54 protein-coding genes (1 of these 54 running past the window's edge) are annotated in these 55,501 nt (G+C 70.4%); 20 read left to right on the forward strand and 34 right to left on the reverse strand.

Going from position 1 to position 55,501, the window contains the following annotated elements; genetic code table 11:
* Positions 1–262: 262 nt before the first annotated feature.
* Entirely contained in the window at positions 263–853 is a 591-nt protein-coding gene (locus tag ACIGO6_RS19815) for a malonic semialdehyde reductase (protein ID WP_399877736.1), read from the forward strand.
* 85 nt (positions 854–938) lie between these two features.
* Here the strand turns inward: ACIGO6_RS19815 and ACIGO6_RS19820 are convergent, their stop codons facing one another.
* Positions 939–1,472, reverse strand: a complete 534-nt coding sequence (locus tag ACIGO6_RS19820) for a DUF4245 domain-containing protein (RefSeq protein WP_399877739.1) — start codon at positions 1,470–1,472, stop codon at positions 939–941.
* A 125-nt stretch (positions 1,473–1,597) separates the two neighbouring features.
* On the opposite strand from ACIGO6_RS19820, the gene glpX reads away from it, so the two are divergent.
* Positions 1,598–2,629 carry a class II fructose-bisphosphatase gene (glpX, locus tag ACIGO6_RS19825; RefSeq protein WP_399877741.1) on the forward strand — a complete coding sequence of 344 codons (1,032 nt, stop codon included), beginning with the start codon at positions 1,598–1,600 and terminating at the stop codon, positions 2,627–2,629.
* A gap of 178 nt (positions 2,630–2,807) precedes the next feature.
* On the opposite strand, the gene ACIGO6_RS19830 is transcribed toward glpX, so the two are convergent.
* Both ACIGO6_RS19830 and ACIGO6_RS19835 read right to left on the reverse strand, forming a co-directional pair.
* Positions 2,808–3,185, reverse strand: a complete 378-nt coding sequence (locus ACIGO6_RS19830) for a WhiB family transcriptional regulator (protein ID WP_399877744.1) — start codon at positions 3,183–3,185, stop codon at positions 2,808–2,810.
* Positions 3,186–3,289: 104 nt separating this feature from the next.
* Entirely contained in the window at positions 3,290–3,997 is a 708-nt protein-coding gene (locus tag ACIGO6_RS19835) for a DUF1707 domain-containing protein (RefSeq protein WP_399877747.1), read from the reverse strand.
* Between the two features lie 200 nt (positions 3,998–4,197).
* Between ACIGO6_RS19835 and ACIGO6_RS19840 the strand changes: the two genes are divergently transcribed.
* The 4 genes from ACIGO6_RS19840 to ACIGO6_RS19855 all read left to right on the forward strand — a co-directional run bounded on the left by ACIGO6_RS19840 (position 4,198) and on the right by ACIGO6_RS19855 (position 10,585).
* The gene (locus tag ACIGO6_RS19840; protein ID WP_399877750.1) at positions 4,198–5,865 is read left to right on the forward strand and encodes a fumarate hydratase; all 1,668 of its coding nucleotides are present in this window, start codon (positions 4,198–4,200) and stop codon (positions 5,863–5,865) included.
* Positions 5,866–6,035: 170 nt separating this feature from the next.
* On the forward strand, positions 6,036–7,421 hold the full coding sequence (locus tag ACIGO6_RS19845) for a class II fumarate hydratase (RefSeq protein ID WP_399877753.1): 1,386 nt from the start codon (positions 6,036–6,038) through the stop codon (positions 7,419–7,421).
* A 70-nt stretch (positions 7,422–7,491) separates the two neighbouring features.
* Complete coding sequence (locus ACIGO6_RS19850) at positions 7,492–8,202, forward strand: DUF402 domain-containing protein (protein WP_399877756.1); 711 nt, start codon at positions 7,492–7,494, stop codon at positions 8,200–8,202.
* Between the two features lie 280 nt (positions 8,203–8,482).
* Entirely contained in the window at positions 8,483–10,585 is a 2,103-nt protein-coding gene (locus tag ACIGO6_RS19855) for a SpoIIE family protein phosphatase (protein ID WP_399877759.1), read from the forward strand.
* Between the two features lie 57 nt (positions 10,586–10,642).
* On the opposite strand, the gene ACIGO6_RS19860 is transcribed toward ACIGO6_RS19855, so the two are convergent.
* Positions 10,643–12,946, reverse strand: coding sequence for a transglycosylase domain-containing protein (locus tag ACIGO6_RS19860; protein WP_399877761.1), 2,304 nt, complete (start codon positions 12,944–12,946; stop codon positions 10,643–10,645).
* A 248-nt stretch (positions 12,947–13,194) separates the two neighbouring features.
* On the opposite strand from ACIGO6_RS19860, the gene ACIGO6_RS19865 reads away from it, so the two are divergent.
* The 5 genes from ACIGO6_RS19865 (at position 13,195) to ACIGO6_RS19885 (ending at position 18,105) form a co-directional block, all read left to right on the forward strand.
* The gene (locus tag ACIGO6_RS19865; RefSeq protein WP_399877763.1) at positions 13,195–14,151 is read left to right on the forward strand and encodes an SPFH domain-containing protein; all 957 of its coding nucleotides are present in this window, start codon (positions 13,195–13,197) and stop codon (positions 14,149–14,151) included.
* Complete coding sequence (locus ACIGO6_RS19870) at positions 14,097–14,450, forward strand: hypothetical protein (RefSeq protein ID WP_399878190.1); 354 nt, start codon at positions 14,097–14,099, stop codon at positions 14,448–14,450. The genes ACIGO6_RS19865 and ACIGO6_RS19870 overlap by 55 nt, the downstream gene beginning before the upstream one ends.
* A gap of 105 nt (positions 14,451–14,555) precedes the next feature.
* Positions 14,556–15,080 carry a PadR family transcriptional regulator gene (locus ACIGO6_RS19875; protein WP_399877766.1) on the forward strand — a complete coding sequence of 175 codons (525 nt, stop codon included), beginning with the start codon at positions 14,556–14,558 and terminating at the stop codon, positions 15,078–15,080.
* Positions 15,077–15,766, forward strand: coding sequence for an ABC transporter ATP-binding protein (locus ACIGO6_RS19880; protein ID WP_399877769.1), 690 nt, complete (start codon positions 15,077–15,079; stop codon positions 15,764–15,766). The genes ACIGO6_RS19875 and ACIGO6_RS19880 overlap by 4 nt, the downstream gene beginning before the upstream one ends.
* Entirely contained in the window at positions 15,763–18,105 is a 2,343-nt protein-coding gene (locus tag ACIGO6_RS19885) for an ABC transporter permease (RefSeq protein WP_399877772.1), read from the forward strand. Before ACIGO6_RS19880 ends, ACIGO6_RS19885 begins: the two co-directional genes overlap by 4 nt.
* A 171-nt stretch (positions 18,106–18,276) precedes the next feature.
* On the opposite strand, the gene ACIGO6_RS19890 is transcribed toward ACIGO6_RS19885, so the two are convergent.
* Entirely contained in the window at positions 18,277–19,215 is a 939-nt protein-coding gene (locus tag ACIGO6_RS19890; RefSeq protein ID WP_399877775.1) for a hydrogen peroxide-inducible genes activator, read from the reverse strand.
* A 137-nt stretch (positions 19,216–19,352) separates the two neighbouring features.
* Between ACIGO6_RS19890 and ACIGO6_RS19895 the strand changes: the two genes are divergently transcribed.
* Together ACIGO6_RS19895 and ACIGO6_RS19900 are read left to right on the forward strand one after the other, a co-directional pair.
* Positions 19,353–19,907, forward strand: coding sequence for a peroxiredoxin (locus tag ACIGO6_RS19895; RefSeq protein ID WP_395574520.1), 555 nt, complete (start codon positions 19,353–19,355; stop codon positions 19,905–19,907).
* Positions 19,908–19,913: 6 nt separating this feature from the next.
* Positions 19,914–20,453 carry an alkyl hydroperoxide reductase gene (locus ACIGO6_RS19900; RefSeq protein ID WP_399877778.1) on the forward strand — a complete coding sequence of 180 codons (540 nt, stop codon included), beginning with the start codon at positions 19,914–19,916 and terminating at the stop codon, positions 20,451–20,453.
* An 82-nt stretch (positions 20,454–20,535) separates the two neighbouring features.
* Here the strand turns inward: ACIGO6_RS19900 and ACIGO6_RS19905 are convergent, their stop codons facing one another.
* The 3 genes from ACIGO6_RS19905 to ACIGO6_RS19915 form a co-directional block, all read right to left on the reverse strand.
* Positions 20,536–21,906 (reverse strand): AI-2E family transporter, encoded by a 1,371-nt coding sequence (locus ACIGO6_RS19905; protein ID WP_399877781.1) that lies wholly within the window; start codon positions 21,904–21,906, stop codon positions 20,536–20,538.
* 161 nt (positions 21,907–22,067) lie between these two features.
* Positions 22,068–22,763 carry a transglycosylase SLT domain-containing protein gene (locus ACIGO6_RS19910; protein ID WP_399877784.1) on the reverse strand — a complete coding sequence of 232 codons (696 nt, stop codon included), beginning with the start codon at positions 22,761–22,763 and terminating at the stop codon, positions 22,068–22,070.
* Between the two features lie 428 nt (positions 22,764–23,191).
* The gene (locus tag ACIGO6_RS19915) at positions 23,192–24,517 is read right to left on the reverse strand and encodes a PhoH family protein (RefSeq protein WP_399877786.1); all 1,326 of its coding nucleotides are present in this window, start codon (positions 24,515–24,517) and stop codon (positions 23,192–23,194) included.
* A 988-nt stretch (positions 24,518–25,505) separates the two neighbouring features.
* On the opposite strand from ACIGO6_RS19915, the gene ACIGO6_RS19920 reads away from it, so the two are divergent.
* Complete coding sequence (locus ACIGO6_RS19920; protein ID WP_399877789.1) at positions 25,506–26,699, forward strand: winged helix DNA-binding domain-containing protein; 1,194 nt, start codon at positions 25,506–25,508, stop codon at positions 26,697–26,699.
* 9 nt (positions 26,700–26,708) lie between these two features.
* Here the strand turns inward: ACIGO6_RS19920 and ACIGO6_RS19925 are convergent, their stop codons facing one another.
* Together ACIGO6_RS19925 and ACIGO6_RS19930 are read right to left on the reverse strand one after the other, a co-directional pair.
* Positions 26,709–27,509, reverse strand: a complete 801-nt coding sequence (locus ACIGO6_RS19925) for a class I SAM-dependent methyltransferase (protein WP_399877792.1) — start codon at positions 27,507–27,509, stop codon at positions 26,709–26,711.
* A 51-nt stretch (positions 27,510–27,560) separates the two neighbouring features.
* Positions 27,561–28,436 carry an LLM class flavin-dependent oxidoreductase gene (locus ACIGO6_RS19930; RefSeq protein WP_399877795.1) on the reverse strand — a complete coding sequence of 292 codons (876 nt, stop codon included), beginning with the start codon at positions 28,434–28,436 and terminating at the stop codon, positions 27,561–27,563.
* A gap of 264 nt (positions 28,437–28,700) precedes the next feature.
* On the opposite strand from ACIGO6_RS19930, the gene ACIGO6_RS19935 reads away from it, so the two are divergent.
* The gene (locus ACIGO6_RS19935) at positions 28,701–29,087 is read left to right on the forward strand and encodes a DUF192 domain-containing protein (protein WP_399877798.1); all 387 of its coding nucleotides are present in this window, start codon (positions 28,701–28,703) and stop codon (positions 29,085–29,087) included.
* A gap of 24 nt (positions 29,088–29,111) precedes the next feature.
* Here the strand turns inward: ACIGO6_RS19935 and ACIGO6_RS19940 are convergent, their stop codons facing one another.
* Positions 29,112–29,621 (reverse strand): hypothetical protein, encoded by a 510-nt coding sequence (locus tag ACIGO6_RS19940; protein ID WP_399877800.1) that lies wholly within the window; start codon positions 29,619–29,621, stop codon positions 29,112–29,114.
* Positions 29,622–29,736: 115 nt separating this feature from the next.
* On the reverse strand, positions 29,737–30,228 hold the full coding sequence (locus ACIGO6_RS19945; protein ID WP_399877802.1) for an ATP-binding protein: 492 nt from the start codon (positions 30,226–30,228) through the stop codon (positions 29,737–29,739).
* A gap of 265 nt (positions 30,229–30,493) precedes the next feature.
* Between ACIGO6_RS19945 and ACIGO6_RS19950 the strand changes: the two genes are divergently transcribed.
* Together ACIGO6_RS19950 and ACIGO6_RS19955 are read left to right on the forward strand one after the other, a co-directional pair.
* The gene (locus ACIGO6_RS19950) at positions 30,494–31,345 is read left to right on the forward strand and encodes a helix-turn-helix domain-containing protein (RefSeq protein WP_399878193.1); all 852 of its coding nucleotides are present in this window, start codon (positions 30,494–30,496) and stop codon (positions 31,343–31,345) included.
* Between the two features lie 4 nt (positions 31,346–31,349).
* Positions 31,350–31,550 carry a hypothetical protein gene (locus tag ACIGO6_RS19955; protein WP_399877805.1) on the forward strand — a complete coding sequence of 67 codons (201 nt, stop codon included), beginning with the start codon at positions 31,350–31,352 and terminating at the stop codon, positions 31,548–31,550.
* A 7-nt stretch (positions 31,551–31,557) separates the two neighbouring features.
* Here ACIGO6_RS19955 and ACIGO6_RS19960 read toward each other — a convergent pair whose 3' ends face one another.
* From ACIGO6_RS19960 to ACIGO6_RS20015, 12 genes are all read right to left on the reverse strand, one after another.
* Complete coding sequence (locus tag ACIGO6_RS19960; RefSeq protein WP_399877808.1) at positions 31,558–32,172, reverse strand: OmpA family protein; 615 nt, start codon at positions 32,170–32,172, stop codon at positions 31,558–31,560.
* A gap of 8 nt (positions 32,173–32,180) precedes the next feature.
* Positions 32,181–32,759: a hypothetical protein gene (locus tag ACIGO6_RS19965; RefSeq protein ID WP_399877810.1), complete on the reverse strand. Its 579-nt coding sequence runs from the start codon at positions 32,757–32,759 to the stop codon at positions 32,181–32,183.
* A gap of 33 nt (positions 32,760–32,792) precedes the next feature.
* Entirely contained in the window at positions 32,793–33,386 is a 594-nt protein-coding gene (locus ACIGO6_RS19970; RefSeq protein ID WP_399877813.1) for a pilus assembly protein TadG-related protein, read from the reverse strand.
* Positions 33,386–33,589 (reverse strand): Flp family type IVb pilin, encoded by a 204-nt coding sequence (locus ACIGO6_RS19975; RefSeq protein ID WP_399877816.1) that lies wholly within the window; start codon positions 33,587–33,589, stop codon positions 33,386–33,388. Before ACIGO6_RS19975 ends, ACIGO6_RS19970 begins: the two co-directional genes overlap by 1 nt.
* 272 nt (positions 33,590–33,861) lie before the next feature.
* Positions 33,862–34,767, reverse strand: coding sequence for a DUF5936 domain-containing protein (locus ACIGO6_RS19980; protein ID WP_399877818.1), 906 nt, complete (start codon positions 34,765–34,767; stop codon positions 33,862–33,864).
* 13 nt (positions 34,768–34,780) lie between these two features.
* Positions 34,781–35,725, reverse strand: a complete 945-nt coding sequence (locus ACIGO6_RS19985) for a type II secretion system F family protein (RefSeq protein ID WP_399877821.1) — start codon at positions 35,723–35,725, stop codon at positions 34,781–34,783.
* A gap of 9 nt (positions 35,726–35,734) precedes the next feature.
* Positions 35,735–37,072 carry a CpaF family protein gene (locus ACIGO6_RS19990; protein ID WP_399877823.1) on the reverse strand — a complete coding sequence of 446 codons (1,338 nt, stop codon included), beginning with the start codon at positions 37,070–37,072 and terminating at the stop codon, positions 35,735–35,737.
* Positions 37,073–37,092: 20 nt separating this feature from the next.
* The gene (locus ACIGO6_RS19995; protein ID WP_399877826.1) at positions 37,093–37,473 is read right to left on the reverse strand and encodes a TadE/TadG family type IV pilus assembly protein; all 381 of its coding nucleotides are present in this window, start codon (positions 37,471–37,473) and stop codon (positions 37,093–37,095) included.
* A 1-nt stretch (position 37,474) separates the two neighbouring features.
* Positions 37,475–37,903 (reverse strand): TadE/TadG family type IV pilus assembly protein, encoded by a 429-nt coding sequence (locus ACIGO6_RS20000; RefSeq protein WP_399877829.1) that lies wholly within the window; start codon positions 37,901–37,903, stop codon positions 37,475–37,477.
* Positions 37,900–39,159, reverse strand: coding sequence for a CpaE family protein (locus ACIGO6_RS20005; protein WP_399877832.1), 1,260 nt, complete (start codon positions 39,157–39,159; stop codon positions 37,900–37,902). Before ACIGO6_RS20005 ends, ACIGO6_RS20000 begins: the two co-directional genes overlap by 4 nt.
* Positions 39,160–39,167: 8 nt before the next feature.
* The gene (gene cpaB / locus ACIGO6_RS20010; RefSeq protein ID WP_399877835.1) at positions 39,168–39,875 is read right to left on the reverse strand and encodes a Flp pilus assembly protein CpaB; all 708 of its coding nucleotides are present in this window, start codon (positions 39,873–39,875) and stop codon (positions 39,168–39,170) included.
* Positions 39,876–39,953: 78 nt separating this feature from the next.
* Positions 39,954–40,823, reverse strand: coding sequence for a hypothetical protein (locus ACIGO6_RS20015; RefSeq protein WP_399878195.1), 870 nt, complete (start codon positions 40,821–40,823; stop codon positions 39,954–39,956).
* 335 nt (positions 40,824–41,158) lie between these two features.
* Here ACIGO6_RS20015 and ACIGO6_RS20020 point away from each other — a divergent pair, with 335 nt between their 5' ends.
* On the forward strand, positions 41,159–42,862 hold the full coding sequence (locus ACIGO6_RS20020; RefSeq protein ID WP_399877837.1) for a chitinase: 1,704 nt from the start codon (positions 41,159–41,161) through the stop codon (positions 42,860–42,862).
* Between the two features lie 80 nt (positions 42,863–42,942).
* On the opposite strand, the gene ACIGO6_RS20025 is transcribed toward ACIGO6_RS20020, so the two are convergent.
* The 10 genes from ACIGO6_RS20025 to ACIGO6_RS20070 all read right to left on the reverse strand — a co-directional run bounded on the left by ACIGO6_RS20025 (position 42,943) and on the right by ACIGO6_RS20070 (position 52,921).
* The gene (locus tag ACIGO6_RS20025; protein ID WP_399877839.1) at positions 42,943–43,845 is read right to left on the reverse strand and encodes a hypothetical protein; all 903 of its coding nucleotides are present in this window, start codon (positions 43,843–43,845) and stop codon (positions 42,943–42,945) included.
* A gap of 225 nt (positions 43,846–44,070) precedes the next feature.
* On the reverse strand, positions 44,071–44,760 hold the full coding sequence (locus tag ACIGO6_RS20030) for a hypothetical protein (RefSeq protein ID WP_399877842.1): 690 nt from the start codon (positions 44,758–44,760) through the stop codon (positions 44,071–44,073).
* A gap of 318 nt (positions 44,761–45,078) precedes the next feature.
* On the reverse strand, positions 45,079–45,483 hold the full coding sequence (locus ACIGO6_RS20035) for a peptidase inhibitor family I36 protein (protein WP_399877844.1): 405 nt from the start codon (positions 45,481–45,483) through the stop codon (positions 45,079–45,081).
* A gap of 173 nt (positions 45,484–45,656) precedes the next feature.
* Positions 45,657–46,925, reverse strand: coding sequence for a hypothetical protein (locus ACIGO6_RS20040; RefSeq protein WP_399877847.1), 1,269 nt, complete (start codon positions 46,923–46,925; stop codon positions 45,657–45,659).
* A gap of 128 nt (positions 46,926–47,053) precedes the next feature.
* On the reverse strand, positions 47,054–48,376 hold the full coding sequence (locus ACIGO6_RS20045) for an Nramp family divalent metal transporter (RefSeq protein WP_399877850.1): 1,323 nt from the start codon (positions 48,374–48,376) through the stop codon (positions 47,054–47,056).
* A 79-nt stretch (positions 48,377–48,455) separates the two neighbouring features.
* The gene (locus ACIGO6_RS20050; RefSeq protein ID WP_399877853.1) at positions 48,456–49,004 is read right to left on the reverse strand and encodes a hypothetical protein; all 549 of its coding nucleotides are present in this window, start codon (positions 49,002–49,004) and stop codon (positions 48,456–48,458) included.
* A 76-nt stretch (positions 49,005–49,080) separates the two neighbouring features.
* Entirely contained in the window at positions 49,081–50,562 is a 1,482-nt protein-coding gene (locus ACIGO6_RS20055) for a GntP family permease (protein ID WP_399877855.1), read from the reverse strand.
* A 138-nt stretch (positions 50,563–50,700) separates the two neighbouring features.
* Positions 50,701–51,111: a RidA family protein gene (locus tag ACIGO6_RS20060; RefSeq protein ID WP_052839635.1), complete on the reverse strand. Its 411-nt coding sequence runs from the start codon at positions 51,109–51,111 to the stop codon at positions 50,701–50,703.
* Positions 51,108–51,872 (reverse strand): IclR family transcriptional regulator, encoded by a 765-nt coding sequence (locus ACIGO6_RS20065; RefSeq protein ID WP_399877859.1) that lies wholly within the window; start codon positions 51,870–51,872, stop codon positions 51,108–51,110. Before ACIGO6_RS20065 ends, ACIGO6_RS20060 begins: the two co-directional genes overlap by 4 nt.
* Positions 51,869–52,921: a sugar kinase gene (locus ACIGO6_RS20070; protein ID WP_399877862.1), complete on the reverse strand. Its 1,053-nt coding sequence runs from the start codon at positions 52,919–52,921 to the stop codon at positions 51,869–51,871. Before ACIGO6_RS20070 ends, ACIGO6_RS20065 begins: the two co-directional genes overlap by 4 nt.
* A gap of 147 nt (positions 52,922–53,068) precedes the next feature.
* On the opposite strand from ACIGO6_RS20070, the gene ACIGO6_RS20075 reads away from it, so the two are divergent.
* Both ACIGO6_RS20075 and ACIGO6_RS20080 read left to right on the forward strand, forming a co-directional pair.
* Positions 53,069–54,370, forward strand: a complete 1,302-nt coding sequence (locus ACIGO6_RS20075) for an amino acid deaminase (protein ID WP_399877865.1) — start codon at positions 53,069–53,071, stop codon at positions 54,368–54,370.
* A gap of 11 nt (positions 54,371–54,381) precedes the next feature.
* Positions 54,382–55,501, forward strand: partial view of an amidohydrolase family protein gene (locus ACIGO6_RS20080; RefSeq protein WP_399877868.1) — the 5' portion only. It continues 491 nt past the right edge of the window; only the first 1,120 of its 1,611 coding nucleotides appear in the window; its start codon is at positions 54,382–54,384; its stop codon lies beyond the right edge, outside the window.

The raw sequence follows: 55,501 nt of genomic DNA on the forward strand, positions 1-55,501 counted from the left end.
GTGCGCTCCCTGTGTGGATGTGACGCCCGCTGTGCGCGTGACGGTGTTGTCGCCCTCTATGACCGCGCCCGGGCGGCGAAGTGATCGCCATTCCGGTGTGATGCGCATCACTTTGACGATCCCGTGATCCCGCGATCCTGTGAACCGGATCACCACCATCCCGCTTTGGTTGAAGCTTGAACTTCTTTCCCGTAGCGTCGTCCTCGTCAACGGCTCCCCGCGAACCACGCGGAGCCGACGCACGTTCCGAGGAAGATCACGCATGTCTCTCGTTCTTGACCCCGCCGCCCAGGACCTGCTGTTCCGCGAGGCCCGCACCGCGAACACCTTCACCGACGAGCCGGTGACCGACGAGCAGGTCCAGGCGATCTACGACCTGGTCAAGTACGGCCCGACCGCCTTCAACCAGTCGCCGCTGCGCATCACGCTGGTCCGCTCCCCCGAGGCCCGTGAGCGCCTGGTCAAGCACATGGCCGAGGGCAACCAGCCCAAGACGGCCGGCGCCCCGCTGGTCGCGATCCTGTCGGCGGACAACGAGTTCCACGAGGAGCTGCCGCAGCTCTTCCCCCACTTCCCCCAGGCCAAGGACGCCTTCTTCAGCGAGCGCCCGGTGCGTGAGGGTGCCGCCACGCTGAACGCCGCCCTCCAGGCCGCGTACTTCATCGTCGGCGTCCGCGCCGCGGGCCTGGCCGCCGGCCCGATGACCGGCCTCGACTTCGAGGGCGTCCGCAAGGAGTTCCTCGACGACGACCACACCCCGCTGATGGTCGTCAACATCGGCCGCCCGGGCCCGGACGCCTGGTTCCCGCGCTCCCCGCGCCTGGAGTACGACCAGGTCGTCACCACGGTCTGAGACCCCCGACCCGATGACGCACGAAGCCCCCGGCACCGCCGGGGGCTTCTTCACATCCGCTTCCTCACGCCGGACGTCCGCTTCCTCACGCCAGCTTCAGCGCCGCCGCCACCTGGGCCAGCTGGTCGAACGAGCCCGTGCCCGCCACGACCGTGGTCGCGCCCTTCATGTCGTCCGCGTCGTGCAGCACCAGCGCGTCGTACCGCCCGCCCTCGTAGCGGGTCCACGTCCGGCCGCCGATCTCCTGCGTCTTCTCGGTCGCCTGCGCGCCCTGGCTGGCGTCGTCGATGAAGGTGGCCGGCTTCTGCGTGGACTGCTCGATCGCCACGTACTCGCCGTCCGGGGCGTGGAAGCCCAGGTGCCAGGCGTCGAACTCGTCACCCCGGAAGCGGACGGAGGTCGGCTTCCAGTCCTTGGAGAGCCCCTCCGGCGCGGCCACCGGGTACGACGCGGCGCGCTGCGCGGTGAGCAGCTCGACCCGGTAGTCGACCCGCTTGATGTCCGGTTCGCCGTCGTCGTGCGGAATGAAGATCCATATCACGCCGGCCGCGAGCACGATGAGCCCCAGGGAGAGAATCATGTCCCGGGCCGACTTCTGCTTGCCTTGCATACCTGCCACGCCCCCTATCGTCGCAGGTGCCTGATCCGCTCATACGTGGGGTCCCCTGCTCATTTTGTCGGACTGGCGATAGAGTCTGGGCACACCCTCATCCGGCCGTCGTCGTATCAGAAAGGTGCGTTCCGATGACCGAGCATCATCTGCCGTCCGAGCTGGACGTCCCCTCAGAGGCCCCCGACCGCAACCTCGCCATGGAACTCGTGCGGGTCACCGAAGCCGCAGCCATGGCCGCCGGCCGCTGGGTCGGGCGCGGTGACAAGAACGGCGCCGACGGTGCCGCGGTGCGTGCCATGCGGACCCTCGTCCACACCGTCTCGATGAACGGCGTCGTCGTCATCGGCGAGGGCGAGAAGGACGAGGCCCCGATGCTCTACAACGGGGAGCGGGTCGGCGACGGCACCGGCGCCGAGGTCGACATCGCCGTCGACCCGATCGACGGCACCACGCTGACCGCCAACGGCATGACCAACGCGATCGCGGTGCTGGCCGCGGCCGAGCGGGGTTCCATGTTCGACCCGTCCGCGGTCTTCTACATGGACAAGCTGGTCACCGGACCCGAGGCCGCCGACTTCGTCGACATCAACGCGCCCGTGTCCGTGAACATCCGCCGGATCGCCAAGGCCAAGCGGCGTACGCCCGAGGACGTCACCGTCGTCATCCTCGACCGGCCCCGCCACCAGAGCCTCATCAAGGAGGTCCGGGAGACCGGCGCCCGCATCAAGCTGATCTCCGACGGCGACGTGGCCGGCTCCATCCTGGCGCTGCGCGAGGGCACCGGCATCGACCTGCTGCTCGGCGTCGGCGGCACGCCGGAGGGCATCATCTCGGCCTGCGCCGTGAAGTGCCTCGGCGGCACGATCCAGGGCAAGCTGTGGCCCAAGGACGACGAGGAGCGGCAGCGCGCGATCGACGCCGGGCACGACCTGGACCGCGTCCTGACCACCGACGACCTGGTCTCCGGGGACAACGTCTTCTTCGTCGCGACCGGCATCACCGACGGTGAGCTGCTGCGCGGGGTGCGGTACCGGTCCGAGACGGCGACGACCGACTCGATCGTGATGCGGTCGAAGTCGGGGACGGTGCGGCGGATCGACTCCGAGCATCGGCTGAGCAAGCTGCGCGCCTACAGCGCGGTGGACTTCGACCGGGCGAAGTAGCTCCGCCGGTAGTGCGGGGGCCTGCGGGTCGTGAACGACTGCGGGTGCGTCGTGGCTGGTCGCGCCCACGCGGCGGAGCCGCATATCGACCCAGCCCCGCGCCCCTGGGGCATGACCTCCCCGGCGCGGAAAGGGCACCCTCTGTGCGGAGAGGGTGCCCTCTTTGCCTGCCTGCCTCCTAGCCGGCCGCCGCTATGCGGCCCGTTGCGGTGCGGGTCTTCTTCAGTTCCAGGTCGCGGCGGCGGCGCCGGGCCAGGACCACGCGGCGTTCGGCGGCGGTGAGGCCGCCCCAGACGCCGTAGGGCTCGGGCTGAAGGAGGGCGTGCTCGCGGCACTCGACCATGACCGGGCAGCGGGCGCAGACGCGCTTGGCGGCCTCCTCACGGGAGAGCCGGGCCGCGGTGGGTTCCTTGGAGGGGGCGAAGAACAGTCCGGCCTCGTCGCGCCGGCACACCGCCTCGGTGTGCCAGGGAGCGTCTTGGTCCCTGTCCCGCACGGGCACCCGCTGGGCCGGAACGGCAGCTACCTGCAGGGACGAATGCGGCGGTTGCAGCACGGTCTACTCCTGACGACGGCTTCGCGAGCGAGAGACGATGCGTCAAGGCTTACCCGTTGTACGCGTGCCTATGCACTGAGTTTCCAACCGCCACCGGCGCCGCACTACAGATGCTTGCGCACACTCCGGTCGACCTTGCGCTGCACCCGGTCGAGGATGTCCGCGACGAGTTTGCCGCGCTTGGGACGCGCCTCGACGCTGCCCAGCACGGCCCAGCCGTCCACGTAGATGACGGGGGCCTCGGGCTCGGCCGAGTCGAGGGTGTCCACCTCGAAGGAGCCGAGCACACCGCCGCCCGCGCCGCGCAGCGACACGTTCTCCGGGACGCGGACCTCGACGCTTCCGAAGATCGAGAACGCCTTGATCACGACCTGCTGGTGCTCGAAGATCGCCTCGCTGAGGTCTATCTCGACGCTGCCGAAGACCGCGTACGCGTGGATACGGCGGCTCGCCCGCCAGCGCCCCTTGCGGACGGTGCTGCTGAAGACCGCCACCAGATTCTCGTCCGGGTCCGCCGGTATGGAGCCGGCGACGGGGCGGTCGGGGGCCGGGGCGGCGGCGGTGTGGCGCCCGGCGTGCGCGGCGGGCAGGTCCCGCACGAAGACGTCCAGCTCACCGACCGTCCTGGCGGCCAGCACACCCTCGACGCGCTCGGCATGCTCCTCCGCGGTGAGCCGCCCCTCGGCGAGGGCGTCGCGCAGCATGTCGGCGATGCGGTCACGGTCGGCGTCCGAGGCGCGCAGCTCGGAGACGCGCGGTGCGGTGCCGCGCGGTGCCGCGTCCTGCGGTTGGGCGTGCTTCTGAAGGTCCACGGCAGCAGCGTACCGAAACGCGATAGATCGCGACTACCCCTGTGGACGAACCCCTGTGGAAAACCTTGCTCCGCCTACTGAGCCTTACCTCACAAGCTCGCCGTCCGCGGCAGGTTTTACGCTGGTGGACGCTGCCAATGGAGGCCAGCCGTCGTGCTGTGGAATCCAGCCGCGCGTCTGTCGAGTGAGGAATGGGCGAGATGCCTGAGTTCGCGTACACCGATCTGCTCCCCCAGGGAGAGGACACCACCCCGTACCGGCTGGTGACCTCCGAGGGTGTCTCCACCTTCGAGGCCGACGGGCGGACCTTCCTCAAGGTGGAGCCCGAGGCGCTGCGCAAGCTGGCCGAGGAGGCCATCCACGACATCCAGCACTACCTGCGCCCGGCCCACCTGGCGCAGCTGCGCCGCATCATCGACGACCCCGAGGCGTCCGGCAACGACAAGTTCGTGGCCCTCGACCTGCTGAAGAACGCGAACATCGCGGCGGCCGGCGTGCTGCCGATGTGCCAGGACACCGGCACGGCGATCGTCATGGGCAAGCGCGGACAGAACGTGCTGACGTCGGGCGGCGACGAGGAGGCCCTGAGCCGGGGCATCTACGACGCCTACAAGAACCTGAACCTGCGCTACTCGCAGATGGCTCCGCTCACCATGTGGGAGGAGAAGAACACCGGCTCCAACCTCCCGGCCCAGATCGAGCTGTACGCGACCGACGGCGGCGCCTACAAGTTCCTGTTCATGGCCAAGGGCGGCGGCTCCGCCAACAAGTCGTTCCTCTACCAGGAGACGAAGGCCGTCCTGAACGAGGCCTCCATGATGAAGTTCCTGGAGGAGAAGATCCGCTCGCTGGGCACGGCCGCCTGCCCGCCGTACCACCTGGCGATCGTCGTCGGCGGCACGTCGGCCGAGTACGCGCTGAAGACCGCGAAGTACGCCTCCGCGCACTACCTGGACGAGATCCCGGCCGAGGGCTCCGCGCTCGGGCACGGCTTCCGGGACAAGGACCTGGAGGAGAAGGTCTTCGAGCTGACGCAGAAGATCGGCATCGGCGCGCAGTTCGGCGGCAAGTACTTCTGCCACGACGTACGCGTGGTGCGGCTGCCGCGGCACGGGGCGTCCTGCCCGGTCGCCATCGCCGTGTCCTGCTCGGCGGACCGGCAGGCGGTCGCGAAGATCACCGCCGAGGGCGTCTTCCTGGAGCAGCTGGAGACCGACCCCGCGCGGTTCCTGCCGGAGACGACGGACGAGCACCTCGACGAGTCGGGCGACGTCGTCAGGATCGACCTCAACCAGCCGATGGACGACATCCTCGCCGAGCTGACCAAGTACCCGGTCAAGACCCGGCTGTCCCTGACCGGCCCGCTGGTCGTGGCCCGCGACATCGCGCACGCCAAGATCAAGGAGCGGCTGGACGCGGGCGAGGAGATGCCGCAGTACCTGAAGGACCACCCGGTGTACTACGCGGGTCCCGCGAAGACGCCCGAGGGGTACGCCTCCGGGTCGTTCGGTCCGACCACCGCCGGGCGCATGGACTCCTACGTGGAGCAGTTCCAGGCGGCGGGCGGCTCCAAGGTGATGCTGGCCAAGGGCAACCGCAGCAAGCAGGTCACCGACGCGTGCGACGCGCACGGCGGCTTCTACCTGGGCTCGATCGGCGGGCCGGCGGCCCGGCTCGCACAGGACTGCATCAAGAAGGTCGAGGTCGTCGAGTACGAGGAGCTCGGCATGGAGGCGGTCTGGAAGATCGAGGTGGAGGACTTCCCGGCGTTCATCGTGGTGGACGACAAGGGGAACGACTTCTTCCAGGACCCGGCGCCTGCGCCGACGTTCACGTCGATTCCGGTGCGGGGGCCTGGGCTGGCGTAGTGCCCCGGGGTGTCGGCGGGGGACAGGTCTCGCCCCCGCCGCCCCTACCCGTCCCGTCCCCGGGGGCTCCGCCCCCGGACCCCCGCTCCTCAAACGCCGGAGGGGCTGAGTTTCCCCGGAGGGGCCGGGCTTCCCGGAACATCCGCACCGTCCCGCACGCTGTACCCGGTATGAGCGAATACCGCATCGAGCACGACTCCATGGGCGAGGTCCGGGTCCCCGCGGACGCCAAGTGGCGGGCGCAGACGCAGCGTGCCGTCGAGAACTTCCCCGTCTCCGGGCAGCGGATCGAGCGGGCGCACATCGAGGCGCTCGCCCGGGTCAAGGGGGCGGCGGCCAAGGTGAACGCGCGCCTGGGGGTGCTCGACAAGGACATCGCGGAGGCGATCCAGGAGGCGGCCGGTGAGGTCGCCGAGGGGAAGTGGGACGAGCACTTCCCCGTCGACGTGTTCCAGACGGGGTCGGGGACCTCGTCCAACATGAACACCAACGAGGTCATCGCCACCCTCGCGAGCGAGCGGCTCGGCCGGGACGTGCACCCCAACGACCACGTCAACGCCTCCCAGTCGTCCAACGACGTCTTCCCCTCGTCGATCCACATCGCCGCCACCGCCGCCGTCACCCGTGACCTGGTCCCGGCCCTCGACCACCTCGCCGGCGCCCTGGAGCGCAAGGCCGAGGAGTTCGCCGACGTGGTGAAGTCGGGGCGGACCCACCTCATGGACGCCACGCCCGTCACCCTGGGCCAGGAGTTCGGCGGGTACGCCGCCCAGGTGCGGTACGGCATCGAGCGGCTGAACGCCTCGCTGCCCCGCCTCGCCGAACTGCCGCTCGGCGGCACCGCGGTCGGCACCGGCATCAACACCCCGCCCGGTTTCTCCGCCGCCGTCATCGAGGAGGTGGCCCGCGCGACCGGGCTGCCGCTGACCGAGGCCCGCGACCACTTCGAGGCGCAGGGCGCCCGGGACGGCATCGTGGAGACGAGCGGACAGCTGCGGACCATCGCCGTGGGGCTCACGAAGATCGCGAACGACCTGCGGTGGATGGCATCCGGGCCGCGCACCGGGCTCGCGGAGATCTCCCTGCCCGACCTCCAGCCGGGGTCGTCCATCATGCCCGGCAAGGTCAACCCGGTGATCCCCGAGGCCGTGCTCATGGTCGCCGCCCAGGTCACCGGGAACGACGCGACCGTCGCCACCGCCGGAGCCGCCGGCAACTTCGAACTCAACGTCATGCTGCCGGTCATCGCCAAGAACGTGCTGGAGTCGGTGCGGCTGCTCGCCAACGTCTCGCGCCTGCTGGCCGACCGGACCGTCGACGGCATCGTCGCCCACCGCGACCGGGCCCGCGAGTACGCCGAGTCGTCGCCCTCGGTGGTCACGCCGCTCAACAAGTACATCGGGTACGAGGAGGCCGCGAAGGTCGCCAAGAAGGCACTGGCCGAACGGAAGACGATCCGTCAGGTCGTGCTGGAGAGCGGGTACGTCGAGCGCGGCGACCTGACGAACGAGCAGCTGGACGAGGCGCTGGACGTGCTGCGGATGACCCACCCGTGATCCTTCGTGATCGCGACCGCTCGTCGCGATCACCGGCGCGCCGCGTGGCCCGGGCACCTAATATCTGTCCATGGCAGACGGTGAAGCGGTGAGCGCGGCGACGGAGGCGGAGGCGGGCAGCCCGGCGGCCCCGGAAAAGTACTGGGCGCCCGGGAGTCACATACTGTGGCGGTACCGGGAGAACGGCGGCCGGCACATCCACATCGCCCGCCCCGTCACCGTCGTACGGGACGACGCCGAGCTGCTCGCCGTGTGGATGGCGCCCGGCACCGAGTGCGTGAAGCCGGTGCTCGCCGACGGAACCCCCGTGCACCTGGAGCCGCTTCGGACGCGCTACACCAAACCCCGGACCGTGCAGCGCGACCGGTGGTTCGGCACGGGTGTGCTGAAGCTGGCGCGGCCCGGTGAGCCCTGGTCGGTGTGGCTGTTCTGGGACCCGGGCTGGCGGTTCAAGAACTGGTACGTGAACCTGGAGGAGCCGCTCACCCGTTGGGAGGGCGGCGTCGACTCCGAGGACCACTTCCTGGACATCTCCGTCCAGCCGGACCGCACCTGGCACTGGCGGGACGAGGACGAGTTCGCGCAGGCCCAGCGGGACCGGCTGATGGACGCCCGGCTCGCCGAGCGGGTACGGGCGGCGGGGCGTGCGGCGGTGGCGGAGATCCGCGCCTGGGGCTCGCCGTTCGCGGACGGCTGGGAGCACTGGCGGCCGGATCCCTCCTGGCCGGTACCGTCGCTCCCCGGGGACTGGGATCACACGCCCGCGCATGTGTCCTCATGAGACCCTTGATACGCCCCCGGGCAGGAAACGTAGGATCGTCCTCCGCAAGGGAGCCCGGCAGCAACCGGCGGAGCGTGCACTGTGCTTGACCGATCGTCACCGAGGGGCGGCTGGACGTGAGCGAGGGGTACGAGGGCAAGAACGGTACGGGTCGCAGACGGCCCGCCGGTGGCACAGGAACAGCCTCTGACCGCGCGGGAATCCCGTTCCCGGGGCACGTATACCGGGTATCGGGTTTTCTGCGGGACGAACTGCACGCGCCGCGCGCAGTCCCGGACGGATGGATTCGACACGCGTGACGGAGCACCCGACCTCCTTCGACCGCCCCCCGACGGGCGCCGACCCCACGGATCCCCGCGGGGGGCTCCGGCACTCCCCCGTGCCGCCACGCACCTCCGGGGCCGCGTTACCGGCACAGGGGCGCACCGGGGAGACGCCGCCCACCCCGGACGCGGACTCCCCCGGCGTCTTCGAGCACTCCCAGCCGGGCGCCGAGCAGGCCGCCGAGCCCGACACGCACCGCCCGCGGCCCACGCCCGAGGGCGTCCCGGTCCAGCCGGGCGGCGCGCAGAGCGGCTCCGGGGCGCCGGCGGCGCCGGAGCGCCGTGGCGCGTCGTCGGCACCGGTGACGGAGCGGCGTACCGGGCAGCCCACCGCGCCCGGGAAGCCCACGCCCATGCGGCGGGACGGGGACCGGCTGCGGTTCGTGGGGGCGGCGACCCGGCGGATCGCCCGGGGCATGGACCTCGACGAGATCGTGATGGGGCTGTGCCGGGCCACCGTACCGACGTTCTCGGACGCGATCCTCGTCTATCTGCGTGAGCCGCTGCCGGTCGGCGACGAGCGGCCCACCGGGCCCCTGGTGCTGCGACTGCGGCGCACCGACCGGATACCGGCCGAGCGGGACACCGAGAGCGGCTTCACCCCCGCGGCCCAGCCCGAGCCCTCCGAGCTGGAGTCGGTCGGCTCCGAGCTGTGCGAGGTGCGGCCGGGCAGCGCGCTCGCGGAGGTGCTGCGCGGGGTGCGCCCGGTCTTCACGGACACGCCCGCCGCCGGCGCCGCCCTGCCGGAACTGCTCGGGGACGGACGGGAGTTCGCCGTGCCCGACGGCCGACGCGCGATCCTCGCGCCGCTGCGCGGGCGGCGCCGGGTGATCGGGGCGGCCCTGTTCCTGCGCGGCCCGGAGCGCGTCGCCTTCGAGGCCGACGACCTGCTGGTGGCCGCGCAGCTCGCCACGCACAGCGCCCTCGGCATCGACAAGGCGGTGCTGTACGGGCGTGAGGCGTACATCGCCGACGAGTTGCAGCGCACGATGCTCCCGGAGAACCTGCCGCGCTGCACCGGCGTGCGGCTGGCGTCGCGTTACCTCCCGGCGGCCGAGACGGCGCGGGTCGGCGGCGACTGGTACGACGCCATCCCGCTGCCCGGCAGCAGGGTCGCGCTGGTCGTCGGGGACGTGATGGGCCACTCCATGACGTCGGCGGCCATCATGGGCCAGCTGCGGACCACCGCGCAGACGCTGGCCGGGCTCGACCTGCCGCCGCAGGAGGTGCTGCACCACCTCGACGAGCAGGCGCAGCGCCTGGGCACCGACCGCATGGCGACCTGCCTGTACGCCGTGTACGACCCGGTCGCGCACCGCATCACCGTCGCCAACGCCGGGCACCCGCCGCCCGTTCTGCTCCACCTGGGCGGCCACGCCGAGGTGCTGCGGGTGCCGGCGGGCGCCCCGATCGGCGTGGGTGGCGTGGACTTCGAGGCCGTGGAGCTGGACGCACCGGCCGGCGCGACGCTGCTGCTCTACACCGACGGGCTGGTCGAGTCCCGGCTGCGGGACGTGTGGACCGGCATAGAGCAGCTGCGGGAGCGCCTCGCCGCGACCGCGCAGCTCACCGGGCCCGATCACCCGCCGCCCCTGGAAGCGCTGTGTGACGAGGTGCTGGACATGCTCGGGCCGGGCGACCGGGACGACGACATCGCGCTGCTCGCCGCCCGCTTCGACGGGATCGCGCCCAGCGACGTGGCGTACTGGTCCCTGGAGCCCGAGGACACGGCTCCCGGCCGGGCCAGGCGCCTGGCCCGGTGCGCACTGGCCCGCTGGGGCATGGAGGACCTCACGGACTCCGTGGAGCTGCTCGTCAGCGAGGTCGTGACCAACGCCGTGCGGTACACCTCGCGGCCGGTCAGTCTGCGACTGCTGCGCACGGACGTGCTGCGCTGCGAGGTCGGCGACGACGTGCCGCAGCTGCCGCGGCAGCGGCAGGCGCGCGCCGACGACGAGGGCGGGCGAGGGCTGTACCTGGTGAACCGACTGGCCCGGCGCTGGGGCGCGACGCGGCTGAGCACCGGGAAGGTGGTCTGGTTCGAGCTGAACCGGGGCTGAGGCGTACGTGAAGGGGCGCCCGGTGAACACCGGGCGCCCCTTCATGCGTTCGGGCGACTACTGCTGCCAGTCCCCGTCGGGGAAGACCGGGTTCTCCGGCTCGGTGGACTCCCCGCCGGTCGGCGGTTCGGTCGAGGGGCTCTGCGACGGCGACTGCGACGGGGACTGGGAGGGTTCCTCGGTCTCCGGCGCCTCGGTCGTCGGCTCCTCGGTCGTCGGCTCCTGGGTCTCGGGCGGCTCGGTCGTCTCCTCCTGCGTCGGCGACTGGGACGGCGACTCGGTGACCGACGGCGAGGTGCTCGGCTCGACGGCGGCGCCCTGCTTGGTCTCCAGGTCGAACTCGGTGACCTCGTCCATGACGCCGAAGGTGTACGCCGCCCAGATCTCGGCCGGGAAGCCACCGCCGTTGACGCGGTAGTCGACGCCGCCGGCCTTGTACATCGGGACCTGGGCGTGGCTCTTCGGGTCCTCTCCGAACAGGCCGACGGAGGTGACGAGACCGGGGGTGAAGCCGGTGAACCAGGCCGACTTGTTGTTGTCGGAGGTTCCGGTCTTGCCGGCCACCTTCTGGCCGTCGCGCAGCGGGTTCTCCCGAACGGACTTCTTGGCCGTACCGTCGTTGACCACGCCGGTGAGCACGGAGGTCACCGTGTCCGCGGCCTCCCGGCTGATGACCTCCTCGCCGATGGGGTCGGGCATCTCGATCGTGCGGTCCTTGTGCTCGACCGACTTCACGACCGCCGGGGTGACCTTCTTGCCGTGGTTGTCGAAGGTGGCGTAGACGCCGGCCATCTCCAGGGGGCTCGCGCCCATACTGCCCAGGGTCTGCGCGGGCACGGCCTGCTCGCCCTCGGTGTCCATGCCGAGATCGGCCGCGACCTTCATGACCTCGGTCATGCCGACGTCGATGCCCATCTGCGCGAAGACGGAGTTGACGGACTTGTTCATCGCCTCCTGGACGTTTATCTCGCCGTAGTCGACGTCGTCCTCGTTGGGCGGGGCGAAGCCGACCTCGCGGTCGCCGTCCATCGCGGGGCGCTCGCTGTCGCCGTCGTACATGGTGTTGGCCGTAATCGGCACGCCGTCCTGGGTCTCGGCGTCCTGGTCGACGGCGGCGGCGAAGATCACCGGCTTGAAGGTGGAGGCGGGCTGGTAGTCGTCGCGGGTGGCGTTGTTCGTGTAGTGCTTCAGGTAGTCCACGCCGCCGTACATCGCCACGACCGCGCCCGTCTTCGGGTCGACGGAGACGGCGCCGGCCTGGACGTCGGCGTCGACCTCACGCTTTTCCGGGTCCAGCTTGCTGGTGAGCTTGGTCTTGACCGCCTTCTCCAGCGCGGCCTGCTTCTTCTTGTCGATGTTGAGCGTGATGGTGTAGCCGCCGAGCTCCACCAGGGCCCTGGCCTGCTCCATGTCCTCGGCGGTGCCCTGGGCGACGAGCTGCTGCTTGAGCGCGTAGTCGGCGGCCTCGACCAGGTATCCGGTCTGGCCCTCCATCCCGGCGGCGGCCTTGGGCTCCTTGGGCTCCGGGAACTTCATGGCCTGGCGCTCGGACTCGTCCAGCCACTTCTGCTCGACCATGTTGTCGAGGACGTAGTTCCAGCGTTCCTGGACCAGCTTCTTGCCGGTCTCGCTGGCGATCGCCCAGTCGTACTGGTTCGGCGCCTGGAGCAGCGCGGCCAGGTAGGCGCCCTGCTCCACCGTCAGGTCCTCGGCGTCGACGCGGTAGTAGGCCTGCGCGGCGGCCTGGATGCCGTAGGCGCTGCGGCCGTAGAAGCTTGTGTTGATGTAGCCGGCGAGGATGTAGTCCTTGGACTTCTCCCGGTCCAGCTTCAGGGAGATGACCAGTTCCTTCAGCTTGCGCGTGACGGTCTGGTCCTGTGTCAGGTAGTAGTTCTTGACGTACTGCTGGGTGATCGTCGAACCGCCCTGCGCGCCCTTGCCGGAGAGCGTGTTGAGCACACCGCGTGCGGTGCCCTTGAGGTCGACGCCCGCGTCCTTGTAGAAGGTCTTGTTCTCGGCGGCGACGAAGGTGTAGCGGACGTCCTTGGGCACCTTGGCCAGGTCGACGATCTCGCGGTTGCGGTCGCCCGTGCGGGTCATGATGCTGCCGTCGCTGTACTTGTAGACGTTGCTCTGCAGCTCGGCCTCGGGGTTGCCCTCGGGTATGTCGATCACCATGTACAGCACGATGAAGGCGCCCATGCCGAGCAGGCAGAGGCCGAAGAAGGTGCCGAGGACCTTCTTCCAGGTGAACAGCCGGCGTATGCGGCTGCGGCCGTCCGCGGGGGACGAGCGGGGTCGCCCGGGCGCCGCGCGGCGGCCACCGCGCTGTCGCGCTCTTCTCTCTTCCGCTCGTCCCATGAGTCCGATCCGCTCCGATTCGTTCATCTGTGGGCACGTCTCGCTCACGCGTCACACAGGTTCGTCGCTCAGGTCAGCTCAGAAAGCTAACACCGGGAGATGTGACAAACGGCTGCCGATACCACCTTGTACGGACGTGACAATCAGCACCCGCTCCAAAGGAACCGACGTCCGAGAGGGGTACAGGGTTGCCATTTTCAGGTAAAGTGATATCACTTAGTAAGCCTGAAGATACGGGGGGATCACCCATGCCCACGACGCCCGCACACGACGCGCACGACGCCCCGCAGATCACCGCGGACGTGCCCGAGATGCCCTCGCCACGGGTGCGCGAGGCCCAGGCGCACAGCATCGGCGGCGGATTCGCACTGTTGCTGGGGCTGGTGGGACTGCTCGTCGGCGCCGGCCTGATCGCCGCCGCGACGGCGGTCTCCTCGACCGGCGGCAAGGCCGGTCTGATCATCGGCGGCATCGTGATCGCCCTGGCCGCCTTCCTCGCGATGTGCGGGCTGAACATGGTGGCGCCGGGTGAGGCGCGCGTGGTGCAGCTCTTCGGGCGGTACCGGGGGACGATCCGGCAGGACGGGCTGCGCTGGGTCAACCCGCTCACCACGCGCACCAAGATCTCGACCCGCGTGCGCAACCACGAGACGGCCGTCCTGAAGGTGAACGACGCCTACGGCAACCCCATCGAGCTGGCCGCGGTCGTGGTGTGGCGGGTGGAGGACACCGCGCAGGCCACCTTCGAGGTGGACGACTACGTCGAGTTCGTCTCCACCCAGACCGAGGCGGCCGTGCGGCACATCGCCATCGAGTACCCGTACGACGCCCACGAGGAGGACGGCCTCTCGCTGCGCGGCAACGCCGAGGAGATCACCGAGAAGCTCGCCGTCGAGCTGCACGCGCGCGTGGAGGCGGCCGGGGTTCAGATCATCGAGTCCCGCTTCACGCACCTCGCCTACGCGCCGGAGATCGCCTCGGCGATGCTCCAGCGGCAGCAGGCCGGCGCGGTGGTCGCGGCGCGGCGGCAGATCGTGGACGGCGCGGTCGGCATGGTCGAGGCGGCGCTGGTCCGGATCAGCGAGCAGGGCATCGTGGAGCTGGACGACGAGCGCAAGGCGGCGATGGTGTCCAACCTGATGGTCGTGCTCTGCGGAGACCGCGCCGCCCAGCCGGTCCTCAACACGGGGACGCTCTACCAGTGACACCTCCCGCCGAGGGGCCGGCCCCGCAGCCCGAGGGGTCGCCCGCGCCGCGTCGGCCGCGGCAGCAGCGCAAGCAGGTGCTGCTGCGGCTGGACCCCCAGGTGTACGAGGCGCTGGCCCGCTGGGCGGGCGACGAGCTGCGCTCGGCCAACGCCCAGATCGAGTTCCTGCTCCGCAGGGCGCTCGCGGAGGCGGGCCGCCTGCCCGGTGACGCCGGACCACTGCCGCGCCGGGGCCGCCCGCCGAGGGAGCCCGGGCAGGGGCCGGGTCAGGGCCAGGAGCCCACGTCTCCGCCGTAGCGGAACCGTGACAATCGCCCCCGACCTGCGGAATCGCACACCACGGCACGGACTCTGCACACGGCGTATACATGGTGCGTATACACCGTGTGTAGTGTGGTCCGCATGTCCATCGGTCACACCCTCCTGGGACTCCTGGAGTCCGGGCCACGCCACGGCTACGACCTGAAGCGTGCCTTCGACGAGAAGTTCGGTCACGACCGGCCGCTGCACTACGGCCAGGTCTACTCGACGATGTCCCGCCTGCTGAAGAACGGCCTCGTCGTGGTCGACGGCGTCGAGGCGGGCGGCGGCCCCGAGCGCAAGCGGTACGCGATCACCGACGCGGGGATCACCGACGTACAGCGGTGGCTCGCCACGCCGGAGAAGCCCGAGCCGTATCTGCAGTCGACGCTGTACACCAAGGTCGTCCTCGCGCTGCTCACCCATCGCGACGCCGCGGACGTCCTCGACACCCAGCGCTCGGAGCACCTGCGCAGCATGCGCATCCTGACCGACCGCAAGCGCAAGGGCGACCTGGCCGACCAGCTGATCTGCGACCACGCCCTGTTCCACCTCGAGGCCGACCTGCGCTGGCTGGAGCTCACCGCCGCGCGCCTCGACAAGCTCCGTGCGGCGGTGGCCCCGTGACTCCTCCCGCGGGTTCCCTGCTCTCGGCCGAGAAGCTGACCAAGGCCTACGGCCCGACGCTCGCCCTCGACGGTGCCGAGTTCTCCATCCACCCCGGCGAGGTCGTCGCCGTGATGGGCCCCTCCGGGTCCGGCAAGTCGACGCTGCTGCACTGTCTCGCCGGCATCGTGCCGCCCGACTCGGGGACGATCACGTACAACGGGCGTGAGCTGTCCGCCATGAACGACTCCCAGCGCAGTGCGCTGCGCCGGAGCGAGTTCGGGTTCGTGTTCCAGTTCGGGCAGCTGGTGCCGGAGCTGACCTGCGTCGAGAACGTCGCCCTGCCGCTGCGCCTGAACGGCACCTCCCGCAAGGAGGCCGAGCGGGCAGCGCTGACCTGGATGGAGAAGCTGGAGGTCGACGACCTCCGCAAGAAGCGGCCCGGCGAGGTCTCCGGCGGCCAGGGGCAGCGGGTCGCGGTGGCGCGGGCGCTGGTCACGGACCCGCGCGTGCTCTTCGCCGACGAGCCGACCGGCGCGCTGGACTCCCTCAACGGCGAGCGGGTCATGGAGCTCCTCACGGACGCCGCCCGCTCCACCAACGCCGCCGTCGTCCTTGTCACGCACGAGGCGCGGGTGGCCGCCTACTCCGACCGCGAGATCGTCGTGCGCGACGGGAAGTCCCGGGACATGGAGCGCGTCGTATGAACGTGCGCCAGTGGGCCCGGGACCTGACCATGGGCGTCCGCTTCGCCTTCACCGGCGGGCGCGAGGGATGGACCCGGGCCCTGCTGACGGCCGTCGGCGTCGGGCTCGGGGTGGCGCTGCTGCTGCTGACGACGGCGGTCCCGAACGCGCTCGCCGCCCGGCACGACCGGGAGGCCGCGCGCACCGACATCACCTTCAGCAACGAGCGGATACCGAAGGCGAACGACACCCTGATCGTCGCCAATGTCGACACGGACTTCCGTGAGGGCACCGTCCGGGGCCGCGACCTGGAGGTCGAGGGGCCGCGGGCGCCGCTGCCTCCGGGCGTGGACCGGTTCCCGGACGTGGGCGAGATGGTGGTCTCCCCCGCGCTGAAGGAGCTGCTGGAATCGGACTCCGGCAAGCTGCTGCGGGAGCGGCTGCCGGACCGGATCGTCGGCACGATCGGGGAGAGCGGGCTGATCGGCTCGCAGGAGCTCGCCTTCTTCCGGGGCGCCGAGGGGCTCGCGCCGCTCATCGACAGCGGCCGGATCGTCCGGATCGACCACTTCGGCGATCCAGACCCGTCGTCCGAGCGGGCCGACCCGGTGCTGCTGCTCCTGGTCCTCGTCGTCTTCGTCGTGCTGCTGATGCCGGTCGCGGTCTTCATCGCCGCGGCCGTACGGTTCGGCGGCGAGCGGCGGGACCGGCGGCTCGCGGCGCTGCGGCTGGTGGGCTCCGACAGCCGGATGACCCGGCGGATCGCCGCCGGTGAGGCGCTTGCGGGCGCGGTGCTCGGGCTCCTCTTCGGCGCCGGGTTCTTCATGATCGGGCGTCAGCTGGCGGGGACGGCCGAGGTGTTCGGCATCAGCGTCTTCCCGAGCTATCTCAACCCCTCCCCCCTGCTGGCCCTGTTGGTGGCGGTCGCCGTGCCTGCGGCGGCGGTGCTGGTGACGCTGCTCGCGCTGCGCGGGGTGGTCATCGAGCCGCTCGGTGTGGTGCGGGCGAGCCGGCCCGCGCGGCGCCGACTGTGGTGGCGGCTGCTCCTGCCGGTGGCCGGTCTGGCGATGCTCGCGCCGATGATGGGCAAGGGCCGCGAGAACGGGGACTTCAACCAGTACCTGGTGACCGGCGGCGTCGTTCTGCTGCTGGTCGGCGTGACCGCGCTGCTGCCGTGGATCGTGGAGACGGTCGTCGCCCGGCTGGGCGCCGGTTCGGTCTCCTGGCAGCTGGCCGTGCGCCGCCTCCAGGTGAGCAGCGGCACGGCGGCCCGCATGGTCAACGGCATCGCGGTGGCCGTCGCCGGGGCGATCGCGTTGCAGATGCTGTTCGCGGGCGTGGACGACGACTACACGCAGGACACCGGGCAGGACGTGACCCAGGCCCAGATGCAGGTGTCCCTGCCGAAGGACGCACCCGTCGGGCCGGCCGCGGAGAAGTTCCGGCAGACCGAGGGCGTGAGCGGGGTCTACGCCTTCTCCGAGGGCTACCTCGGCGACCGGGCCATGAACCCGGAGCTCGTCACGATGATGACCGTGGGCGACTGCGCGTCGCTGCGGGAGATCGCCGAGCTGCCGTCGTGCGGCGACGGGGACGTGTTCGTCGTCCACGGCGCCGACTGGGACACGGGCGTCGACATGGGGAAGCTGGCGGCGCCGGGACGGGAGCTGTATCTCGACCCGTCGTACGAGGACGGGCGCGAGAGCCGGGCGATCGCCTGGAAGGTGCCGCGGAACGCCAAGGCCGCGAAGGCGAGTGACGTACTGCTGGCCGGGATCGACCGGGGCGGCCTGCTCCTCACGCCGAAGGCGCTGCCCGCCGACGCCGCGCCGGGCCTGACCGGGGAGGTCTACCTGCGGCTCGACCAGTCCGTGCCGGACGTGCAGGAGCGGGTACGGAACACCGCGGCGGCCGTCGATCCGCTGGCGTACCCCATGACCTGGGTGGCCACGGAACGCACCGACCGGTTCGACGCCATCCGCACCGGTCTGCTGGTCGGCGCGGCGTGTGTGCTGGCGTTGATCGGCGCGAGTCTGCTGGTCTCGCAGCTGGAGCAGTTGCGCGAGCGGAAGAAGCTGCTGTCGGCCCTGGTCGCCTTCGGCACCCGGCGCCGCACGCTGGGCCTGTCGGTGCTGTGGCAGACCGCGGTCCCCATCGTGCTGGGGCTGCTCCTGGCCTCGGTGGTGGGCCTGACCCTGGGCACGGTCCTGCTGAAGATGACGAGCACCCCGGTCCGCGTCGACTGGGCCGGCGTCCTCTCCATGACCGGCATCGGCGCAGCCGTCGTCCTGGCGGTCACCCTCTGCAGCCTCCCCCCGCTCCTACGCCTGATGCGCCCGGAGGGCCTGCGCACGGAGTGACACCCGGCACCCCGGCGGGCCCATGTCCGCCCCCGACGGGCACGTGCCCGGCGTGGGTGCGGGCGTGCCCGGCGGGGCGAGGGCCTGCCCGGCGGGGCGGGGCAGGCGCCGCCGGAGGTGCGGGCGGGCGTGCCCGACGTCGGGGCCCGTTCGCGTGGGGTCGGTGGCGGCTCAGTCGGGGAGCATGCGGACCGGTAGGTGGTCCATCGCCTCGCGTAGCGCCGCCGCCAGTTCCTCGTACTCCGCGGAGCGGGCCGCGCCCGTGCGCATGGCGAGGGCGATGCGGCGGGTGGGGGCGGGGTCGGCGAAGGAGCCGGTGAGGAGCTGGCTGGAGCGGGAGGTCTCCACGCGGACCGCCGTGCGCGGCAGCAGCGTCACGCCGAGGCCGCCGGCGACCAGCTGCACCAGCGTCGACAGTCCCGCCGCCGTCGTGGTCGCCGGGACGTCGGCGCGGCCCGCCTCCCGGCAGATGTCGAGGGCCTGGTCGCGCAGGCAGTGCCCCTCGTCGAGCAGCAGCAGCTTCAGCTCGCGCAGGACCGTGCGCGAAATCCCCTCCCGGCCGCCGAGCCGGTGGTCGAGCGGGGTGACGAGCACGAAGTCCTCGTCGAAGAGGGGGAGCTCGGTGACCCCGGGCACGCCGAGCGGGACGGCCAGCAGGAGCAGGTCGAGGCGGCCGGTCGTGAGGCCGTCCAGCAGGCTCGCGGTCTGCTCCTCGTGGACCTGGAGGTCGAGGGCCGGATAGCGGTCGTGGACGAGGCGCAGCACGGTGGGCAGCAGATACGGCGCCACCGTCGGGATGGCGCCGAGGCGCAGCACGCCGGTGAACGGCGCCCGTACCGCCTCCGCCTCCTCCAGCAGCGCGCCGACCTCGGCCAGGACCGCCTTGGTCCGCACCGCGAGCCGTTCACCGGCGGGCGAGAGCAGCACCTTGCGCGTCGTACGCTCCAGGAGGGTGACACCCAGTGTCTCCTCCAGTGCGGAGACGGCGCCCGAGAGCGCGGGCTGGCTCATCCCGATCGCGGCCGCGGCGTCGCGGAAATGCAGGTGCTCGGCGACCGCGGCGAAAGCCCGCAGCTGGGCGAGGCTGGGCTGCCTCTTCTTACCCGTCACTAATAGCCACCTCCGATCAACCCGACCGAGTGTAGCTATTTCACTAATCAATGCACCCTGTGCCAACATCCATAGCGTCCAACCCATGGGAAACACTCGCAAAGCGGGTGTTTCTTCGCTGCGCTTTTGGAGAGCACGTGCTCACTGTCGGTGACAAGTTCCCCGAGTTCGAACTGACCGCCTGCGTCTCGCTGGAGAAGGGCAAGGAGTTCGAGACGATCGACCACAAGACCTACGAGGGTAAGTGGAAGGTCGTCTTCGCCTGGCCCAAGGACTTCACCTTCGTGTGCCCGACCGAGATCGCCGCCTTCGGCAAGCTGAACGACGAGTTCGCCGACCGTGACGCCCAGGTCCTCGGCTTCTCCGGCGACTCCGAGTTCGTGCACCACGCCTGGCGCAAGGACCACCCGGACCTGACCGACCTGCCGTTCCCGATGATGGCGGACTCCAAGCACGAGCTGATGCGCGACCTCGGCATCGAGGGCGAGGACGGCTTCGCCAAGCGCGCCGTGTTCATCGTGGACCAGAACAACGAGATCCAGTTCACCATGGTGACCGCCGGCTCCGTCGGCCGTAACCCCAAGGAGGTCCTGCGGGTCCTCGACGCCCTGCAGACCGACGAGCTCTGCCCGTGCAACTGGAGCAAGGGCGACGAGACCCTCGACCCCGTCGCGCTGCTGGCCGGGGAGTGATCTGACATGTCCCTCGACTCCCTGAAGTCCGCCGTACCGGACTACGCCAAGGACCTGAAGCTCAACCTGGGCTCGGTCATCGGCAACTCCGACCTCCCGGCGCAGCAGCTGTGGGGCACCGTGCTGGCGACCGCCATCGCCTCGCGCTCCCCCATCGTCCTGCGTGAGCTGGAGCCGGAGGCGAAGGCCAACCTCACGCCCGAGGCGTACTCGGCCGCCAAGTCGGCCGCCGCCATCATGGCGATGAACAACGTCTTCTACCGCACCCGGCACCTGCTGTCGGACCACGAGTACGGCACCCTGCGCGCCGGCCTGCGGATGAACGTCATCGGCAACCCGGGCGTCGACAAGGTCGACTTCGAGCTGTGGTCCTTCGCGGTGTCCGCCATCAACGGCTGCGGCATGTGCCTGGACTCGCACGAGCAGGTGCTCCGCAAGGCCGGTGTGGACCGCGAGACGATCCAGGAGGCGTTCAAGATCGCCGCCGTGGTCGAGGCCGTCGGCGCCACGCTGGACGCCGAGGCGGTCCTGGCAGCCGCCCAGTAGTCCCGCCCCGGAACACAGAACCGGAACACAGCATCGGGCCCCGTTCACCCTCAGGTGACCGGGGCCCGTTGCCGTGCCGTCGCTACGCCGGGGCGGCGCCCGGCGGCGGCTCCTTCTCGGTGGGTGTCGGCCCCACCGCCGGGGACGCGTCCGTCGCCGTCGCGCCCCGCGGCTTCGGGGCCTGCCGTACGGCGGCCTCGCGGGAGTACGCCCGCAGATAGCCCACGACGGTGTTCGTCACCGCCACCAGTGGTACGGCGACCACCGCGCCGCCGATGCCGGCCACCATGCCGCCCGCGGCCACCGACAGCACCACCGCCAGCGGATGGACCCGCACCGCCCGGCCCAGGATGAACGGCTGCAGGATGTGGCCCTCGATCTGCTGCACCGCCAGCACCACGACCAGCGTCATGACGGCCGCGAACACGCCCTGTGTCACCAGCGCCACGACGACCGCGAGCGCGCCCGAGACGACCGCGCCGACGAGCGGGACGAAGGCGAACAGGAAGATGAACACGGCCAGCGGGACGGCCATCGGCACGTCCAGGAAGTAGATGCCGAGGCCGATGAAGATGGCGTCGATCAGCGCGACGATCACCGTGCCGCGCACATACGCGGTCAGCGTCCGCCACGCGCGCGGACCGGCCCCGGCCACGCCCGGCCGGGCCGCCGCCGGCACCAGCTTGAGCGTCCACTGCCAGATGCGCTTGCCGTCGTAGAGCAGGAAGAGCGTCGAGAAGGCGGCCAGCAGGATGCCGGTGAGCGCCTCGACGACGACGGTGACGCCCTCGAGCCCGGCGGACGTTATCTGGTCGGTGTTGGCGCCGACCGCCTCGCGCAGGTTCTTGGCGATCTCGTTGATCTGCTTGTCGGTGACGTGGAAGGGGCTGTTCAGCAGCCAGTTGCGCAGTTCGTCGATGCCGTCCTGGACCTGGTCGGAGAGGTTGTCGATGTTCTCCATGACCTGCCAGGTGACGAACCAGCCGATCAGGCCCATCACGACGAAGCCGAGAATCGCGGTCAGGGCGGTGGCCGGCCCCCGCGGCACGCCGTGCCGGCGCAGCCACGCCACGGCCGGCTGGAGCAGCGCCGTGATCAGCAGCGCGGCCACGAACGCCAGCACCACCAGCTGGACGGCGCTGATGATCCGCATCAGCACCCACACGGTGCCCGCGAGGACCAGCAGCCGCCATCCGGCCTCGGCGGCGACCCGTACGCCCCAGGGCACGGCCTGCGCCGGGTCGGGGCGGGTCGGGACCGCGTACGGCTGGTCGGCCGCAGCGGCGAGCTCCGGTGACGCGTGCTCCGACGGCGGCGGTACGTCGTCGGAGGGCGACGCCGGTGTGTCGTCGTCGCCCTCGCGCCCCGCCTCGGCGCGGCGTTGCTCCAACCGCCTGCCCATCTGTGTCAGTCCGGCGCCGAGCCGACCGAGCCACCCTGGCACTCGCGACATGATCCGTCCTCTTCCCCCGTCTCTCCCCACCACTCCCCCCTGGAGTCGTTCGGGTCCGGTCCGACCGTACATGGCGGGCACGCGAAAGCCCCTCACCGTAGGACGGCGAGGGGCTGCGCGAGGTTGAGCAGGGGCTGGGCCGGGGGCTCAGCGCCAGTGGCTCAGTACCAGTGGTTGGCCTGCCAGAAGGTCCAGGCCTCGCACGGGCTGCCGTAGCGGCTGTCCATGTAGTTGAGGCCCCACTTGATCTGGGTGGCCGGGTTGGTCTGCCAGTCGGCGCCCGCCGAGGCGTACTTGCCCGCCGGGAGCGCCTGGAAGAGACCGTAGGCACCGGAGGAGGGGTTGACCGCCTTGTAGTTCCAGCTGGACTCGTGGTCCACGATGTTGCTGAAGCACTGCCACTGGCCGCTGGGCACCATCTGACGTGCCATCGCCTGGATCTGGCTGATGCTGTAGGAGCTCTGGACGGCGAAGCTGGTCGACTCGCGCGCGGCGTCGCGGCTGGCCGCTTCCTTCTCCGCCTCGCGCTCCTTGGCCTCCTGGGCCGCCTTCTTGGCCTTCTCCTGCTTGGCCACGGCGGTCGCGGCGGCTGCCTTGCGGGCCGCCTCCTCGGCGTCCTTCTTGGCGCTCGCGTCCGCGGCGATGGCCTGTACGTCGGCCTGCTGCGTCAGGGACGCGGTCTGCACCTGCGCCTGCTCGCCCATGGGGATGTCCGCGAGCAGCGTCGTGCCTGCTGCCGTCGCCTCCGCGTCGTTGTTCTGCGCGGTGCTGCCCGAGGCAACGCCGACGACGCTTCCGACTGCGGTGACCGCCGTGGCCGAGGCCACTGCGAATCCCCGGACCGAGATCCGGCTCACACGGTTTCCTTCCAGCATCGCCCGCTTCGGTGACCCTCGCGGACGCAATCGTGCCCCTGGCACTGGCCTCCCCAACTACGGGTCACGGGAGGCACGGGCCCGGTGGACAACTCCCCTGCGGGGAGCGCCGCGTGGTGCTTCGGGCGGCATACGACGCTGCTATGGAGTTGAAACTGGTGCTTCTGTGGTGCCGTACCGCTGGGGGTACAGGTGTGTCGTATGCGGGGCCTGACAGGAGTGAGACTCTGCCGTAACCCGGCGGGGTGAGGCAATTCTGTGTTGCGTGTGAAAGCTCACATCCCGTTTGGCCCAGGGGATTCCCGGAAATCCCCACACGCGAAGGCGCCGCCCGGCTAGGCTCTTGGCCTTTCCGGACGGCGCCGACTGCCGGGTAACCGGCCCTTGTCGGGTCGGAGTTCTCGGACCGGTCAGATGTGACCGTCCTCCAGCATTTCGGTCACAAGTGCCGCGATCTGGGACCTCTCGGAGCGGGTCAGGGTGACGTGCGCGAAGAGCGGATGCCCCTTCAGCTTCTCGACGACGGCGACGACTCCGTCGTACCGGCCCACCCGCAGGTTGTCCCGCTGGGCCACGTCATGGGTCAGCACGACCCGCGAATTGGCCCCGATCCGGGACAGAACGGTCAGCAGAACGTTCCGTTCGAGCGACTGGGCCTCGTCCACGATGACGAACGCGTCGTGGAGCGAGCGGCCGCGGATGTGGGTGAGCGGGAGCACCTCGAGCATCCCGCGCGCGGTGACCTCCTCGATGACCTCCCGACTGGTGACCGCCGACAGCGTGTCGAAGACCGCCTGCGCCCAGGGGCTCATCTTCTCGGCCTCGGAGCCGGGCAGATAACCGAGCTCCTGCCCGCCCACCGCGTACAGCGGCCGGAAGACCATCACCTTCTGGTGCTGCCGGCGCTCCAGCACCGCCTCCAGCCCCGCGCACAGCGCCAGCGCCGACTTGCCGGTGCCGGCCCGGCCGCCCATCGACACGATGCCGACGTCCGGGTCGAGGAGCAGGTCGAGCGCGATCCGCTGCTCGGCGCTGCGTCCCTTGATGCCGAACGCCTCCCGGTCGCCGCGCACCAGGCGGACGTTGCCGTCGGCCGTGACCCGGCCGAGGGCCTTGCCGCGCTCCGACTGGATGGTCAGACCGGTGTGCACGGGCAGGTCGACGGCCTCGGGGACGTGGACCCGGCCCTCCTCGAAGAGCACGTCCACCTGTTCACCCGGAAGGGTGAGTTCGGACATGCCGGTCCAGCCGGAGGCGTCCGTGATGGCGAGCTCGGCGCGGTACTCCTCGGCGAGCAGACCGACGGAGGAGGCCTTGATCCTGAGCGGGAGGTCCTTCGAGACGACGGTGACGTCGAACCCCTCCGCCTGCAGGTTGCGGGCGACCGCGAGGATGCGGGAGTCGTTGTCCCCCAGGCGGTAGCCGGTGGGCAGCACGCCGGGGTCCGAGTGGTTGAGCTCGACACGCACGGTGCCGCCGAGATCCCCGATCGGAATGGGGGCGTCGAGGCGACCGTGCCGCACCCGGAACTCGTCGAGCAGGCGCAGGGCCTGCCGGGCGAAGTAGCCGAGCTCGGGATGGTGCCGCTTGGCCTCCAGCTCCGTCACCACGACGATGGGGAGCACGACTTCGTGCTCGTCGAAGCGGTTCAGGGCGTTCGGGTCGGCCAGCAGGACGCTGGTGTCGAGTACGTAGGTGCGCCGATCTGGCTTGTGGCGCTTTGTGCTGGTCACCACGGAAGGACGTACCCCCTCGGATGAGGTCGGGGAGCGACGGAGTGGACGCTGGGCCGGGAGCGCGGGAGCGAGCCGACCGGTCGACGGCCGCCCTGCACCGGCGCGGGCCGCGAACCGGCCCTCCGCCGCGTCTTCCGTGCCGTGACCGCACGGTCGGGCTGGTGCAAAGGGCCTCCCGGGCGGACGGCTCCGTGCCGTCCGCTGAGATACGACACCCGTGGTTCGGGCGTCGACCTGCTTGGCTTATGCCCTCGAACGAGCGCCGCCATGCCACGACCCGGGACGACACACCGGTGAACTCCTCGTTACGGGGGTCCCTCAGGAGACGGCTACGAGGAGGCAGACCGGAGGCAGACGGACGGCGGCCGGACGGCAGACGGACGGCGGCTGCGAGGAGGCAGAAAAACGGGCCGGTCCGTGGGGGGGAGACGGACCGGCCCGAGGGGGGGTTTCCACCATAACCCTTTGTAAGTGATGCTGCGTGCATCGGCGTGCCACAACTACTCTCCGAAACCGCCCGGCGACGCCCGGATGGCCACGGAAGCACCAATTCCGCCCTGAATCATGGCTAAAACCGGGCGTATCCACAGGGAAACGGAGTGACCGCAGAGGCGATCCGAAGGACGGGGCGTGCGCCGGGTCCTGAGCGGCGAACCGCCCGCCCATCCCTCCACCGGGTGACCCCACCGGCGACCACCCGCTTGACCAGGCACCGCGCAGCCCCCTCCACTGCGCGGTGCCACACGCGCAGCTTTGCTCACGCGAATTACCTGACCTCGAATTTACGTGATCGGGCGGACCGGATTCGACCCGGACGGGACAGCGGTGGATAACGATGTGGAAACCCTGTGAGGATCGAGGGGTGATTCCGCACCCTCTCTCCGGGCAGGCGAATATTTGCGAAGGTACGCCCCTTACGCCCCGAAGATCCACCACTCCGCGACCCACTAGGCCACTTTCTGTCCTACTACTCCCCTAACGTCGCCTCATGACCAAGACGGAGCGGATCACTTGGGGCTCGGCGAGTGCACGACGGCTCGCACGGCAGTTCCTGGCCAACTCTGCCCGAACGGGCACGCCGGTCGCCGACGTAGTCGGCACGATGCTCGGCGTCCACGCCCAGGTGCTGTCCGCGGCCGAGCTGTCCGTGGGGCTGCGGACCGACGGCACCACCCGTATGGACGTACGCACCGCCCTGTGGCCGACCGAATCGTCCGCCGCGCCGCCCCCGTTGGTGAAGACGCACGGCCCGCGCGGGACGGTGCATCTGCTCCCGGCCCGGGACCTGCCGATGTGGTGCGCCGCCCTGCCCGCGATCCCCGGCGGCCCGGGCACCGCCTCCCCCTCCGACGTCCGCCTCACCGAGGAGCAGGCCGGACAGGTCGTGGCGGCGATCGGCGACGCCCTCGACGGCACGTTCCTGACCATCGACGAGCTCGGCGAGGAGGTCGTCGCCCGCACCGGCCCCTGGGCCGGCGACCTGGTGATGCCGGCGTTCCAGACCATGTGGCCGCGCTGGCGGCAGGTGCTGCACCGGGCGGGCCAGTCCGGCGTCCTCTCCTTCGGCCCCCACCGCGGCCGCAAGGTGACGTACACCCGCCCGCCCCACTTCACCCCGCCGGCTCCCGAGGAGGCGCTGCGCCGTCTCGTACGCCGCTACCTCCACGCCTACGGCCCGGCCACCCCGCAGCACTTCGCCCGGTGGCTGGCCGCACCGCCCGGCTGGGCGCGGACGCTGTACGCGGAGCTGGCCGCCGCCGGCGAGATCGAGGCGGTCGACTTCGAGGGAACGTCGGCGTGGGTGGTGACCGGTGACACCGACTTCCCGGACGGACCGGAGCGGGAGGGACTGCTGCGCGGGGTGCGGCTGCTCCCCTACTTCGACGCGTACCTCATCGCCGCTCAGCCGCGCGAGCTGCTCTACCCCGGGGCCGCGTACGAGCGGGCGCTGGCGGGCGGGCAGGCGGGCAACTTCCCCGTGCTGCTGGTGGACGGTGTCGTGGCGGGCGTCTGGCACCAGCGGCGCCGGGGGAGCCGGACGACCGTCACGGTCGAGCCGCTGGGGCGTCTGACGGCACGGCAGGAACGGGAGCTGGCGGCGCAGGCGGAACGGGTCGGGGACGTACTGGAGGCGCGGGCGGAGTTGGTCGTGGGCGAGGTGACGGTGGGCCCGCACGCGTGAGCACCGCGCCTACGGGCGTCGCTTGCGGGCGTCGAAGAGGTGGCGGGTGCTGTGGGCGACGAAGGGTCCCTCGGCCTCGATGCGTTCGTGCAGGTCGCGCAGTCGGTCCCGGTACTCCTCGACGGTGAACCCGGGGACCATCCACACCACCTTGCGCAGAAAGTGCACGACGGCCCCGACGTCGTGGAACTCCATCCGCAACCGCTCCGCCCGCAGGTCCACGACCTCCAGACCGGCCGCCTCGGCGTCGGCGCGCTCACGGTCGGGGTGACGGTGGTTGCGGGTCTCCTCCGGCTGCGGCCCGAGGAAGTACTCGATGAGCTCGAAGACGCTGGCGGGGCCGACGTGCTGGGCGAAGTACGTGCCGCCGGGCGCGAGTACGCGGCTGATCTCGGCCCAGTGCGGCACGACCGGGTGCCGGCTCACGACCAGGTCGAAGGCTCCGTCCGCGAAGGGGAGGGGCGCGTCGTCGGGCGAGGCGACCACCGGGACGCCGTGCGGGCGGAGCAGTTCGGTGGCCTTGGCGACGTTGGGCGCCCAGCCCTCGGTGGCGACGACGAGCCGGGGCCGTTGGGTACCGGCCGCCTGGAGGGCGAAGTCCAGCACCTCCCCTCCCCCGGTCTGCACGTCCAGTACGGCGGTGGCGTCGGCGAGCCGCCCGGCCATGGACCGCGCGTACCCCCACGAGGGCCGCGCCTCACTGGCCCGCCCCTCGAACCAGGAGAAGTCCCACCCCTCGGTGGGAACGGAGGCTCCTTCGGCCACGAGGTCGTCGAAGGTACGGGGACGAGGGGCGGGGGGCTGTGCCATGGGGGGCGGATCCGATCGGTGAGGTGGAGCGAGAGGGGGCTGGAGCACGGCCTAGGCGACGACCAGGGGCCGGACCTCCTCGGCGGCGAACCGCACGAACCCCTCGGGGTCGGGCTCGTCGCCGGTCGGCTGGAGTACCACGGTGTCGGCCCCGGCCTCGGCCAGCCGCCGCACGGCCTGGGCAACGGTCTCCGCGTCCCCGGCGACCCCGAGGTCCGGCACCGATCCGACACCCTCGGCGACCAGCTCGGCCCGAAGCCGCTCAGGGGCGTCGCTCCCGGTGGCGGCGAGTAGATAGACGACGACCTTGTGCGCGTCCGTCCGCCCGGCCGCCTCCCGCCCTTCGTCGATGAGCCGACGCGCCTGCCGTACCCCGTCGGGCGGAGTGGACGCGGTGAGCACGGTCCCGTCGGCGGCCTCACCGGCCAGCCGCAGCGAACGGGGCCCGGTGGCACCGGCGAACACCTCGGCGCCCCGGCCCGGCGGCCAGTCGAGCGCGACGTCGTCGAGCGCGACGTACCGTCCGTCCGTGGTCACCCGCTCCCCGCGCAACAACGCCCGCAGGGCCAGCAGATACTCCCGCAACAGGGTGACGGGCGACTCGACCCGCGCCCCGACCTGACCCATCCAGTCCTGTACCCCGTGCCCGACGCCGAGGATGGCACGCCCGGGGAACATGCGGTGCAGGGTGGCGGCCTCCATGGCGGTGAGGGCGACGTTCCGCAGCGGCACGGGAAGCAGCCCGACGCCGACCCGCATCCTCTCGCTCCAGGCGAGCGCCGCGGCGGCCGTGGAGATCCCGCCCTCGCGGAAACAGTCCTCCCACAGCCACAGCTCCTCGAGCCCGGAGTCCTCGGCGGCACGGACGACAGCACGCAGCCGCTCGGGGGCGAGCTGGGGACGGAATACGGCACCGAGTCCGGTCATGGGGCCTTCCTACCTTTGGCACAGGTCGCCGGACAACCGCATTAGGGCGCTGGTGTCTCCTGTTGACGCTCGGCCCTCGACCGGAGACGACACGAGGACGGGGCTGTTTGTCCCACCCCGCGCGAGCAGACGGCCTTGCCCTACTGCCTTGGTGTACGCGTTCTTCAGACGGTCCCGCCCGAACGGTGGCTGCGGCGACCGTGTCGGATCCCATCCCGGACGGATACGTTCGGCGGAACAGCGGGCTGTGCGGAGGGGATCGGCATGGGGCGGCGGCGTTGGCAGGACGGGGTGGGCACGTTGGTGGTGGAAGGGCAGGCCGATGGCGTGGGTGTTCGCCTCCCGCTGGAGATCGCCGGATCGTACCGGGCCCGCGCCAAGGGGCTGTTGGGGCGGGACTCCGTCGACGGGGCGATGCTCCTGACCCCCGCCAACAGCGTGCACACCTTTCGGATGCGGATGCCCATCGACGTCGCCTACCTGGACCGACGGCTCGTCGTCATCGCCGTGCGCACCATGCGGCCGGGCAGGCTGGGGCTGCCCCGGATCCGTGCCCGTCATGTGCTGGAGGCCGAGGCCGGGGCGATGGCCGGGTGGGGAGTGCGGGTGGGGGTGCGGGTGGAGATGGTGGTGGCGGCTGAGGGAGGCTGACTTGGTGCGTGAACGACCGGACTTTCAGTCGGAGACGATGTGGAAGAGGGCCGTACCGTCCTCGCCGGGCGCTGCCTGAATGACCACGGCGTCGGGCTGGGGGTTCGGCCTGCCGTCGACGCCGAATCCGCCGCAGAAGTTGCTGCTGCCGCTGCTGCGCAGAACGGTGACGCATCCCGCCCCTGACCCACGGGTGCCGGCCTTGGACTGGCCACTGCCCGACTTCACGGTGTAGGCGACCTCGTTCGGCCCTACCTTGGTCACGTGCAGGGTCGCCTCCGCCCCGGAGGGGCCGCGGAAGCGGACCGTGACCGGCTCGGTCACCAGGACCTCGCAGTCCCCGTCCGCACAGGCGCCGGTGTCTCTCCCGTCCTGAGCCGACACCGAGGGGCGGACGGGCGAGGCCGAGGCGCCGGAGGGGCCGGGTTCGTCCGCCCTGCCGCATCCGGTTGTCGACAGCAGCGTCACCAGCGCCGCCAGCCCGATACGCGTACCCCCTCGTCGGGCCCTGGGCCCCGGTGCCGTCCTCGCCATGACGCGCTCACCCTCCGTCCCTTGCCGTCCACTCCGGCCAGGCCAGCCTTCCCGAGCGGCTCGGCCACGATGCCCGGCCGTCGCGTTGCGGCATGGGGAACAGCCGTTCAAGGCTTCACGCCAGGTACTTCCGGGCCAGGTCCCTCGGCAGCACGGCCCACATGCGCGTCCCGCCTCCCGGTTGGCGGGCGTCACCGAAGCCCCAGTCTCCGGAACAGGCTCTGACGACGCAGGCCATGACCCGGAGCGCCGACCTGCGCCGGGCATCACAGGCGGCCGCGAGGCGGGGGTGGGTGTGGCGGGCGTGGCCGTCGTAGAGGATCACCCGGAGGGCGTCGTCGCGGTAGCGCAGGGCGACGTACACCTCGGCGGTGGGCGTGAAACGGCATGCGCAGGCGACGAGTTCGCTCATCACCTGGACCGCGGGTTCGGTCATGCCCTCCAGGCCGTGTGCCCGGAGGATCGTGCGCGTCGCTGCGCGGGCCACGGCCGGGCTCTGCGGGGCGGCGGGGAGGGTCAGGCTGTATGTGAGGGTTTCGAGGGTGGGTGGGGTGGAGGGATGGACCGTGGGGGTCTGTCCCAGACAGGTGGTGGGGGACGGGGGCATGGCAACTCCTCGCTCGAGAGCACTGGGTTGGTGTCGGTCCGGTGGCTCGTCTCCCTGACACGGCCTGCCCTCCCAGGGGCGGAGGTTACGGGCAGGCGCGTGTGATGCCCTTCCGGAGCAAGAGCGCTGCGCACGCGCTCTGTCACTGAAAGTAGAAGCAGGTGAGTCACAGTGTCCACATGTTTGGAGATAATTACCCCTAGCGAGGTGGACTTGCCTGTTGAGCCTCGGCAGACTGAGGCCACCACAGCCGGGAGAGGGCAGCATGGCCACGAGAAGTACGCCGACGGAGCGACAGAAGCGCCTGGGTGCCGAAATGCGGAAGATGCGGCTTGCGTCGGGCGTCACCACGGAGTACGCCGCCGGGCTGCTCGGCATCGACCGCACCCGGCTGTCCAACATGGAGTCGGGAATCCGTCCCTTCTCGGGTGACCGTGTCCGTACGCTCGCCTGTAATTTCGCGTGTACGGACCAGGGCTACGTCGATGCGTTGGTCGCCATGGCCGAGGACAGGGAGCGCGGGTGGTGGGAACGTCACCGAGGCACTCTGCCTGCCGGGCTGCTGGACATCGCCGAACTGGAGTGGCACGCCGTGCGCGTGCGGACCGCGCAGGTCATGCACGTACCAGGGCTGCTGCAGACTGAGGATTACGCGCGGGCCGTCTTCGCCGCTGTACTCCCGGCGTTGAGCCGTCTTGAGGTGGAGCTGCGCGTCGCCCACCGCATGGAACGACAGCAGGTTTTCACCCGCCACCAGCCGCTTTCGTACATCGCCTACGTGCACGAGGCCGCGCTGCGCATGCCCTACGGGGGCTTCGAGACCGCACGTCGGCAACTGGAACAGCTGGCCCAACGGTCAGAACAGGAAGGTGTCGACGTTCGGGTGATCCCCACGCATGTGGATGGCTTCCCCGGAGCTGGGCACGCCCTCCTGTACGCGGATGCGGCCGTCCCCCAGCTCGACACCGTTCAGCTGGACTCCGCACATGGGCCGGAATTCACCGGAGCGGAGGCCCAGCTCACCAAGTACCGTGCCCACCTGGACTGGATGGAGAACGCGGCGCTGTCGCAGTCGGCATCGCGTGATCTCATCCGTCATGTCGTCCGCGAATTCTGAGGAGATGGCCACCGTGGCAGGCGTCAACTGGGAAGAGCCCTTCTGCGGCGAAGGCAACAACTGCTTCCGCATAGGCACCGACAATGAAGGCAACGCCTACATCGCTGTCGCCGGGCAGGAGGACCGTCCCCTCACCGACAGCCGCGAAGCTCTCCGGTCGCTCATCCTGGAGATCAAGGCGGGCAAGGCGGACCATCTGTTGTGAGCCGACGTCAGCTTCCCGAGCGCGGGAACGTGACCTCCACCCTGCGGTTCTTCTTGCGGCCGGCCTCCGTCGAGTTGTCGGCGATGGGGTACTGCTCGCCGTAGCCGCGGACCTCGTAGGTGATGCCGGCGTCGTTCAGGTTCTGGGACAGGACGGCGTGTACGGCGTTGGCGCGCTGCTTGGAGAGTACGTCGCCGTGGGCGGAGGAGCCGAGGTCGTCCGTGAAGCCGAAGACGCGGATGCGCGTGGCGTTCTGGGCCTTGATCTCCTCCGCGATCCCCGCGATACGGGACTTCGCCTCGGCGCCGAGCTTCGAGCTGTCCTTGCCGAACAGCACCTCCGCCTGGAGCGCGAGGGTGACGCTCGTGTTGGTGTCCTCGCGACGTTCGTCGCCGCTCTGTTCCTCCACGACCGACTTGATGTCCAGCACCTTGGCCTGGGCGAGCGTGGCACCGTCCGGGAGCTTGAGGTCCGGGTCGTTGGGGTCGACCTCGACGGGGGCGGAGGCGGAGGGTTGGGTGCCAGGGGGGTCGTTGGGGTCGTCGTCGGCGTGGGCCGGGGTGGTGGCGAGCATGAGGGTGGCCGTGGTCAGGACCAGGATGAGCCGCGGGGAGGAGGTCATGTTCGGCCTCACCCGGAGATGTCGATGGTGCCGGGCGTGAACATGGGCAGTTGGAGCGTCACCTCGGTCGTGCTCGCGGGGGGCGCGGGGAACTGCATGAAGACCGGCAGCGACTCGCCTGACTTAAGGGCTGGGAAGTTGGTCGTCGTGAGCGGGCGGCCTTCTGTGTCGCGCAGCACGTAGTAGCGCTTCTTGCTCTTGGAGTCCACCAGAGTGGCACCGCCGAGAGACTTGCCGTTCCGGATGATCTCGGTCTCGTTACCACTCACCTGGACAGGGACGTTGACCGTCTTACTGCTGTCGTTCTTGAGGTCGCCGCTCACCGTGACGAAGCCTCCTGCATCCCGCTGCGCGGCAGTGATCTTGAGGAACAGGCCGCTGGGTCCCTTCAGCTCGGCCAGGGTCTCCGACGGCTCCTTCTCCTGAGCATCCGGCTTGGACTCGCTGCTCCTGGAAGAGGCAGGCGACGCATCCGGCTTGTCGTCGTCACCCCCGCCGCCACAACCCACCACGCCGAAGGCCAGCACGACCGCTACGGGCCATGCAATCAATCCTCTGCGGGCCTTCGTTGTGAACCGAATGCTCATGACTCTGCTTCCTTCGTCCTCGTCGTTCGTTTGTCAGTCGGTCAGGTGGACGTCGAAGAGATCCTCGGGCTTCGGCAGGTTCGAGAGGTCGTCCGGCTTCAGTTCCCAGTCCTCGCCGTCCTTGCAGGAGAGACTGGGCAACTCGTCCTCGTCGGCGTCCTCGGCGAGCGGCTTGAACGTGCAGCGGGCTTCGATGACCGCGGTCGCGGACTCCATCGCCTTCTGATCCTCCGTGCCCGGCACGATGGTGTCCCCGACGGTGTCGTTGGTCTCGGCTACGGCGGTGTAGCCCAGGAGCCCGTCGGGCTCACACTCCACGCTCGCGTCATTGCTTGCCGCCAACTCGTGAGCGCGCCAGCACCCGTCGGGTACCAGCGCCTTACCGTCGAAGATGTCCTGCCATGAATCCGGTTCCAGAAGGTTCTCAAGCCATTCGTCCGCGAGACGGTCCCGTGTTTCCAGGGCCGCTGCGAGTGCCGCGGCGTCCGCTGCCGTCTGCGCCTCGCTACGAATCGCTGCTGCCTGTCCGACCGCGAAGTATGCGAGCGCGAGGAAGAGCAGGCCGCCCACCACTGTGATGTAGATGGGGAAGGCCTGCCCTGCGTCGTCGTTCGCACGGAGAGGCATCAGATGCCCGTGACCTCGGTGATCTTGTCCGTGATCGCGTTGTAGATCGTCTGCCCGATGTCCGTCCCAGTGATCGCCAGCACGATTGCCACCACCACCGCGATGATCCCCAGGTACTCCACGGCCGTCTGCCCCCTGTCGTTGCGGGCGGCGGCGGTGCGGGTCTGCAGGTGGGCGGCGATGGTGTGGAGCCAGTTGGTCATGGTGTTCCCCTCCAGGGTGGACGATGCCGCGTTGGTGGCAGGAGGCGGGGATCTGATGGCTGGTCATGCCGGACGTCGCGTCGTCCACGATCTCCACCTCCTCGCGCTCGGTTGGGACCTCGTCCTGTCGGGGAGTACCAGACAACGACTGTCCCACAATGGATTGCAGGTGCGAAAGGTTTTGCGTCAATTCAGCCCGACTAGGCCGTGAATCGGCGGTTGTTGAAGTCATCGTTTCGTGTGCAGTCGCACTCTCCTGACGTACGTCCTCCCTACTCACCGGTGATCGTTTCGAAGTCCGTCCCCGAGCCCAGGATCAAACCCGCACCGAGGAGGATCATCGTGGCCGGGACCATGAACGTCGTGATCATCATCGTGGCCTTGGGTACCGCGCGCGCGGCCTTGCGGCGGGCGTTCTGCGCGTCCGTGCGGCGCATGTCCTTGGCCAGGGAGACCAGGGTGTCGACGATGGGGGCGCCCAGTTCCTCGCCCTGCTGGAGTGCCGTCACGAACATCGCCACCTGTTCCGAGTCGTTGCGCCGGCGCAGCTCCGCGAAGGCCTGGCGGCGGCTCATGCCGAGGTCCATCTGGCGCAGGGTGATGCGGAGTTCGTCGGCCCACGGGCCCTCGTAGCGCATCGCGACGCGATCCAGGGCCTGGCGGAAGCCGAGGCCGGCGCTGACCACGACCGCCAGGACGTCCAGGAAGTCGGGGAGGGTCCGCTCGATCTCGTCCTTGCGGATGCGGATCGCCGACCAGATGCCGACCTCCGTCCAGAACGCGCCGAAGGCCAGCAGGAGCAGGGCGACCACGAACTGGCCGCGCAGGAGGAAGACCAGGAAGCCGACCGCGCCGAGGAAGCCGTAGACCGCGCGACGGGCGGCGTAGCGGTCGATGGTCAGGCCGCCGGGGTTGCCGGCCAGGTCGATCCTGCGGCGGTACTTGGCCACCAGGGTCGGGCCCATCAGGCGCAGTACGGCCGGGGCGTAGCGCATGCCCATGCGGTCGATGAGGGAGTCGACGGCTCCGGTGCGGGTGGAGCCGACCTCCAGGGCCAGGGCGAGGTCGTCGGGGAGTTTGGCGTCGGCGCGGTACATGCGGATGCCGGCGAAGATGCCCCAGACGCTCAGGCCCATGAGGAGTGCCAGGAGGAGTCCCAGTAGCTGTCCGTGTCCCATTTCCACTCCCCCCTCAGACGTCGATGCGGGACATGCGGCGGATGAGGACGAAGCCGACGGCGTAGAGGCCGAAGGCGGTGATCACCGCTATCTGGCCGGCCGGGGAGCCCGTCATGCGTTCCAGCGCGCCGTCCTTCACCCCGTTCATCAGGAACAACGAGCCGACGCCCATGACGGGGACGGCGTACGACGTCATGCTGACCTGGGAGAGCTGGGTGCGGACCTCGCGTCGGGTCTCCTTGCGTTCCTCCAGGGTCTCCGTGAGGTTGCGCAGGGCGCTGACCACCTGGCCGCCCGCCCGGTTGGACAGGACGAGGGTGGTGACCAGGACGACCAGCTCGCGGGAGGGGAGGCGGTCGGCGAGTTCGCCGAGGGCGTCGTCCATCGAGGCGCCGAGGGCGAGCTGGTCGGCGACCTTGCCGAGCTCCTCGCCGGCGGGGGCCTCCAGCTCCTCCGCCGCCATGCCGATCGCGGTGCGCAGGGCGAGACCGGCCTGGGTGGCGTTGGCGAGGATGCGGGCGAGTTCGGGGAGCTGGTTGATGAACTTCTCGATGCGTTTCTGGCGCTGCCAGTTGAGGAACTGGACCGCCGCGCCGATGCCCAGCAGGCCGGCGAGCGGGCCGAAGAACGGGGCAAGCGCCGCCTGGCCGATCAGCCACAGGCTCGCGACCGTGGCGAGCATGTAGGCGAAGAACTCGCCGGGGGTGACGTCCAGGCCGGTCGCCGCCAGCTTCAGTTCCAGCTTTCTGCCGAACTTGGTGCGGCGCAGGCGGCGGTCCAGGTTGCGGAAACGGCGCCTGCGGCCGACGGAGGGGATCTGTCCGGTGGCGGAGAGGCGGTCGACCAGGGCCTCGCGCTGGGCCTTGCCCGTGGCGTAGGAGTGCAGGCCCATGACCGCCAGGGTGCACGTGAGCAGCGTGATGCCGGTGGTGAGGGTGACGAGGGTGTCGAGTTCCATCGGCGGGTCCTACCTGGCTTCTCGGGTGGCGAGCTGGTCCGGGGTGTGGGCCACCCCGAAGGCCTGCGGAATGGGCTGGTTGGCCATGTAGAGGCGGTCGGCGGTGCGGCGCGGGAGGGGGTGGTACTCGAAGGCGCCGTGGATACGGCCGTCGGCGGTCATCGGCCGGGCGTTGAAGCGGGCGACCGTGGCCAGGCGGTACGGCTCGCCGCCGTGGCTGGCCAGCAGGGCGACCTCGGTGATGCGCCGGGCGCCGTCGGCGAAGCGGGTGAGCTGGACGATGACGTCGACGGAGCTGTTGATCTGGTCGTGCAGGGCGACGAAGGGGATCTCCACGTCCGACATGGAGGCCAGGGTCTGGAGGCGCATGAGGGCGTCCTCCGCGCTGTTGGCGTGGACCGTGGCGAGGGAGCCGTCGTGGCCGGTCGACATCGCCTGGAGCATGTCCAGGGACTCGCCGCCGCGGACCTCACCGACGACGATGCGGTCGGGGCGCATACGGAGGGAGTTGCGGACCAGGTCGCGGATCGTCACCCGGCCCTGGCCTTCGACGTTCGGCGGGCGGGACTCCAGGCGGATGACGTGGGCCTGCTGGAGCTGGAGTTCCGCCGAGTCCTCGATGGTGATGATGCGTTCGGTCTCCGGGATCAGGCCGGAGAGGGCGTTGAGGAGGGTGGTCTTCCCGGTGCCCGTGGCGCCGGAGACGATGATGTTGAAGCGGGCCTGCACCAGGCCGGCGAGCAGGTACAGCATGTGCTCGTCGAGCGAGCCGAGGCCGATCAGCTCCTGGAGGGTGAAGGAACGCGGGAAACGGCGGATGGTGAGGGTGGCGCCGGTCAGGGACAGCGGCGGGATGATCACGTTGACGCGCTCGCCGGAGGGGAGGCGGGCGTCGACCATCGGGTTCGACTCGTCCACGCGGCGGTTGACCGTCGAGACGATGCGCTCGATGGTCTGCATCAGCTGGTCGTTGGAGGCGAAGCGGAGGGGGAGCTGTTCGACGCGGCCGCCGCGCTCGACGAAGATCGCGTCGGGGCCGTTGACCATGATCTCCGTGATGGAGGCGTCCTCCAGCAGGGGCTCCAGGATGCCGAGGCCCAGGGCCTCGTCCACGACCCGGCGGATCAGCTGGGAGCGCTCGACCGTCGACAGGACGGGGCCCTCGCGGCTGATGATGTGGCCGAGGACGCGCTCCAGGCGGGCCCGGCGCTCGGCCGTCGCCAGCGAGCTCATCTCGGCGAGGTCGATCTCCTCCAGGAGCTTGGCCCGGTAGGAGGCGACCAGGTGTCCGTCCTCACCCCGGCTGCCGTGCTCCTCGGGGGAGTGGATGCGTGCGCGCAGGCTCATGCGGTCCCTTGGCTCCTCGGTCAGTGGTCGAGCGGCATGGTGGCGGTCTTGGTGGCGTTCCCGAAGTCCCAGCCCGGGACGATCGAGGGGATGTCGACGGTGGCCGTGACCGTCACCTCGTCGCCGCCGTAGGCCGGTGGGCAGTCGGTGCCGTCCGCCAGCCAGCTGCTGACCGCCGCCGCGCACGCGTCCTGCGCGCTCTCCTGGAGGGAGGCGTTGCGGGCTCCCGCGCGGGCGGCGGTGCCGGCCTGCTGGGCGGTGTACGCGATCAGGCCGAGCTGTACGGCGGCCATGGCGACGATGATCAGGACCGGCAGGAACCCGAGGTACTCGATGGCCACCTGGCCCCGGTCTCTCGGACGCCCGGTCGCGCGGTCCCGGCCCCTCACGGAGTACGGCATCTCAGTCGTCCTCCTCCTCGACGGCCCCCGCGTGCCCGTGCACGGTGAACGGGAAGCTGACCGTGCCCGGGAAGAGGAGGGGCACCTCGATGCGCACGTCGGCGGTGACATAGCCGCCCGCGGTGCCGCAGTCCACGCCGGCGCCTCCCTCCCACGCGCCCGGCAGCTTGTCCAGGCCCGCGTCCTGGCAGGCGCCCTGCCGCGCCCCCGGGCCGGCCGCGGTCGCCGCCCGTACCGCCTCGTCCGCAGCGTTACCCGCAAGCGTGTACGTGTATCCCACGAGGACGAGCTGCCACAGCACCACCAGCGTCACGATGATCGTCGGGGTCATGCCGAGGAACTCGATGGTGACCTGGCCGGCATCCCGGGCGCCCCGGGACCTGCGCCGCCGTAAAGCGCCCGTCCCGCTCGCCGCGCCCGTCCCCCTCATCCCCCACCGTCCTTCCGGCGCCGGAAGCTCACCGACCCCCGGTCGCCCCGGAACCGGCCGCCGCCCTTGCGGTGGTCCCCCTCGGCGGCCTTGACCAGCCCCAGTTCGCCCGCGAGGGTCCACAGGGCCTGCTTCACCGTGCTCCGGCCGTCCAGCTCGTGCAGGCGGCCGGCGTCCACCGCGCCCTGGAGTTCCTTGAAGTGGGCGGGGACGGCCGTGTCCGCGACCAGCGTGCCGGTGATCTTCCGGATCAGCGGGGGCTGGATCTCCGTGCCCCGCGTGTGCCGGTTGACGACCACGGTCGTCTCCTCCGCCTTGCGGATCTGCAGCCGGTCCCACATCCGCACGGCCCGCTTGGCGCCCCGTACGGCGACCACGTCCGGGGTGGTGACCAGGAGCGCCTTGTCGGCCATCTCCACGGCCGCCGCGCCGGCCCCGCCGAGCTGGGCGCCGCAGTCGACGACGACGACCTCGTAGCGGGAGCGCAGGGCGGTGACGATCTGGCGGGCGGCGCGGTCGGTGACCTCCTCGCCGCGTTCGCCCTCGCCGGGGGCGAGCAGCAGGGCGAGGCCGCTGTCGTGGCGGAAGACGGCGTCGGCCAGGACGCGCGGGGAGATGTCGGTGATGGCGGCCAGGTCGACCACGGAGCGGCGGAACTGGACGTCCAGGAAGGAGGCGACGTCGCCGGCCTGGAGGTCCATGTCGACCAATGCCGTGGCGCGGCCCGACGCCTGCGCCGCGAGCGCCAGTTGGATGGCGGTCAGCGTGGCGCCCACGCCGCCCTTCGCACCGCTGACGGTGACGACGGTGCCGCCGGCGCCGGTGAACACGTCGCCGCCGCTGCCGAGGTGCCGGCGGACGCCGACCGACCACTGGGCCACGGCCTGGACGCGGCTGGCGAGTTCCTCGTAGCTGAGCGGCAGGGCGACCAGGCCGCGGGCGCCGTGGTCCATGGCGGCCTGGAAGAGGCCGGGGCCGGGGTCGGAGGTGACGAGGATGACACCGACGGCCGGAAAGCGGAGGGCCACTTCGCGGATCAGCTCCAGCGCGGGCACGGGGCCGATGCGCTCGTGGACGACGACGACCTCGGGCAGTTCGTCGACCGACTCGGCGGCCAGCCGGGCGAGGGTGTCGACGAGCTGGGTGGAGTCGACGACCGGGGCGACCGGTTCGGCGTCCGGGAGCTGGCTGAGCAGGGTCGTGATGGACCGTACGGCGTCCGCGTCGCCGACTGCCGGGAGGATCCTCGTGGGCATACGGGCTCTCACTTGTCCTTCGCGAGTTCGTACGTCCGGTCCTTGTCCGGGACCGTGGTGTCGCTGCCGGGCGCCACCAGCGCGAGCCGGACCCGCTGGGCGAACGACTCGGCGTAGGTGATGCGCTGGGCGTCGATGGCGGACAGTGCGAAGGTGATGGGGACGGCGTCGGTGGGTTCGCGGTCGCGGCTGTTCTCGTCGGGCTCGAGAGAGGTCAGGTCGCCGACGTCGATGACTCTGGCGTTGGTTACGATGATCTTGGACTGAGCGGGAACACCCTCACGCTCTCCCTCGAAGGTGGCATACACGTTGACGGTGGCGCCCGGCGTGATCTTGCCGGCCACCCCGGTCGCCGCGTCGATCATGATGGCGACCTCCTGCTGACCGGGCTGCAGGGCGGGCTGGTCGACGATCATGTCGCTCTGCAGCAACGAGCCCGCCTTCAGCGTCGTCACGGCGATCTTGCCGCGGACCTGGTCGAGGTCGGTGACGGCGTTCTTCGACAGCCAGCGCTCGGGCATCTCGATCTTCTCGAACTGCCCCGCGCCGAGGGGCGTGTAGGGCTCGACGTCCGTCTTGAGCCGGTACGCGGTGACCTCGGGTCCGACCTTGGACTTCACGTCGTTGACGACGGACAGCACGCCGGCGAAGGCGCCGAGGGCGCAGAGGACCGACAGGATCAGCAGGATGATGCCGCGGCGCTGACGGGAGTTCATGTGCCGTGCAACCTCATTGGGGGAATCGGTCGAACCGGATCGGGAGTCGGGCGGTGGAGCGGATCGGGCGGTACGGGCCTACCCCGTGAGGGCGCGTCTCGCACGGCGGTGACCGAGAGCGGTCGGCCGGCGGTGGCCGGAGGTGCCGTCCCGGGGGGCGTCGTAGTCCGGTGGCGTCGCGGAGCAGAACACGCAGCGGTCGCCGATGACGTCGATGCCGCACCAGTGGCACCTGCTCTGCCGCACGGACGCGACCAGTTGGTAGAGGACCGACAGGTCGGGCAGGTAGGCGCAGAACTCGGTCAGCCGTCCGGTCCCCCACCAGCCGGCGGACTCGGCGGGCAGCTGCGTCTCGCGCAGTCCCTGCACGCGCCAGGAGGGGGCGAGGGTGCCGGTGACCCAGTCGGAGGGGAGCTGTCCCTTGGCGACCAGCAGCCAGGTGCCGAACTCGGGTCCGTCGAGGGTGGCTTCGGGCCCGATCCGCACCAGTTGCGGCACGGGGTGGGCCACGACGCCGAACTGGCTGCCGGGCATCCAGGACTTGGCGTGCGCCTTGAGGCCCACGGGGACGTGGTCGAGCCGGGCGACGGAGCCGAGGAGGGCGCCGGAGTGGATGTAGTGGGTGAGGAGCCGGCCCGCCGAGGCGAGGACGCCGGGGCTGAGGTCGCAGGAGGCCAGCTGCCGCAGCTGGCGGGCGAGTACGGCGATGCCCAGCGGGGGCAGGGGCGGCCGGAACAGGGCGATCCGGTCGGTCTCCAGGAGTGAGCGGACGGTGTGCAGCCGTCGCTCCACCTCCGGGGAGACGGCCCCCGAGCACACCACGACGACGTGCCCGTGCTGGTCGGTCAGCGACTGGAGCTCGGCCAGCACCTGCTCCAGTGGACGCCGGTCCACATCCTGGAGCACGACCGCGGGCAGCGTCCGCTCGTCCTGCGGCGGCAGCGCCATGTCGGCACTGGTCACGGCGATGGCTGTTGGCACGCGCGGCTCCCCGTCTCCCCATGCCCCGCGGTTGGGCCGGCGTTCACTCCGACACACCCGGACGACTTCACAGCGTGACTACCTGAGCACTGTATCCACGCGTCTGTGACCGGAGAACAGCGTTTCGGTAGCTGTGGAACAACTTGTGTGGCACAAGGTGCGCCAAAACGGGGCAGGTTGAGCATTTTTTCAACCAACGGCACGGCGGCGCACTTGGTCCGTACCTACCTCTTGACACCCTCAATTGGTCTGGACCACCTTGTACGTCAATGCCCTCCCCCACTCCCCCACCGGAGGCCCCCATGGCGCCCGTACACCAACGGCTCGGCAGACGGACGAAGTTCTGGGCGGGAGCCGTCACCGCCGCGCTCGCCCTCTCGGTCACCGCCGTCGGCCAGGCGTCCGCCGCCGACGTCAACAACGCGAAGAACGCCGGCTTCGAGGCCGGACTGAGCAACTGGACCTGCTCCGCGAACAGCGGCACGACGGTCTCCTCCCCGGCCCACGCCGGCTCCGCCGCACTGAAGGCGACGCCGAGCGGGCAGGACAACGCCCGGTGCGCACAGACGGTCAAGGTGCAGCCGGGCTCGACGTACACGCTGAGCGCGTGGGTCCAGGGCGGCTACTCCTACCTGGGCGTGACGGGCACGGGGACGACGGACGTGTCGACCTGGACCCCGGACTCGGCCTCCTGGAAGCAGCTGTCGACCCGTTTCACCACCGGCTCCTCGACGACCTCGGTGACCGTCTACACGCACGGCTGGTACGGGCAGCCGGCCTACCACGTCGACGACCTCTCCGTCTTCGGCCCGGACGGAGGCGGCGGCGACGGGGACCCCGACCCCACGGTGCCGTCGGCCCCGGCCGGGCTGAGCGTCTCCGGTACGACGTCGTCCTCGGCGTCGCTCGCCTGGAACGCGGTGTCGGGCGCCACCGGCTACAACATCTACCGCGACGGCACGAAGGTGACCGCGGTGACCGGCACGACGGCCACGGTGACCGGCCTCGCGGCCTCGACGTCGTACGCCTTCCAGGTCACGGCGACGAATGCGGCCGGCGAGTCGGCGAAGTCGGCGACGGTGACGGCCCGGACGACGGAGCAGGGCGACGGCGGGGGTGACCTGCCGAGGCACGCGGTGACCGGGTACTGGCAGAACTTCAACAACGGGGCGACCGTCCAGAAGATCTCGGACGTCCCCGCCCAGTACGACATCATCGCGGTGGCCTTCGCCGACGCGACCACGACGCCGGGCGCGGTGGCCTTCCACCTCGACTCGGCCGGGCTCGGCGGCTACACGGTCGACCAGTTCAAGGCGGACGTCCGGGCCAAGCAGGCCGCCGGGAAGAAGGTCATCATCTCGGTGGGCGGCGAGAAGGGCACCGTCTCGGTGAACGACGCGGCCTCCGCGACCAACTTCGCGAACTCGGTGTACGCGGTGATGCAGGAGTACGGCTTCGACGGCGTCGACATCGACCTGGAGAACGGCCTCAACGCGACCTACATGACGCAGGCCCTGCGCGCCCTGTCGGCGAAGGCGGGCCCGGACATGATCCTCACGATGGCGCCGCAGACCATCGACATGCAGTCGACGTCGGGCTCGTACTTCCGGACGGCGCTGAACGTGAAGGACATCCTCACCGTCGTCAACATGCAGTACTACAACAGCGGCACGATGCTCGGCTGCGACGGCAAGGTGTACGCGCAGGGCACGGTCGACTTCCTCACCGCCCTGGCCTGCATCCAGTTGGAGAACGGCCTCGACCCGTCCCAGGTCGGCCTCGGCCTGCCGGCCTCCACCCGCGCGGCGGGCGGCGGCTACGTCTCCCCGTCGGTGGTCAACGCCGCCCTGGACTGCCTGACCAAGGGGACGAACTGCGGCTCCTTCAAGCCGGCGAGGACGTACCCGTCCCTGCGCGGCGCGATGACGTGGTCCACGAACTGGGACGCGGCGACGGGCAACGCGTGGTCGAACGCGGTGGGGCCGCACGTGCACGGGCTGCCGTAGCTTCGACCGGTCACCGGGCGTGCGGCTGTGCGGCTGTGCTCCCTGCTGCTGCGGCGGCAGGGAGCACAGCCGCACACGGCTCAGTCGCTCCTTCCGATGTTCCCGCTCGGCAGGAACTTCTGGCGTACCCAGAGACTCAGCAGCACCGTCCCACCGACCAGCAGCGGTACCGGATCACGGGCACCGGGAGCCAGCACGTGTCCCAGCGCCATGACCGTGCAGACCGTCAGGGGAACGAACCCCGCCGCACCCTCCATCCCCCATCGCAACGTCGGCCGCGCCATGCCGAGGACGCTCGCCCCGCCGGGCAGCCACGGGCCGGCGGCCATCACCACGAGGCCCGCGGCCCTGCAACCGTCCGCCGGCTGCGGGGCCATCCCTCCGGGGCCGTGCGGGCCGACCGCCCACAGCTGCATCGTGTCGCCGACCAGCATGAGGGACAGTCCGACGATCCCCGCCCACAGGGTGGCTCTGCGGTCACTGCGCACGAGACGGCACAGGGCCAGCAGAAAGCTGAGGAACACCAGCTCAGCGGCCCACAGGACGCCCACCATCCCCTCCCCCAGCCGCCAGCCGCCCCCGGTCCCGCTCAGCAGGACCCATCCCGCCATGAACAGGGCTCCCGCTGCGACGACCCCGTCGAGCACACGCCGCAGCAGCACGGGCCGGCCGGTACCGGCATCGGCGGCGACCACCAGACCGGCCGTCCCCAGCCCGACCGCCAGCGTCGCTCCGACCGCCACCACCGAACCCAGCAGCGACGGCTCGTGTCGCCCCGCATCCGGTGGGTGGACGTAGAGCACGTCCGCCACCACCCGGTACACGCCGCCGGCCACCGCCGAACCCCCCAACAGCAACAGCCGCGTCCGCACCCGTCCGTTCGCCCACCGCGCACGGAGCACCAGCGAGACCGCCAGCGCGCAGCACCCCACGGACGGCCCCAAGGACACCATCCGCGCCACCGCGCTCCCCAACCCCGACATCAGGTGCGCCTTTCGCCGGTACCGTCCGCAGAGCCCTCCCTCGTTCCGGCCCTGGGGTCCCCCGCAGAACGTAGAAGAACCGCCACCTGCCCCGAACCGGTTCAGTGGGCCCATTCACCCGTACCGCGTACGAGGGGAGATCACCGGATGACGCACCACCGTGACGCACGCCGTCAAGGCGCCCCGTACACCACCGCACGCGCCCTCGGCGGGCTCGGCAGGCCGTCAGCCGGGAGAATTGACGGCGTCTGCCGCCTCAAGCTGATACCGCTTGTCCTGAAGCACCGGAGACAGGTCCTTCTGCTCCTTCGCGATCAGTGACTTCTGGTAGTCGACTTCGACGGCGAACCAGACGCCGACCAGATTGACGCGCCCTTTGCAGTCCACATCGGCGACGGCTGTCCTGATTTCGAGCGGAGTGGACTTCTGCCCCTGGAAGCGGCTGTCGTTCATCACGGCCAGCGGGTCCGGATAGGAGAACCCCTTGTCCTTCATGCACCGCGACCAGGATGTGAACACCGCGAGCACGCGCGGGTCTTCCTTGGTGGCGGAGAAGCTCTTTCCGTTGAGGTCCTGTGCCACATCGCTCGATCCGAGGGTGTCGTCCTTGGACAGTTCCCGTCCGGCCTCACCGGCACAGCCCCCGGCCGGTACCTTGGCGCCGTTGACCGTGTCGCCACCGGAATCGCCGGGTTTCCCGGTCAGCACCGTCAGCATTTTCCCCTTGGGGACCTCGAACTCCTCCGCCTCCTGGGTCCGGGGGTCGCGGTCGCCCAGATGGTAACCATCCGCGCGCGCCAGCTTCGCGTCGGTGAGCCCGTACCGGCGGTCCATCACGCTGCGGGGGCCGACGGGCGGGCTCGCGGAGACGGGCTCGTAGGTGAGACCGAAGCGGCGTGCGCAGCGCTCGATCAACGTCTGCTGGGCCTGTCGGACTCTGCCCATCTCGGCGTCGGAGAAGAGGTACTCCTCGATGGGCAGTCGGAGATCGACCGAAGCCAGCAGGGCCGAGGCCCGCGGTGCGGGGGTCGGCCCGCCCTCCGGCTCCGAGTGCTGCGAGGAACAACCGACAGCGGCGAGGAGCACCGCGCCGACTCCCAGCGGCCGACAGCGCAGAAGCTTGTCACTCAGAAGACCGAAACCCATTACTCCCCCGACCCGAATCCCCTACGTGCCGCCGACCCGGCTCCAGTGCAGGAGCAGGGTCGGCGACATTTTCACTGATGTGCTCGATCAGGAAGTCTTCCAGAGGAACGACGCGTTCTCGTTGTACGTGTTGCTCAGGTTCCTGGCACTGTCCGGACCGACATTGTCGTAGACGCCGCCGTAATTCGAGTTGTAGAAGATGCGCGCGCTCCTGCCGCTGCTCGTCGGGAATCCGTTGGACGCGGAGGCGGCGTTGTTCTTCACAGCCTGTCCATATCCGGCCCCGTCACCCGTGAAGGTGTATCCGGCGAAGTCCGGGGTGTTCGTAACGAACACCCGGAACGATCCCTGCTGGTTCGAGTTGTAGTACAGGCAGAGATAGAGCGTGCTGCAGCGGGTCTCCGCCTGCGCCGAAGGAGCGACAAGGCCGACAGTCGCGCCGGCGGTCACCAGTACGGCAGATGCGGCCGCAATTCTCTTTCTCAACCCCATAATGGCCCCCTCTTTTCCATCTGGACACACGATCTACACCCGAAAGGCTGCCGTGCAAGATCCTTCACCGCAAGAGGGTATTGAGCCATGGCTCAATCACATGGGGTATCTAATTCCCTTATTTGCATGATCACCACAAACGGGCGATTTCCTCCAGATCGCCCACATGCGTGTTAGATCGGCTCCCACTCAGACTCGGATTCCGCCGGGTCCTGGTTGACATCCGCCTCCCTGTAGTCCTTCGGAAGGCTCAGCACGAGGCTGCCGGAAGAGCTGGTGTAGAACTTGGCGCCGGGGACCCTGGCCTTGATCTTTCCCTCCACGTACTTGCGGGCATCAGGGATTTCGGCCAGCCACTTCGGCATGATCCAGTTACGGAAGAGCATGCCGTGACCGCCCGAGACGACCACTTTGTAACCGTACTTCTTGCCGATGAACTCGTTCGCGGCCATGAGGGCCCACTGGCAGGCCGCGCAGGCACATTTGACGCCGCCTATGTTGACAATCTTCGGTTGCTCGCCCGTGTGCGGATTGGCTTTCCATTGGGCGATGTGCGGACCGAGCAGCGTCAACTCGCCGTGCTGCGCGCCGGCCTGGCCGCCGTTGTCGTCCCCGACACGGGAGTGGCTCCAGTCGGGATTGCCCATGGCGTTGACAACTGCGCCCAGTTGCGGTCTGTTGTAATTGCCTTCGAAGTAATCTCCAGCCTTCGCCGCGCGGACCTTGTAGAGGTCCTTGTCCATCCTCCGCTCCCCGTATGCGGGCACGGATTCATCTTGTACTTCCGCGAGTTCACGGTTGACGTTGTTCCGCTCACCTGCGGTGACGTGGTTTCTGCCGGTATTGCCGGCGATACCCAACCGGCCGTTCGGCATAACGGAGGTCGCCAGGTGCGGCGTGCCGCCCGGCCGGATCTGACCCATCCCGAGGCGCCCCAGCCGGTCCAGCATCCGCAGTTCGGGTGAGCGGGAGGCTGAGACCCGGCCCGGGGCCTCCTTCCTGCGGTACATCCGGGCCTTGAACACGGGAACATCATCGACGCTGGAATAGTGCTTGTCGGCAAACTCGGCCTCGAGCTTTGGTCCCAGCAGATGGCGTTCTCCGCCATGGGCGGGGCGCATCTTCTCCAAGTCGGGTTTGCCGCTCTGCCACTTGCCGGTGGTTGCGTTGAACCACTCGGTCGGCTTTGCCTCCTCCTTCGGCCCCCCGGCCCCGGGGTCAGGTGCTCGCTGGACCACTGCGGTGACGCCATGCTGATGCCTTGATTCCTGGACCACCCGGGTCGCCGCGGCGTTCCCGACCGCGCGCTGAAGAGCCAGGGCAGCCGGAGCGGACAGCGGGCCAGGCCCCAGTCCCGGACGCTCCATTGCCGGTCTGCCGACGGCCAGTGCGCCCTTGGGGGTTTCCTTACCGGGTGCTTTGCGCTGGTCATGGGCGTGCAATGGGAATCCTCTCGGGGCCCGGGACGGACTTCCCCTTGATACCGCGCCGGGGGACTTCGAGCCAGAGCGGTTGGGGCAGTATCCGGTGCCCGAAAGTTCCCGGCGAGGCTCTCACTCGTGGCCGCAGGCTAGAAGAACTCCGACCACGGCTGGTCCCAGATCTGCTTCACGCACAGGACCAGGAACAGCAGGCCCGCGATGGCCAGCATGCCGTTGCTCAGCCAGCCGTTGCGCCACTCGCGCGGGGTGCGGGCGGAGTTGAGGAGCCAGAGGAGGGTGAGGGCGAGGAAGGGCATGAAGGCGGCGCCCAGGACGCCGTAGATGATGATCAGGCGGAAGGGCTCGTCCTGGAAGAGCAGGACGATGGGCGGGAAGGTGAGCCAGAGCAGGTAGGCGCGGAAGGCCCAGGAGCGCTCGCGGCGGCCCGAGGCCAGTTCGTCGCCGCGTGCCTCCCGCTCGCCCCGCTGCCGGGCCAGGAAGTCGGCGAACATCAGGCTCACGCCGTGCCAGACGCCGATCAGGGACGTGAAGGAGGTGGCGAAGAAGCCGATCAGGAAGAGCTTGCCGGTGGCCGTGCCGTACTCCTGCTCCAGGATGTCGCCGAGCTGGATCAGGCCCTTGTCGCCGCTCGCGATGGCGATGTTCGCCGAGTGGAGCAGTTCCGCGCCGACGAAGAGCATGGCGATGACGAAGATGCCGGTGGTGGCGTAGGCGACCCGGTTGTCCAGGCGCATGACCTTCATCCAGCCGGTGTTGGTCCAGCCCTTGGCGTTGACCCAGTAGCCGTACGCGGCCAGCGTGATGGTGCCGCCGACGCCGCCGATCAGGCCCAGGGTGTTGAGGATCGAGTCCTTCTCGTCCGGGAGGACCGGGAGGAGGCCGGCGAAGGCGTCGCCGAGGTTGGGGGTGACACGGATCGCCAGGTAGACGGTCACGACGAACATGACGCCCACCAGGACCGTCATGACCTTCTCGAAGACGTTGTACTTGTTGAACCAGACGAAGACCAGGCCGACCAGGCCGCACGCGATGCCCCACCATTCGAGGTCCATCACGTCCGGGAAGAGGGCCTGGAGCGGCAGGGCGCTGGACGACATCGCCGCCGCGCCGTAGACGAAGCCCCAGATCACGGCGTACACCGCGAAGAACCAGGTCGTCCAGCGGCCGAGGCTCGCCCAGCCGTCGAACAGCGTGCGGCCCGTGGACAGGTGCCACCGGCCGCACGCCTCCGCGAGGGAGATCTTCACCACGCAGCCGATGATCGCCGCCCACAGCAGGGTGTAGCCGAAGTTGCTGCCCGCGATGAGAGTGGCCACGAGGTCGCCGGCGCCCACGCCGGTCGCCGCGACGACGATGCCGGGACCGATGTAGCGCCAACTCGACTTACGGGGAGCCGAGTCGGCCGTGCCCGGTCCGCCGGTGCCTGTGATGTTGCCCGTGGTGTCCGCCATGCGGGCCAACCAAGCCTATGACCGACGGTGGGACAAGAGGGCGTGCGCGGATCTTCACCCGATGTGCTGAGGGCGGGCCCTAATCAGCGGCGTCCTCGAAGTACGCGTCGAGGACCTCGTCCAGGGCGGTTTCCCACTCCTGGAAGCGGCTCCTGGACGTCGCCTCGATCTCGATCGGGTACCAGCGGCGGTCGGGCGTGTGCACGGTGACGGTGAACCGCTTGCCGAAGCGCCCCGTCTCCGTCTCGACGGCCCCGACCTCGTCCCAGCGGAACTCGCAGCTCTGGTCGTCGAGGGAAAGGCGTACGCCCTTGTGGTCGGCGACGATCCGGGCACGGCGGTCGGCGGCCTCGAAGACGGGGCCGTCGGGGGCCTCCTCGTCCGGTTCCTCGGACGGCTCGACGGCATCCTCGACGGGCTCATCGGCGGACTCGTCGGCGGACTCGTCGACGACCGCGTCCGTCGCGTCCCGGACGTCCTCGGTCTCGCTCTCCGCCTCGGCCCTCGCCTTCGCCGGTTTCCCGTTCTCCGGTTCACCGGTCACGGGCGCGGTGAGCCCGGGGATGAATGCCGGGTCGAATCCGGCGCCTTCCAGGGGCTGGCTGGTCGATCCTCTGCGCTGCTCCACAGCGGGCAGTATGGTCGACGATCCTGTGCCGGAGACAGCCAGCCCCAACTTCGTTATCAGACGCCTACACGCGCCCCTAGACGAACAGGCTCAACACGGCCGCCACCACGAACCCGGCGACCGAGAGCACGCTCTCCAGTACGGTCCACGTCTTCAGGGTGTCCCGTTCGCTGATGCCGAAGTACTTGGCGACCATCCAGAAGCCGCCGTCGTTGACGTGCGAGGCGAAGATGGAGCCCGCCGAGATGGCCATGATGACCAGGGCGACGAAGGCCTGGGAGTGGTCGCCCTCGGCGAGCAGCGGGGCGACGATGCCCGCGGTCGTCACGATGGCCACCGTCGCCGAGCCCTGGGCGACCCGCAGCACCACGGAGATCAGGTAGGACAGGACGATCACCGGCAGGCCGACGTCGTTGAAGGTGTCGGAGAGGGCCTGGGCGACGCCGCTGCCCTTGAGGACGGCGCCGAAGACCCCGCCCGCGCCGACCACCAGCAGGATGTTGCCGACCGGCTTCAGCGAGGCCGTCGAGACGGTCTCCAGGGACTTGCGGGACCAGCCGCGCCGGATGCCGAGCAGGTAGTAGGCGAGGAACAGGGCGATGGTCAGGGCCACGAACGGGTTGCCGAAGAACTCGATCACCGAGCGGAGGGTGGACGGGTCCAGGGCGATGGAGGAGAAGGTCGCGGCGAGGATCAGGACCAGCGGGGTGCCGATGATGCCGAGGACCGTGCCGAGGGCGACCGGGGTCTCGCGCGGCTCGACGCCGGCCTGGCGCTGCTCGTCGATGACGGCCTGCTTGGCCTCCTCGGCGGCCTCGACCATGTCCTGCGGGACGGCCACGAAGATGCGGCGGCCGATCCAGGCGGAGAACGCCCAGGCGGCGAGCACGGCCGGGATGCCGCAGACGATGCCCATGAGGATGACCCAGCCGAGGTCCACCTTCAGCAGTCCGGCGGCGGCGACCGGGCCGGGGTGCGGCGGCAGGAAGGCGTGGGTCATGGACAGACCGGCCAGCAGCGGCAGGCAGTAGAGCAGGACCGACTTGCCGGAGCGCTTGGCGGCGGCGTAGACGATCGGTGCGAGGACGAAGATGCCGACGTCGAAGAAGACCGGGATGCCGAAGATCAGGCCGGTGAGGCCCATGGCGAGCGGGGCGCGCTTCTCACCGAAGAGTCCGAGGAGCCGGGAGGCCAGCACCTCCGCTCCGCCGCTGACCTCGAGGATCGCGCCGAGCATGGTGCCCAGGCCGATGATGATGGCGACATGGCCGAGGATGCCGCCCATGCCGGACTCGATGGTGGAGACGGCGTCGGACTTCTGGACGGTGCCGAAGAGTTCGGTGACCGACAGGCCGGCGAGCAGGCCGACGGCTATGGAGACGGCGAGCAGCGCGACGAACGGCTGGAGCCGGACCTTGATGATCAGGAAGAGCAGGAGTGCGATGCCGATCGCGGCGACGGTCAGCAGGCCCGCCGTGCCGTCGATCAGGGTGAGCAGACCGCCGGTGTGCGGTGGGGTCTCGGCGGCAGCGGCAAGCTGGAGGGGCATGTAGGACATTCGGGGGTCCTCTGCGTAAATACATGGGGCTTTCGGGCAGGGAGGAGCGCGGCACGGCGCCCCGGGAGTGGAGGGCGCCGTGCCGTTTACAGACAGACAGCCGGCCAGACAGGCAGGCAGGCGAAAGGGAGAGACCCGTCAGCCGAGGACGGCCAGCGCGTCGATCTCGATGAGGAGTCCGGCGGGCAGACCGACGTAGACGGTGGTGCGCGCGGCGGGCGGCTGGGTGAGGCCCTGCTCCTCGAAGTACGCGTTGTAGATCTCGTTCATCTCGGCGAAGTGGTCCACGTCCGTGAGGTAGACGCGGATCATCATCACGTCGTCCCAGGAGGCGCCGCCCTCCTCCAGGATCGCCTTGACGTTGGCGAGGGTCTGGAGGGTCTGCTCGCGCAGGGTGGGGCCGGCCGGGGTGGGGGCCTTGCCCTCCTCGTGGGGGAGGAAGCCGACCTGGCCGGCGACCTGGAGGATGTTGCCCTTCTTCACGCCGTGGGAGAACTTCGCCGGCGGGACGGTGTGGGTCGCGGGGGTGAGGGCGATCTTGTCGGTCATGGGGTGACTTCCTTGACTGGGGTTCTGCCGGAGTACTCGCCGCTGATGGCGTCCGCCGTACGGCGCACCAGCGGCAGCAGGGTGAGGAGTTCGTCGGCGGTGACGACGACGTTCGGCGCGGAGACCGACATCGCGGCGACCACCCGGCCGTCGGCGCCCCGGATGGGCGCGGCGATGCAGTTGATGGACTCCTCGTGGCCACCGAGGTCGGTGGCCCAGCCCTGTTCGCGCACCTTGGCCAGCTCCTTGAGGAAACCTTCGGCGTTGGGTGTCGAACGGGACGTGTACAGGGGGTAGTCGAGCTTCTCGACCACGGCTCGGCGTTCGTTCTCGGGGAGGTCGGCGAGCAGGAGTTTCGCCACGGCCGCCACCGTGATGGCGACGGGCTTGCCGATCCGCGAGTACATGCGGACCGGGTAGCGGCTCTCCACCTTGTCGATGTAGAGCACCTCGTTCTCCTCGTGGACGGCGAGGTGGACGGTGTGGCCGACCTGCTCGTTGAGGCGTACGAGGTGGGGGTGGGCTATCTCGCGGACGTCGAGGTTCTCCATCGCCTCCTGGGCGAGGGCGATGAGCCGGGCGCCGAGGCGGTAGCGCTGGTCGGACTGGCGGTAGACGAAGCCGTGTTCGTGCAGGGTGCGCAGGAGGCGCAGCGCGGTGGACTTGTGCACGCCGAGGCGGTCGGCGACCCGGCCCAGGTCGGCGGGGCCCTCGGCGAGCAGCGGCAGGATGCTGAGCGCGCGGTCGACGGTCTGGCTCATGGCGTACGTACCTCCTCGTGGGCCCCGTCGCCGGCCTGGTCGCCGGCCTGCGTCCAGGCGGGGCCGAGTCGCAGTCTCCCCCACGCGGCGTCGTCCAGGGCGACCAGGCGGTCGGCGTGGTCGCGTGCCGGGGGCGTGGCGAGGTCGCCGGGGACGGTGAGGGCGGCGGCGGCCATCAGGTGGCCGTGGCGCAGGCGGTCCCGGACGGGCAGCCCGCGCAGGGTGGCGGAGAGGAACCCGGCGGCGAAGGCGTCACCCGCGCCGACGGCGGCGACGACGTCGACGGCGAGGGCGGGGACGAAGGTGACGTCCGCTCCGTGGAAGGCGGTGGCGCCGGTGCCGCCCTGCTTGACGACGAGCAGTTCGGGCTCGGGCAGCGCGGCGCGCACGGCCTCGGGTCCGCCCAGGCCCCAGGCCTCGTCCTCGCCGACGAAGACGAGGTCGGCGCCGCGCGCCAGCTCGAGGAGGACCCGGGAGCCGTCGGCGTCCCCGCGCCACAGTCCGGGGCGGTGGTTGACGTCGAAGGAGACCAGGGGCCGGCCGGGGCGGCGGGCGGTCAGCTCGCGCATCAGGTCCAGGCAGTCGGCGGAGAGCGCGGCGGTGATGCCGGACAGGTGGAGGATGCGGCCGGCGCGGACGGCGTCCAGGTCCATGGTCGTGGTCGACATCGCGGAGGCCGCCGAGCCCGCCCGGTAGTACGCCACCTCGTGGGCGTCGGTGGCGCGGTCCCCGGCGGTGCGGAAGTAGACGCCGGTGGGGCGGTCGGGGTCGCGGCGCACGGTGGAGACGTCGACGCCGTACGCGCCGATCGCCTCGACGAGGTGGTCGCCGAAGCCGTCGGCGCCGACCCGGCCGGCCCAGCGGGCGGTGTGCCCGGCGGCGGCCAGCACACAGGCCACGTTGGACTCGGCGCCGCCGATGGCGCGGTCGAAGGAGGGGACGTCGGCGAGGCGGCCGGGTACGGAGGGGAGGAAGGTGACCATGGACTCGCCGAGCGCGACGACGTCCACGACGTCGGGGGCGGTGCTGGTGGGTCCGGTGGCGGTCACGATGGTGGGGGCTCCTCGTCGCATCTCGCGGGCGGCGGCTCCGTTGACCCCGCGTTCGCCGAGATGTTAGACAGCAGTAAGCGATATACGCAACGGTCGTTGCAAATGTTGCAACGCATCCGCGACGCATCAGATCAGGGAGGCTCCATGGCCCTCGACATCGGCCCCGCACACGGCCGCGAAGCCCTCGCCAAGCTGGCCGAGGAGCACGTCGACCACCGCTTCAAGGGCCTCCCGCCGGACGCGTACGGCCTCACCGTCGCCGAGCTGGCCGGACAGCGCCGCAACCTCTTCACCGGCGGTTTCACCACGCCCGTGCTGGCGCTGTCCGCCGAGCGCCTGGAGCACAACCTCCGGCTCATGGAGACGTACTCCGCCCGGCACGGCCTCGCCTTCGCGCCGCACGGCAAGACCTCCATGGCCCCGCAGCTCTTCCAGCGCCAGATCGAGCACGGCGCCTGGGGCATCACCCTCGCCGTGCCGCACCAGGTGCGGGTGGCGCGGGCCTTCGGCGTCCAGCGGGTCTTCCTGGCCAACGAGCTGGTCGACGCCGCCGCCCTGCGCTGGATCTCCTCGGAACTGGACGCCGACCCGGACTTCCGCTTCGTCTGCTACGTCGATTCCGTGCGCGGGGTCGAGCTGATGGACGCGGCGCTGACCGAGGCGGGCGCCGGCCGTCCGGTGGACGTCGTGGTCGAGCTGGCGGCCGGTGCGGGCGCGCGGACCGGCGTGCGCACCGAGGCGGAGTGCGCGGCGGTCGCCGACGCGGTGGCCGGGGCGCGGACGCTGCGGCTGGCCGGTGTCGCCGGGTACGAGGGCGAGGTGCCGGACGCCGACCCGGAGCGGGTGCACGCCTGGCTGCGGCGGCTAGTGGCGCTCGCCGTCGACTTCGACAAGGCGGGGCGGTTCGGCGGGCTGGAGGAGATCGTGGTGAGCGCGGGCGGCAGCGCCTGGTTCGACGCGGTGGCCGACGTGTTCGCCGAGATCCCCGACCTCTCCCTGCCCGTACTGAAGCTGCTGCGCTCGGGCGCGTACGTCTCCCACGACGACGGCCACTACCGCGAGCTGACCCCCTTCAACCGGGTCCCCGAGGAGGGCGCGCTGGAGCCGGCCTTCCGCCTGTGGAGCCAGGTCGTCTCCCGCCCCTCCCCCGAACAGGCCTTCACCAACGCGGGCAAGCGGGACGCGGCCTACGACCTCCACCTGCCCTTCGCCCAGGTCGTGCGCCCCGCGGACGGCGGCCCGGAGCGCCCGGCCACCGGCATCGAGGTGACCGGCCTGTCCGACCAGCACGCCTGGCTGCGCACCGGCCCGGACGCGGACCTGGAGGTGGGCGACTGGGTCGGGGCGGGCCTGTCGCACCCCTGCACGTCCTTCGACAAGTGGCAGCTCATCCCGGTCGCCGAGGCGGACGGGACGGTCGTCGACTACATCCGTACGTTCTTCTAGAGGAGGCTCCGGTGGAAGAGCTGGTCATCAGGGACGCGGACGTCGTCGACGGCTCCGGCGCGGACTCGTACCGCGCGGACGTCGTGGTCGACGGCGGCCGGATCGTGTCGATCGTCAAGGAGGCGGCGGCCGCGGGCTGCCAGCGCCCCAAGGCCCGTCGCGAGCTGGACGCAGAGGGCCTGGTCCTGGCCCCCGGCTTCATCGACATGCACGCCCACAGCGACCTGGCGCTGCTGCGGGACCCCGACCACAGCGCCAAGGCCGCGCAGGGCGTCACCCTGGAGGTCATCGGCCAGGACGGGCTGTCGTACGCGCCGGTCGACGACCGCACCCTCGGCGAGGTCCGCCGCGCGATCGCCGGGTGGAACGGCCCCGGCGACGACGTCGACTTCGACTGGCGGTCGGTCGGCGCGTACCTGGACCGGCTCGACCGGGGCATCGCGGTCAACGCCGCGTACCTGATCCCGCAGGGCACGGTGCGCGCCCTCGCGGTCGGCTGGGACGACCGCGAGGCGACCGAGGCCGAGCTGGAGCACATGCGGCGGCTGGTCGCCGAGGGCATGGAGCAGGGCGCGGTCGGCATGTCGTCCGGGCTGACGTACACGCCGGGCATGTACGCGAAGGACGCGGAGCTGACCGAGCTGTGCCGGGTGGTGGCGTCGTACGGCGGCTACTACTGCCCGCACCACCGCTCGTACGGGGCCGGGGCGCTCCAGGCGTACGAGGAGATGGTGGAGCTGACGCGGGAGGCGGACTGCCCGCTGCACCTCGCCCACGCCACCATGAACTTCGGCGTCAACAAGGGCCGGGCCCCCGAGCTGCTGACCCTGCTGGACGACGCGCTGGCCGCCGGCGCCGACATCACGCTCGACACCTACCCGTACACCCCCGGCTGCACGACCCTCGTGGCGCTGCTGCCGAGCTGGGCGAGCGAGGGCGGCCCGGAGCAGATCCTGAAGCGGCTGGCGGACGACGACACCGCCGAGCGCGTCCGGCACCACCTGGAGGAGATCGGCTCCGACGGCTGCCACGGCGTGCCCGTGGAGTGGGAGACGATCGAGATCTCCGGCACGGGCGACCCGGCCCTCGGCGAGTACGTCGGCCGTACGGTCCTGGAGTCGGCGCGGCTGC

It is taken from the genome of Streptomyces sp. NPDC053750 (assembly GCF_044544295.1).
Classification (GTDB): Bacteria; Actinomycetota; Actinomycetes; order Streptomycetales; family Streptomycetaceae; genus Streptomyces.

Excerpts from the sequence above, each read along its gene's own strand:
- ACIGO6_RS19815 (WP_399877736.1), top strand. The coding sequence starts at position 263 with ATGTCTCTCGTTCTTGACCCCGCCGCCCAGGACCTGCTGTTCCGCGAG.
- glpX (WP_399877741.1), top strand. The coding sequence starts at position 1,598 with ATGACCGAGCATCATCTGCCGTCCGAGCTGGACGTCCCCTCAGAGGCC.
- ACIGO6_RS19840 (WP_399877750.1), top strand. The coding sequence starts at position 4,198 with ATGCCTGAGTTCGCGTACACCGATCTGCTCCCCCAGGGAGAGGACACC.
- ACIGO6_RS19845 (WP_399877753.1), top strand. The coding sequence starts at position 6,036 with ATGAGCGAATACCGCATCGAGCACGACTCCATGGGCGAGGTCCGGGTC.
- ACIGO6_RS19850 (WP_399877756.1), top strand. The coding sequence starts at position 7,492 with ATGGCAGACGGTGAAGCGGTGAGCGCGGCGACGGAGGCGGAGGCGGGC.
- ACIGO6_RS19855 (WP_399877759.1), top strand. The coding sequence starts at position 8,483 with ATGGATTCGACACGCGTGACGGAGCACCCGACCTCCTTCGACCGCCCC.
- ACIGO6_RS19860 (WP_399877761.1), bottom strand. The coding sequence starts at position 12,946 with ATGGGACGAGCGGAAGAGAGAAGAGCGCGACAGCGCGGTGGCCGCCGC.
- ACIGO6_RS19865 (WP_399877763.1), top strand. The coding sequence starts at position 13,195 with ATGCCCACGACGCCCGCACACGACGCGCACGACGCCCCGCAGATCACC.
- ACIGO6_RS19875 (WP_399877766.1), top strand. The coding sequence starts at position 14,556 with ATGTCCATCGGTCACACCCTCCTGGGACTCCTGGAGTCCGGGCCACGC.
- ACIGO6_RS19885 (WP_399877772.1), top strand. The coding sequence starts at position 15,763 with ATGAACGTGCGCCAGTGGGCCCGGGACCTGACCATGGGCGTCCGCTTC.
- ACIGO6_RS19900 (WP_399877778.1), top strand. The coding sequence starts at position 19,914 with ATGTCCCTCGACTCCCTGAAGTCCGCCGTACCGGACTACGCCAAGGAC.
- ACIGO6_RS19905 (WP_399877781.1), bottom strand. The coding sequence starts at position 21,906 with ATGTCGCGAGTGCCAGGGTGGCTCGGTCGGCTCGGCGCCGGACTGACA.
- ACIGO6_RS19920 (WP_399877789.1), top strand. The coding sequence starts at position 25,506 with ATGACCAAGACGGAGCGGATCACTTGGGGCTCGGCGAGTGCACGACGG.
- ACIGO6_RS19925 (WP_399877792.1), bottom strand. The coding sequence starts at position 27,509 with ATGGCACAGCCCCCCGCCCCTCGTCCCCGTACCTTCGACGACCTCGTG.
- ACIGO6_RS19930 (WP_399877795.1), bottom strand. The coding sequence starts at position 28,436 with ATGACCGGACTCGGTGCCGTATTCCGTCCCCAGCTCGCCCCCGAGCGG.
- ACIGO6_RS19935 (WP_399877798.1), top strand. The coding sequence starts at position 28,701 with ATGGGGCGGCGGCGTTGGCAGGACGGGGTGGGCACGTTGGTGGTGGAA.
- ACIGO6_RS19940 (WP_399877800.1), bottom strand. The coding sequence starts at position 29,621 with ATGGCGAGGACGGCACCGGGGCCCAGGGCCCGACGAGGGGGTACGCGT.
- ACIGO6_RS19945 (WP_399877802.1), bottom strand. The coding sequence starts at position 30,228 with ATGCCCCCGTCCCCCACCACCTGTCTGGGACAGACCCCCACGGTCCAT.
- ACIGO6_RS19950 (WP_399878193.1), top strand. The coding sequence starts at position 30,494 with ATGGCCACGAGAAGTACGCCGACGGAGCGACAGAAGCGCCTGGGTGCC.
- ACIGO6_RS19955 (WP_399877805.1), top strand. The coding sequence starts at position 31,350 with ATGGCCACCGTGGCAGGCGTCAACTGGGAAGAGCCCTTCTGCGGCGAA.
- ACIGO6_RS19960 (WP_399877808.1), bottom strand. The coding sequence starts at position 32,172 with ATGACCTCCTCCCCGCGGCTCATCCTGGTCCTGACCACGGCCACCCTC.
- ACIGO6_RS19965 (WP_399877810.1), bottom strand. The coding sequence starts at position 32,759 with ATGAGCATTCGGTTCACAACGAAGGCCCGCAGAGGATTGATTGCATGG.
- ACIGO6_RS19970 (WP_399877813.1), bottom strand. The coding sequence starts at position 33,386 with ATGCCTCTCCGTGCGAACGACGACGCAGGGCAGGCCTTCCCCATCTAC.
- ACIGO6_RS19975 (WP_399877816.1), bottom strand. The coding sequence starts at position 33,589 with ATGACCAACTGGCTCCACACCATCGCCGCCCACCTGCAGACCCGCACC.
- ACIGO6_RS19980 (WP_399877818.1), bottom strand. The coding sequence starts at position 34,767 with ATGGGACACGGACAGCTACTGGGACTCCTCCTGGCACTCCTCATGGGC.
- ACIGO6_RS19985 (WP_399877821.1), bottom strand. The coding sequence starts at position 35,725 with ATGGAACTCGACACCCTCGTCACCCTCACCACCGGCATCACGCTGCTC.
- ACIGO6_RS19990 (WP_399877823.1), bottom strand. The coding sequence starts at position 37,072 with ATGAGCCTGCGCGCACGCATCCACTCCCCCGAGGAGCACGGCAGCCGG.
- ACIGO6_RS19995 (WP_399877826.1), bottom strand. The coding sequence starts at position 37,473 with ATGCCGTACTCCGTGAGGGGCCGGGACCGCGCGACCGGGCGTCCGAGA.
- ACIGO6_RS20000 (WP_399877829.1), bottom strand. The coding sequence starts at position 37,903 with ATGAGGGGGACGGGCGCGGCGAGCGGGACGGGCGCTTTACGGCGGCGC.
- ACIGO6_RS20005 (WP_399877832.1), bottom strand. The coding sequence starts at position 39,159 with ATGCCCACGAGGATCCTCCCGGCAGTCGGCGACGCGGACGCCGTACGG.
- cpaB (WP_399877835.1), bottom strand. The coding sequence starts at position 39,875 with ATGAACTCCCGTCAGCGCCGCGGCATCATCCTGCTGATCCTGTCGGTC.
- ACIGO6_RS20015 (WP_399878195.1), bottom strand. The coding sequence starts at position 40,823 with ATGGCGCTGCCGCCGCAGGACGAGCGGACGCTGCCCGCGGTCGTGCTC.
- ACIGO6_RS20020 (WP_399877837.1), top strand. The coding sequence starts at position 41,159 with ATGGCGCCCGTACACCAACGGCTCGGCAGACGGACGAAGTTCTGGGCG.
- ACIGO6_RS20025 (WP_399877839.1), bottom strand. The coding sequence starts at position 43,845 with ATGTCGGGGTTGGGGAGCGCGGTGGCGCGGATGGTGTCCTTGGGGCCG.
- ACIGO6_RS20035 (WP_399877844.1), bottom strand. The coding sequence starts at position 45,483 with ATGGGGTTGAGAAAGAGAATTGCGGCCGCATCTGCCGTACTGGTGACC.
- ACIGO6_RS20045 (WP_399877850.1), bottom strand. The coding sequence starts at position 48,376 with ATGGCGGACACCACGGGCAACATCACAGGCACCGGCGGACCGGGCACG.
- ACIGO6_RS20055 (WP_399877855.1), bottom strand. The coding sequence starts at position 50,562 with ATGTCCTACATGCCCCTCCAGCTTGCCGCTGCCGCCGAGACCCCACCG.
- ACIGO6_RS20060 (WP_052839635.1), bottom strand. The coding sequence starts at position 51,111 with ATGACCGACAAGATCGCCCTCACCCCCGCGACCCACACCGTCCCGCCG.
- ACIGO6_RS20065 (WP_399877859.1), bottom strand. The coding sequence starts at position 51,872 with ATGAGCCAGACCGTCGACCGCGCGCTCAGCATCCTGCCGCTGCTCGCC.
- ACIGO6_RS20075 (WP_399877865.1), top strand. The coding sequence starts at position 53,069 with ATGGCCCTCGACATCGGCCCCGCACACGGCCGCGAAGCCCTCGCCAAG.